General features: G+C 73.1%; 56 protein-coding genes and 1 riboswitch (1 of these 57 only partly in view). Of the genes, 25 read left to right on the top strand and 31 right to left on the bottom strand.

Annotated elements, in window-relative coordinates; genetic code table 11:
- Nucleotides 1-171: 171 nt before the first annotated feature.
- The 4 genes from A4V12_RS03835 (at nt 172) to A4V12_RS37905 (ending at nt 4317) form a co-directional block, all read left to right on the top strand.
- The gene (locus tag A4V12_RS03835; protein WP_234372067.1) at nt 172-1017 is read left to right on the top strand and encodes an RNA polymerase sigma factor; all 846 of its coding nucleotides are present in this window, start codon (nt 172-174) and stop codon (nt 1015-1017) included.
- Nucleotides 1018-1103: 86 nt separating this feature from the next.
- Nucleotides 1104-1985, top strand: coding sequence for a C40 family peptidase (locus A4V12_RS03830; RefSeq protein WP_064067747.1), 882 nt, complete (start codon nt 1104-1106; stop codon nt 1983-1985).
- Nucleotides 1986-2089: 104 nt separating this feature from the next.
- The gene (locus tag A4V12_RS03825; RefSeq protein WP_064067746.1) at nt 2090-2851 is read left to right on the top strand and encodes a M23 family metallopeptidase; all 762 of its coding nucleotides are present in this window, start codon (nt 2090-2092) and stop codon (nt 2849-2851) included.
- Between the two features lie 179 nt (nt 2852-3030).
- Entirely contained in the window at nt 3031-4317 is a 1287-nt protein-coding gene (locus A4V12_RS37905) for an SH3 domain-containing protein (RefSeq protein WP_107415304.1), read from the top strand.
- A 164-nt stretch (nt 4318-4481) separates the two neighbouring features.
- On the opposite strand, the gene A4V12_RS03815 is transcribed toward A4V12_RS37905, so the two are convergent.
- From A4V12_RS03815 to A4V12_RS03790, 6 genes are all read right to left on the bottom strand, one after another.
- Nucleotides 4482-5468, bottom strand: coding sequence for an Acg family FMN-binding oxidoreductase (locus A4V12_RS03815; protein WP_064067745.1), 987 nt, complete (start codon nt 5466-5468; stop codon nt 4482-4484).
- A gap of 389 nt (nt 5469-5857) precedes the next feature.
- Nucleotides 5858-6814: an anti-sigma factor RsbA family regulatory protein gene (locus tag A4V12_RS03810; RefSeq protein ID WP_064067744.1), complete on the bottom strand. Its 957-nt coding sequence runs from the start codon at nt 6812-6814 to the stop codon at nt 5858-5860.
- The gene (locus tag A4V12_RS03805; protein WP_064067743.1) at nt 6811-7623 is read right to left on the bottom strand and encodes an MEDS domain-containing protein; all 813 of its coding nucleotides are present in this window, start codon (nt 7621-7623) and stop codon (nt 6811-6813) included. The genes A4V12_RS03810 and A4V12_RS03805 overlap by 4 nt, the downstream gene beginning before the upstream one ends.
- A gap of 151 nt (nt 7624-7774) precedes the next feature.
- Complete coding sequence (locus tag A4V12_RS03800) at nt 7775-8101, bottom strand: STAS domain-containing protein (RefSeq protein WP_064067742.1); 327 nt, start codon at nt 8099-8101, stop codon at nt 7775-7777.
- A gap of 182 nt (nt 8102-8283) precedes the next feature.
- Nucleotides 8284-9021: a hypothetical protein gene (locus A4V12_RS03795; RefSeq protein ID WP_064067741.1), complete on the bottom strand. Its 738-nt coding sequence runs from the start codon at nt 9019-9021 to the stop codon at nt 8284-8286.
- A gap of 302 nt (nt 9022-9323) precedes the next feature.
- Nucleotides 9324-9791, bottom strand: coding sequence for a hypothetical protein (locus A4V12_RS03790; RefSeq protein WP_199831209.1), 468 nt, complete (start codon nt 9789-9791; stop codon nt 9324-9326).
- 468 nt (nt 9792-10259) lie between these two features.
- Here A4V12_RS03790 and A4V12_RS03785 point away from each other — a divergent pair, with 468 nt between their 5' ends.
- Nucleotides 10260-12116: a serine/threonine-protein kinase gene (locus A4V12_RS03785; protein WP_234372066.1), complete on the top strand. Its 1857-nt coding sequence runs from the start codon at nt 10260-10262 to the stop codon at nt 12114-12116.
- Between the two features lie 66 nt (nt 12117-12182).
- Nucleotides 12183-12677: a hypothetical protein gene (locus A4V12_RS03780; RefSeq protein WP_064067740.1), complete on the top strand. Its 495-nt coding sequence runs from the start codon at nt 12183-12185 to the stop codon at nt 12675-12677.
- A 43-nt stretch (nt 12678-12720) separates the two neighbouring features.
- Here the strand turns inward: A4V12_RS03780 and A4V12_RS03775 are convergent, their stop codons facing one another.
- The 3 genes from A4V12_RS03775 to A4V12_RS03765 all read right to left on the bottom strand — a co-directional run bounded on the left by A4V12_RS03775 (nt 12721) and on the right by A4V12_RS03765 (nt 14667).
- Nucleotides 12721-13404 carry an RNA polymerase sigma factor gene (locus A4V12_RS03775; RefSeq protein WP_423564508.1) on the bottom strand — a complete coding sequence of 228 codons (684 nt, stop codon included), beginning with the start codon at nt 13402-13404 and terminating at the stop codon, nt 12721-12723.
- A gap of 22 nt (nt 13405-13426) precedes the next feature.
- Nucleotides 13427-13843: an LAETG motif-containing sortase-dependent surface protein gene (locus tag A4V12_RS03770; protein ID WP_064067739.1), complete on the bottom strand. Its 417-nt coding sequence runs from the start codon at nt 13841-13843 to the stop codon at nt 13427-13429.
- 293 nt (nt 13844-14136) lie between these two features.
- The gene (locus tag A4V12_RS03765; protein ID WP_064067738.1) at nt 14137-14667 is read right to left on the bottom strand and encodes a DUF6584 family protein; all 531 of its coding nucleotides are present in this window, start codon (nt 14665-14667) and stop codon (nt 14137-14139) included.
- A 400-nt stretch (nt 14668-15067) separates the two neighbouring features.
- Here A4V12_RS03765 and A4V12_RS03760 point away from each other — a divergent pair, with 400 nt between their 5' ends.
- Nucleotides 15068-15799 carry a dienelactone hydrolase family protein gene (locus A4V12_RS03760; protein WP_064067737.1) on the top strand — a complete coding sequence of 244 codons (732 nt, stop codon included), beginning with the start codon at nt 15068-15070 and terminating at the stop codon, nt 15797-15799.
- Between the two features lie 154 nt (nt 15800-15953).
- Here A4V12_RS03760 and A4V12_RS03755 read toward each other — a convergent pair whose 3' ends face one another.
- The gene (locus A4V12_RS03755; protein WP_064067736.1) at nt 15954-16328 is read right to left on the bottom strand and encodes a VOC family protein; all 375 of its coding nucleotides are present in this window, start codon (nt 16326-16328) and stop codon (nt 15954-15956) included.
- A gap of 65 nt (nt 16329-16393) precedes the next feature.
- On the opposite strand from A4V12_RS03755, the gene A4V12_RS03750 reads away from it, so the two are divergent.
- Complete coding sequence (locus tag A4V12_RS03750) at nt 16394-17344, top strand: helix-turn-helix transcriptional regulator (RefSeq protein ID WP_064067735.1); 951 nt, start codon at nt 16394-16396, stop codon at nt 17342-17344.
- Between the two features lie 124 nt (nt 17345-17468).
- Here the strand turns inward: A4V12_RS03750 and A4V12_RS03745 are convergent, their stop codons facing one another.
- Both A4V12_RS03745 and A4V12_RS03740 read right to left on the bottom strand, forming a co-directional pair.
- Nucleotides 17469-18647, bottom strand: coding sequence for a GDSL-type esterase/lipase family protein (locus A4V12_RS03745; protein WP_064067734.1), 1179 nt, complete (start codon nt 18645-18647; stop codon nt 17469-17471).
- A 57-nt stretch (nt 18648-18704) separates the two neighbouring features.
- Nucleotides 18705-19274: a TetR/AcrR family transcriptional regulator gene (locus A4V12_RS03740; protein WP_064067733.1), complete on the bottom strand. Its 570-nt coding sequence runs from the start codon at nt 19272-19274 to the stop codon at nt 18705-18707.
- 916 nt (nt 19275-20190) lie between these two features.
- On the opposite strand from A4V12_RS03740, the gene A4V12_RS03735 reads away from it, so the two are divergent.
- On the top strand, nt 20191-21255 hold the full coding sequence (locus A4V12_RS03735) for a terpene synthase family protein (RefSeq protein WP_064067732.1): 1065 nt from the start codon (nt 20191-20193) through the stop codon (nt 21253-21255).
- A gap of 78 nt (nt 21256-21333) precedes the next feature.
- Here A4V12_RS03735 and A4V12_RS03730 read toward each other — a convergent pair whose 3' ends face one another.
- The 5 genes from A4V12_RS03730 to A4V12_RS03710 are packed head-to-tail and all read right to left on the bottom strand — an operon-like array spanning nt 21334 to nt 25591.
- On the bottom strand, nt 21334-22773 hold the full coding sequence (locus A4V12_RS03730) for a cytochrome P450 (protein ID WP_064067731.1): 1440 nt from the start codon (nt 22771-22773) through the stop codon (nt 21334-21336).
- Nucleotides 22770-23393 (bottom strand): GTP-binding protein, encoded by a 624-nt coding sequence (locus A4V12_RS03725; RefSeq protein ID WP_064067730.1) that lies wholly within the window; start codon nt 23391-23393, stop codon nt 22770-22772. The genes A4V12_RS03730 and A4V12_RS03725 overlap by 4 nt, the downstream gene beginning before the upstream one ends.
- Nucleotides 23374-23730, bottom strand: a complete 357-nt coding sequence (locus tag A4V12_RS03720) for a DUF742 domain-containing protein (protein ID WP_064067729.1) — start codon at nt 23728-23730, stop codon at nt 23374-23376. Before A4V12_RS03720 ends, A4V12_RS03725 begins: the two co-directional genes overlap by 20 nt.
- Nucleotides 23727-24116: a roadblock/LC7 domain-containing protein gene (locus tag A4V12_RS03715; protein ID WP_064067810.1), complete on the bottom strand. Its 390-nt coding sequence runs from the start codon at nt 24114-24116 to the stop codon at nt 23727-23729. The genes A4V12_RS03720 and A4V12_RS03715 overlap by 4 nt, the downstream gene beginning before the upstream one ends.
- A 20-nt stretch (nt 24117-24136) precedes the next feature.
- Complete coding sequence (locus A4V12_RS03710; RefSeq protein WP_234372065.1) at nt 24137-25591, bottom strand: sensor histidine kinase; 1455 nt, start codon at nt 25589-25591, stop codon at nt 24137-24139.
- A gap of 769 nt (nt 25592-26360) precedes the next feature.
- Here A4V12_RS03710 and A4V12_RS03705 point away from each other — a divergent pair.
- Nucleotides 26361-26750 (top strand): hypothetical protein, encoded by a 390-nt coding sequence (locus A4V12_RS03705; RefSeq protein ID WP_159028812.1) that lies wholly within the window; start codon nt 26361-26363, stop codon nt 26748-26750.
- 200 nt (nt 26751-26950) lie between these two features.
- Here the strand turns inward: A4V12_RS03705 and A4V12_RS03700 are convergent, their stop codons facing one another.
- From A4V12_RS03700 to A4V12_RS03690, 3 genes are all read right to left on the bottom strand, one after another.
- The gene (locus A4V12_RS03700; protein ID WP_064067727.1) at nt 26951-27325 is read right to left on the bottom strand and encodes an FKBP-type peptidyl-prolyl cis-trans isomerase; all 375 of its coding nucleotides are present in this window, start codon (nt 27323-27325) and stop codon (nt 26951-26953) included.
- Nucleotides 27326-27726: 401 nt separating this feature from the next.
- Entirely contained in the window at nt 27727-29250 is a 1524-nt protein-coding gene (adh, locus tag A4V12_RS03695; RefSeq protein ID WP_064067726.1) for an aldehyde dehydrogenase, read from the bottom strand.
- Between the two features lie 49 nt (nt 29251-29299).
- Entirely contained in the window at nt 29300-30598 is a 1299-nt protein-coding gene (locus tag A4V12_RS03690; protein WP_064067808.1) for a GAF domain-containing protein, read from the bottom strand.
- A gap of 122 nt (nt 30599-30720) precedes the next feature.
- Nucleotides 30721-30809: riboswitch (ZMP/ZTP riboswitch) on the top strand.
- Nucleotides 30810-30833: 24 nt separating this feature from the next.
- Between A4V12_RS03690 and A4V12_RS03685 the strand changes: the two genes are divergently transcribed.
- A complete protein-coding gene (locus tag A4V12_RS03685; RefSeq protein WP_064067725.1) occupies nt 30834-31691 on the top strand; it encodes a bifunctional 5,10-methylenetetrahydrofolate dehydrogenase/5,10-methenyltetrahydrofolate cyclohydrolase in 858 nt (285 codons plus the stop codon).
- Between the two features lie 281 nt (nt 31692-31972).
- Here the strand turns inward: A4V12_RS03685 and A4V12_RS03680 are convergent, their stop codons facing one another.
- On the bottom strand, nt 31973-33271 hold the full coding sequence (locus tag A4V12_RS03680) for a hypothetical protein (protein ID WP_064067724.1): 1299 nt from the start codon (nt 33269-33271) through the stop codon (nt 31973-31975).
- Nucleotides 33268-36321 (bottom strand): DEAD/DEAH box helicase, encoded by a 3054-nt coding sequence (locus tag A4V12_RS03675; protein WP_234372064.1) that lies wholly within the window; start codon nt 36319-36321, stop codon nt 33268-33270. Before A4V12_RS03675 ends, A4V12_RS03680 begins: the two co-directional genes overlap by 4 nt.
- 257 nt (nt 36322-36578) lie before the next feature.
- Between A4V12_RS03675 and A4V12_RS03670 the strand changes: the two genes are divergently transcribed.
- From A4V12_RS03670 to A4V12_RS03655, 4 genes are all read left to right on the top strand, one after another.
- Nucleotides 36579-37691 (top strand): fatty acid desaturase family protein, encoded by a 1113-nt coding sequence (locus tag A4V12_RS03670; RefSeq protein ID WP_064067723.1) that lies wholly within the window; start codon nt 36579-36581, stop codon nt 37689-37691.
- A gap of 85 nt (nt 37692-37776) precedes the next feature.
- The gene (locus A4V12_RS03665) at nt 37777-37959 is read left to right on the top strand and encodes a hypothetical protein (protein WP_064067807.1); all 183 of its coding nucleotides are present in this window, start codon (nt 37777-37779) and stop codon (nt 37957-37959) included.
- Nucleotides 37960-38074: 115 nt separating this feature from the next.
- A complete protein-coding gene (locus A4V12_RS03660) occupies nt 38075-38620 on the top strand; it encodes an MOSC domain-containing protein (RefSeq protein WP_064067722.1) in 546 nt (181 codons plus the stop codon).
- 50 nt (nt 38621-38670) lie between these two features.
- Complete coding sequence (locus A4V12_RS03655; protein ID WP_064067721.1) at nt 38671-38871, top strand: hypothetical protein; 201 nt, start codon at nt 38671-38673, stop codon at nt 38869-38871.
- Between the two features lie 76 nt (nt 38872-38947).
- Here the strand turns inward: A4V12_RS03655 and A4V12_RS03650 are convergent, their stop codons facing one another.
- The 4 genes from A4V12_RS03650 to A4V12_RS03635 all read right to left on the bottom strand — a co-directional run bounded on the left by A4V12_RS03650 (nt 38948) and on the right by A4V12_RS03635 (nt 42132).
- Nucleotides 38948-40003 (bottom strand): hypothetical protein, encoded by a 1056-nt coding sequence (locus tag A4V12_RS03650; RefSeq protein WP_064067720.1) that lies wholly within the window; start codon nt 40001-40003, stop codon nt 38948-38950.
- Between the two features lie 164 nt (nt 40004-40167).
- Complete coding sequence (locus A4V12_RS03645; RefSeq protein WP_064067806.1) at nt 40168-40458, bottom strand: hypothetical protein; 291 nt, start codon at nt 40456-40458, stop codon at nt 40168-40170.
- A 291-nt stretch (nt 40459-40749) separates the two neighbouring features.
- Nucleotides 40750-41352, bottom strand: coding sequence for a class I SAM-dependent methyltransferase (locus tag A4V12_RS03640; protein WP_064067719.1), 603 nt, complete (start codon nt 41350-41352; stop codon nt 40750-40752).
- A gap of 102 nt (nt 41353-41454) precedes the next feature.
- Nucleotides 41455-42132: a dienelactone hydrolase family protein gene (locus tag A4V12_RS03635; protein ID WP_064067718.1), complete on the bottom strand. Its 678-nt coding sequence runs from the start codon at nt 42130-42132 to the stop codon at nt 41455-41457.
- Nucleotides 42133-42540: 408 nt separating this feature from the next.
- Between A4V12_RS03635 and A4V12_RS03630 the strand changes: the two genes are divergently transcribed.
- The 3 genes from A4V12_RS03630 to A4V12_RS03620 all read left to right on the top strand — a co-directional run bounded on the left by A4V12_RS03630 (nt 42541) and on the right by A4V12_RS03620 (nt 44818).
- Nucleotides 42541-43149 carry a GTP-binding protein gene (locus A4V12_RS03630; protein WP_064067717.1) on the top strand — a complete coding sequence of 203 codons (609 nt, stop codon included), beginning with the start codon at nt 42541-42543 and terminating at the stop codon, nt 43147-43149.
- Nucleotides 43150-43290: 141 nt separating this feature from the next.
- Nucleotides 43291-43704 carry a roadblock/LC7 domain-containing protein gene (locus A4V12_RS03625; RefSeq protein ID WP_064067716.1) on the top strand — a complete coding sequence of 138 codons (414 nt, stop codon included), beginning with the start codon at nt 43291-43293 and terminating at the stop codon, nt 43702-43704.
- Between the two features lie 241 nt (nt 43705-43945).
- Nucleotides 43946-44818, top strand: a complete 873-nt coding sequence (locus A4V12_RS03620; RefSeq protein WP_064067715.1) for a DUF6397 family protein — start codon at nt 43946-43948, stop codon at nt 44816-44818.
- A gap of 180 nt (nt 44819-44998) precedes the next feature.
- Here the strand turns inward: A4V12_RS03620 and A4V12_RS03615 are convergent, their stop codons facing one another.
- On the bottom strand, nt 44999-46039 hold the full coding sequence (locus A4V12_RS03615; RefSeq protein ID WP_423564519.1) for a phosphatidylinositol-specific phospholipase C domain-containing protein: 1041 nt from the start codon (nt 46037-46039) through the stop codon (nt 44999-45001).
- Between the two features lie 431 nt (nt 46040-46470).
- Here A4V12_RS03615 and A4V12_RS03610 point away from each other — a divergent pair, with 431 nt between their 5' ends.
- Entirely contained in the window at nt 46471-48027 is a 1557-nt protein-coding gene (locus A4V12_RS03610; RefSeq protein WP_064067713.1) for an ATP-dependent DNA ligase, read from the top strand.
- A 99-nt stretch (nt 48028-48126) separates the two neighbouring features.
- On the opposite strand, the gene A4V12_RS03605 is transcribed toward A4V12_RS03610, so the two are convergent.
- Nucleotides 48127-48660: a DUF6328 family protein gene (locus tag A4V12_RS03605; protein WP_064067712.1), complete on the bottom strand. Its 534-nt coding sequence runs from the start codon at nt 48658-48660 to the stop codon at nt 48127-48129.
- A gap of 203 nt (nt 48661-48863) precedes the next feature.
- Here A4V12_RS03605 and A4V12_RS03600 point away from each other — a divergent pair, with 203 nt between their 5' ends.
- The 3 genes from A4V12_RS03600 (at nt 48864) to A4V12_RS03590 (ending at nt 50920) form a co-directional block, all read left to right on the top strand.
- Nucleotides 48864-49271, top strand: coding sequence for a hypothetical protein (locus A4V12_RS03600; RefSeq protein ID WP_064067711.1), 408 nt, complete (start codon nt 48864-48866; stop codon nt 49269-49271).
- An 86-nt stretch (nt 49272-49357) separates the two neighbouring features.
- Complete coding sequence (locus tag A4V12_RS03595; RefSeq protein WP_350497995.1) at nt 49358-50182, top strand: DUF6766 family protein; 825 nt, start codon at nt 49358-49360, stop codon at nt 50180-50182.
- Nucleotides 50183-50242: 60 nt separating this feature from the next.
- Nucleotides 50243-50920: an HAD family hydrolase gene (locus A4V12_RS03590; RefSeq protein WP_064067710.1), complete on the top strand. Its 678-nt coding sequence runs from the start codon at nt 50243-50245 to the stop codon at nt 50918-50920.
- A 16-nt stretch (nt 50921-50936) separates the two neighbouring features.
- On the opposite strand, the gene A4V12_RS03585 is transcribed toward A4V12_RS03590, so the two are convergent.
- Entirely contained in the window at nt 50937-51263 is a 327-nt protein-coding gene (locus A4V12_RS03585; RefSeq protein WP_064067709.1) for a hypothetical protein, read from the bottom strand.
- Between the two features lie 162 nt (nt 51264-51425).
- Here A4V12_RS03585 and A4V12_RS03580 point away from each other — a divergent pair, with 162 nt between their 5' ends.
- Nucleotides 51426-51821: a hypothetical protein gene (locus tag A4V12_RS03580; RefSeq protein WP_064067708.1), complete on the top strand. Its 396-nt coding sequence runs from the start codon at nt 51426-51428 to the stop codon at nt 51819-51821.
- A gap of 191 nt (nt 51822-52012) precedes the next feature.
- Here the strand turns inward: A4V12_RS03580 and A4V12_RS03575 are convergent, their stop codons facing one another.
- Complete coding sequence (locus tag A4V12_RS03575; RefSeq protein WP_064067707.1) at nt 52013-52621, bottom strand: isochorismatase family cysteine hydrolase; 609 nt, start codon at nt 52619-52621, stop codon at nt 52013-52015.
- A 7-nt stretch (nt 52622-52628) separates the two neighbouring features.
- Entirely contained in the window at nt 52629-53600 is a 972-nt protein-coding gene (locus A4V12_RS03570) for an LLM class F420-dependent oxidoreductase (protein WP_064067706.1), read from the bottom strand.
- A gap of 181 nt (nt 53601-53781) precedes the next feature.
- Here A4V12_RS03570 and A4V12_RS03565 point away from each other — a divergent pair, with 181 nt between their 5' ends.
- Nucleotides 53782-54522 carry a polysaccharide deacetylase family protein gene (locus tag A4V12_RS03565; RefSeq protein ID WP_064067804.1) on the top strand — a complete coding sequence of 247 codons (741 nt, stop codon included), beginning with the start codon at nt 53782-53784 and terminating at the stop codon, nt 54520-54522.
- A gap of 365 nt (nt 54523-54887) precedes the next feature.
- Nucleotides 54888-55244: the 5' portion of a hypothetical protein gene (locus tag A4V12_RS03560; protein WP_064067705.1), read on the top strand. The gene runs 318 nt beyond the window's last position; only the first 357 of its 675 coding nucleotides appear in the window; it begins with the start codon at nt 54888-54890; the stop codon falls past the right edge of the window.

Genomic DNA, 55244 nt, shown 5'->3' with positions numbered 1-55244 from the left:
GCACCACGACCAGCGACCGGCACCACTCCGCACCGCACGAGCCATCACGGCACGCACCAGCATCACGGCACGCACCAGCACCACGGCACGCACCAGCATCACGGCACGCACCAGCACCACAACGCCGGTGGGCGCCTGATCGCACGAGAAGCACACCACCGGGGGAACACCGTGACCGACACCCTCGCCGCGACGACGGCCGACACGCCGTCCACGGCCATCCGGACCGTACCGACGACGACCAACCGCGCCGAGCAGCCCGCGGCCCTCACCGGCGCCACGGCCGACCGCATGACCGCGGCCGAGTTCGACGAGGCGTTCACCGCCGTGATGCCCAGGCTCCGCCGCCGCCTGCTGGCCGTGACGGGCGATCCGCACGACGCCGACGACCTGGTGCAGGAGACCTACCTGCGGCTCTCCGGCCGCGCCCGGGCCAGCGCCCTCGTCCGTCAGCACCAGCCGTACGCCTACACCTGCGCCGCCGCTCTCAACCTGCTGCGCGACTCCTGGCGGCAGCCCTCGCGGCGGGAGCGCTGCACCGACCGGCTGCCCGAACCGAGTTGGGACGGAGGTCTCGCCACCCGTGAGGCCGAGGAGGTGACGACCGCTCTGCTGCGTGTCCTCTCACCCAAGGAGGCCGCCGCCGTGATCCTGGTCGACATCGAGGGGCTGACCCACGACATGGCCGGTGAGCGGCTCGGCGCCCACCGCGGCACCGTGCAGCGCAACCGTATGCGCGGGCTCGCCAAAATGCGCGCCGCGCTCGGCGCATACGAACCGGGCGCCCAATCCGTCACCACCACGAACCCCGCCGCCACCACGCGGCAACACACCACGACGACCGCGCACCCGGCGGCGGACACGCCGCCACGTACGACGCGGGCCACCAGGACCCGTACGGCGCCGTCCACGACGACACGCCGGCCGACAGGTCGGCCGACACCCACGACGACGCCCACCACGGCGGGTACGCCGGCACCCACGACCGTACGCACGCCGGCACCCACGACCACCTGAGCCCGCCGGCCGGGCCGGCCGCCCGGACACACCCGTACACACCCGGACCCACCCGTACACAGCGAGAGCCGAACCAGGGGGACCTCATGCGCCGCACGCCTCGCGCCCTGACGGTGGCAGCAGGACTGCTGCTCGCCACCACCTTGACCAGCACCGGTACGGCGATGGCCGCCACCGCCGCAGCACCGTCCACCGCCCGGGCGGCGACGTCCGCCGACTGCGCCCCGCTCACGCAGGCACCCGCCCAGGCCCAGGCGATCGTCAACGCCGCGTGCTCGCAGATCGGAGTGCCGTACTCGTGGGGCGGGGGTTCCATCCACGGGCCGACGTACGGCCAGGACTACCCCGGCGGCGGGCCCGGCGCCCACGACAGCCGGGTGAAGGGCTTCGACTGCTCGCACCTGGTGCAGTACGCGGCCTGGCAGGGCGCGGGCATCGCCTTGCCCGAGGGCACCTGGAACCAGGCCAAGTGGAGCGGCGCCACCGCCCGCTTCACCGCTGCCCAGGGGCTCGCCCCACTGCAACCGGGCGACCTGCTGCTGTGGGGGTCGAACCCCGCCGACCTGAACAGCGTCCACCACATCGCCGTCTACCTCGGCAACGGCAAGATGGTCGAGGCCCGTGAGTCCGGCACCCGCGTCATGGTGAGCGACGTACGTCTCAACGCCCAGTACGCCGGGGCCATCCGCATCGTCGGCGGCGAACAGCCCCCGGCCGGCACGAAGCGCTTCATGACGTGGGGCACCGACGTGGGCCTGCGCCCCGACCCGGGCACCCAGAGGCCGGCCGTCACCCGCCTGCCCCAGCCCACCCCCGTGGACGTGCAGTGCCAGGCGCACGGACAGATGGTCCACGCCGAGGGCTACAGCAACGACGCCTGGTCGTACCTGCCGAAGTACAACGCGTGGATCTCCAACATCTACATCGACGACCCGGCCGCCTGGCTGCCCGGCGTTCCCACGTGCTGAACCCGCCCCGCCCGGCACCGGCGCGCCGGCCCGCAAACCGATCCACCCACCACCCCTGTCCGGACCCCACCCGCACCCACCCGCCCATACGAGGAGATGTCACCATGCGCGTGCTCCAGCGAACCAAGTCCATCGGCCTGCTCGCCGCCACGATTGCCGCGACCGCCCTGGTCCCGCTCACCGCCGGAGCCGCCGAGGCCGCCCCCAGCGGCTACGCCGGTTCCTGCCCGACCGCCGGCACGATCACCCAGGGGTGGCACTCCGGCCACGACGGCATCGACATCGCCAACAACCGTGGCACGCCGATCCACTCCACCGGACCCGGCACCGTCATCGTCTCCGGGACCGCCAGCGGCTACGGCCAGTGGATCCGCATCCGCCACGACGACGGCACGGTCACCGAGTACGGCCACATGTACGAGCGGCTGGTCTCCGTGAACCAGCGCGTGACCAGCGGCCAGCTGATCGCCCGGATGGGGTCCGAGGGCCAGTCCACCGGGCCGCACCTGCACTTCGAGGCGCACAGCTCCACCTCCAGCACCCGCGGCATGGACCCCGTCCCCTACCTGGCGGAGCGCGGCGTACGCCTGCCCTGCACCCCCGGCAGCACCACCCCCGGCACCAACTTCACCACCTGGGGCACCTCCGTCCGCGTCCGGGCGGAAGCCAGCCTGAGCGCGGCCGTCGTCACCACCCTCACCGGGCCGACTCCGGTGTACGTGCAGTGCCAGAAGCGCGGCGACATGGTGCACGCGGAGGGCTACAGCAACGACGCCTGGTCCTACATCCCGGCGCTCGGCGGGTACATCACCAACATCTACATCGACCACCCGGACGCCTGGCTGCCGGGCGTCAACCCCTGCTGACCGGCGCCGCCACAGGCCCGGACCGTGAGCGCCGCCGCCGCCCGCACGGGCCCCGGCGGCGCCTCCCGGCCCCGGGGCCCGTCCCCCCGCATTCGGCTCCCTTCCCGCCCCGTGACCGGACCCGGTCACGGGCGCGGGCCCCGACCCCCGTACACCCGAACCGGAAAGGCCAGACCCACATGACTCCGCTCACCTCTCGTGGACAGGCCCGCGCCGAACGCCGGCACCCGTCACCGCGCCTCCGCGCCTCCGCACCGGCGGGCCCCGCCGACGTCCGCCGCCGCGGCCGTGCGACGCGGGCCGGCCTGCTCACGGCGGCCCTCGCGGCGCTGCTCGCCACCGCGGCCGCCCCCACCGCGACCGCCGCACCCGACACCTCGCCGTCACCGCCCGCCGTCGCCCAGGCCGAGGTACCGGCCGGAGTCACGGCTGGCGTCGCCGTGTTCGACCGGCAGACGGGGACGTTCACCGAACAGGTCAACAGCGCCGGTCAGTTCCGGTCCGCGTCCGTGGTCAAACTGCTGCTCGCGCTGGACGTCCTGTGGGGCCGTACGCCCGAGTCCCTGCCCGCGGCCGACAGGACCCGCATCGACACGATGCTGCGCAGCAGCAACGACGCGGCGGCCGGTACCATCTGGGCCAACAACGGCCAAGGCGCCATCATCGACCGGATGGTCGCACGGCTGGGGCTCACGGACACCGCGCGCCCGCCGGCCACCCACCCCGGATACTGGGGCTACACGGCGATGTCGGCCCGCGACACCGTCAGGATCTACCGCTACCTGCTGGACTCCGCTCCGGCCCCGGTGCGCGACTACGTTCTCGGCAACCTGCGCCAGTCCACCCGCTGTGCCAGCGACGGCTACGACCAGCACTTCGGCATCGCGGGCTCCTTCAACCGGCCCTGGGCCGTCAAGCAGGGCTGGTCGGGCTTCACGTCGGGCGGCTGCACGTCCGCGGCCACCACCGCCACCGCCGCCGCTCCCACCGCGAAGGCCGCCGGCACCGCCGCTCCTACCGCGAAGGCCGCCACCGCCGCCGCTGCCGTCGACCTGTCGCGCCCGGCCCTGCACACGACGGGCCTGGTGGGCCCGGGGGACCGCGCCATCGTGGCCGTCCTCACCCTGCACCCCACCGGCACCACTTACGGCAAGGCCTACACCGACGTCGGCAGGCTCACCCGCTCCCTGAACGTTCCCGGCGCCACCCGCCCGGCCGGCACCTGGATCGGCACGTGGGGCAGCGGCGTCCGCGTCCGTGCCCAGGCCTCGACCGACTCCGCCGCGATCACCACGCTGCCCGCCGGCGTGGAGGTCCTGGTCGGCTGCCAGAAACGCGGCCAGCAGGTCAGCGTGCCGCCCTACGTCAACGACTGGTGGGCCCACCTGCCCCAGCTCGGCGGCTACATGACCAACATCTACCTCAGCTCACCGGACAACCAGGTACCCGGCGTCCCGGTCTGCTGAGCGGGCGTCGCCCGGCCCGCCACCGGCGCGTCCCCAGCCGCGCACCCCCGGGTGCGGCCCCGGCGCCGTCCTCCGGCGTGCCAACGGCTGCCAACGGCGGGGCCCGCGAGGCCCCTTCCGGCCGACGGCGGCGCGGCGCCCACGGGCAGCCGCGCCGCCCGCCGTCACTCGACGACGAGCACCTCGGACACCGGCCTGCGCGGGGTGGCCGGTGCCTCCGGGCCGTAGCCGAACCGGAGCAGCATCTGCGGGTGCCCCATGCCCGACAGCGGGTCGCGCAGCAGCCGGCGCAGCTCGGGCCATTCGGCGGCCTGCGAGTTGAGCGACGTCGACAGACCGTCCAGCGTCGCCCGCAGCAGCACCCGCTCCATGGCCTGACCGGCCCGCAGCCAGTCCTCCCTGGAGTCCTCGCGCGTCCCCAGCACCGCGAGGCAGGGTGCCCGCTCGAACACCGCGGTGCCCCGGCCCTCCACGGGACGCCCGCCCGCGAGGTCCCGCACCGGTGCCCGCCCGTCGTAACGGCGGGGCCCGAGCGCGTCGGGCGGGATCCCCTCGGACGCCCAGCGCGCGATCTCGGCGCGTACGGCGGGGGAGTGCTCCTCCAGGTGCTCGGCCTCCCACACGAGGTCCAGCAGGTCCAGCGCCTGCCAGTCACCCGCGAAGTCCAGCCGTGCCCCCTCGGCGCGCGCGGCCCCCCGCAGACCGTCGAGCAGCGGCTGCGCCACGGCCTCGTCCCGGAAGGGCTCCCTGCTCGTGTGCCGCCTGCCGATCGCCGGACGCAGCTCGGCCACGCCCGTGTCCTCGGCCTCTTCCCCGTCCGGGCGTACGAAGGTGACGACGGCCAGCGTCTCGGGCTCCGCGGCGTCCGGCACGAGCCGGATGCGGGCGTGCCACCCGGCGTCGGCCGCGGCGACCCGCAGGTTGAACAGGGCGGCACCGCACCCCAGGTGCAGACCCCGGGTGTCGGGGTCGGTCTCCGGCATCGTGCGCCCGGGATCCATCCGCAGCACCAGTTCCCCGGCCGACCTGCGGTGGCGGAACAGCCAGGGCTGAGCGTTGTGCATGGACGGGGCCGTGACGGCGTCGGCCACCCATGACGTCAGGGACTCCACGTCGGGAACGGGGACGGGGGCGGGAGCGGGGGCGGACATCGCGGACACCTCCAGCGGGCGTCGTGCGTCGGGACGTCCGACGGCGAGGACGACGGGACCACGGGCCGCGGGCCACGGCGAGCGGGTGAGCGCGTCACCCGGCTCGTACGGCTCCTCCGGCCATGGGTCCAGCGTCCCTCGCTCCCACGTCGGGGGACAGGGCCGGGCGGGCAGCCCGGGGGCCGAAGGGCCCGCCGGCGCGAGGGACGACCGGTCCCGACCGCGACGGTCCCGGCCGCGACGTACCCGACCGCGACGGACCCGGCCGCGACGTACCCGGCCGCGACGGACCCGACCGGGACGGACCCGGCGGGAACAGACGTGGCCGACCCGGTGGCGTACCTCCCACACCCCCGGCCGGGCCCCGCACGGCCGCGTCCGCCGTCACCTCAGCACGGCAGGTCCATGTGCACCCTGACGACCGTGCCCGTGTCGCGGGCGGAGCGCATCTCGACGAGGTCGCACAGCTGGTGCACCAGCCACAGGCCCCGGCCACCGGGCTGGTCGTGCGTGGGCCTGACCCGGCCGGCCAGGGGGTCGGCGATGTACCCGCTGTCCCGGAACTCACAGATCAGCGCCGCGTCCTGCGCCCAGGTCCGCAGCCGTCCCCGGCCGTCGGCGTGCCGGATGCTGTTGGTGGCCAGCTCCGTCACCACGACCATCAGCTCGCGCACCCTGTTCCGCTCCAGCCTGTGCTCGGTCGCACAGCGGCTGACCTTGTCCCGCACCGCGCTCAGCTCCCCGTGGGTGAAGACCAGCTCCTCATAGGGGCTGCACGGCGCCGACAGCTCCTCGAAGGGGTAGGGCTCGTGCGCCTTGAAGTCCTCGCTGCGCGACAGCGCGCCGTCCCGGCGGATGTACGGGTGGCAGCGGGACAGCGCCTGCACGGCCGCCGGCTCCGCCGCGCTGACGTCGTACGGACACATCAGCCACCAGGAGGGGCTCCGGGCGAAGGCCTGGTTGAGCAGCCACTCGTGGTAGCGCAGCTCGGCCACGTCCGCGGCGGTACGGGCCTGGTCCCAGGCCGTCTCACCGATCCCGCGCACGGGCCGGCCCTCCGCCGCCCGGTCCGTGACCCACTTCTGCCACGCCGCGATGAGGCGCCCGGGATTCCGCCCCGGCTCGGCGGCGTCCACGAACTTCACGGGGCCCGCGTCGGACAGCTCGGCCCGCAGCAGCGACTCCTTGCTGCGGGGCACGGCCACGACGACCGCCTCGTCGCTCTCGAGCGCTTCGTGGATGAACCCGAGGGTGCCGCCGAGGAAGGCGTCCTCACCGGCGTAGGGGTAGAGCTCGTGCCGGAATCCGTTCCCCCGGGCGTCGAGGCGGGTCTCGGTGGACATCATGCGCTCATCTCCACCGGTACCTCGGGAACGGCGAAGCCGGAGAGATCCCAGCACAGCCGGACGGTGTCGTTCGCTCCTTCGACGAGCACGGTCCGACCGGGCACCTGCCGGGCGGCGTCGGCGAGGGCGCGCATTCCGGCGGCGTCGATCATCTCGACCCGGTCGAAGCGCAGCCGCACCGTCTCCGTGCGCACGGCCGCGGCCCGGATCGCGGCAGCGAAAGCCTCGGCGCCCTCGGAGTCGATCACTCCGTCGACGCTCCAGCAGTTGCTTCCCGCGCTGAACATCCGAAACCCCGGTCCTGCCGACCGGCTACCCAGACTCTGCGGATGTACGCACATCGCCTGGTGCAGAGTGGCAACGTCCCAGTGGCCGGGCCGGTAGGCGCACACCACCATGGCGCCGCTGTCCGCGGCGAACTCCTCCAGGAGCAGCTCTCCTTCGAGCAGCGCCTCGGAGGCCGTCACGCCCCGCGACCGGGGGTCCGCCTCCGTGAGCACCCGCACCGCGCGGAACCCCTCGCGGTCCGCCTGCCGGGCCTCCCGCTGCACCGCGTCGAGGAGCGGCTCCTCCATGCGGTGGGGGTCGAGCACGACCACGGCCGGCCGGCCGCTCCGCCGGTCCGGCCGGTTGGCCCAGTGCGCCGCGCCGGCGGAGCCGATGATCACGACCTTGTCGCCGAAGAGCGCGCCGTCCGAGACGAAGGAGTCGGCGTCGTCCGGAAACCTGTCGACCGGGTCCATCAGCCAACAGACGTGGTCGCCGACGTCGATCTCGTCCAGCGTCGCTATGGTCCGCGCCGCCCTCACTGGGCCCCCTTCCGTACAGCAGCCCACCCTACCCACTGCCACGACGTTCATGGCTGGGGCTTCCCGGCGGGCGACCGCGGCATGCGGGCCCGGGAGCCGTACCGGCGCCGTCCGGCTCAGCGGCGTCCGCGTCCCGCGCCGCGCCGGCGCCTCATCCCGTGAACGAGCAGGGGATCGCCCGGTCCACGCCGAGGACCCGGAACACCCGGCCGGGCTGCCGGGGCACGCGGCACAGCCGCAGCCGGCACCCCTCGGTGGCGCACCGCCGGTGGAGCCGCATGAGCAGCTCGACCCCGGAGGTGTCGCAGAAGGTCACCCCCGCCATGTCCACGACGACCTCCCGGCCGGCCCACGCCGTGGCCAGGAACAGATCCGGCTCGATGCGTGCCGCACTGTCCAGGTCGAGTTCCCCGGCGAGGGCCAGGGCCGTCGACCCGTGGTCCACCGTCTGTACGGTCAAGCTGATCGAGGTGCTCATTGGGACGGCCCTTCCTGGGGAGGCGGAGGACGACGGGACCCGCGGCCAGGGCCAGCTCACCATCAGGCGATCACGGGGCAACAGGTCCGCAGGCCCCTTTCCCAGGGCCGAAGGTCCCGGGCCGTAGGAGCCGCCCCGTGCGGGTGGACGAAAAGAGCGGAACGGGATGTGCGGGAGCGGGGTCAGCCGGCCGAGCCCCAGGCGGTGGTGAGCCCCTCCAGCCACGCGGGCGGCAGTTCGGCGGCGTCCCACTCCTCCCACAGCGGTGCCGGCGCCGTGGCGAGCCGCTCCAGCACGGCGACGCTGGTGGGGGAGTGCATGAGGGAGTAGCGGCCGTGGATCGCGATCGTGCTGCCGGGCCCGTACTCCGCGTACAGCCGCTCCAGGCGCGCGCGGTGGGCCGAGGCGAACTCCGCGAGCCGTCCCGCGTATCCGGCCCGCTGCCGGGCGCTCATGGTGCCGAGCACGGCGGTGAGCACCTGCTCGGAGACCTCGGGATCCAGGTCGGACTCCGTGGTGAACGAGAGGTAGAGGGGGACGACCGCCACCTTGGCCCGCTCCACCTGCATCCGCCGCACCGGAGGCCGCTCCTCCGGGGCCGGGGCGGGGCCGGACGGACCGGTCATGACGGCGTGCCGCAGCGCCCGCTCGGCGAGGTCGCCGAGCGCCTCGGTGACGGCCTGGCTGCCGTCGAGCCAGCCGGACTCGTACAGTTCGCCCTTGCCGCCCGGCGCGCTCCGCGCGATCGCACCGGTCTCCTCGTGCGCGAGGGTCAGGGCCCCGGCCTCGACCAGCCCGATCAGTTCCTCGGCGTCCCCGGTGTAGACCCCGGCCCGGCCGAGGAGCTGGAGGAGCGTCTGCTTCGCGTTGAGCACGCTGATGGCGTCCAACCGGTGCCGTCCTTCTTCGGCGGCGTTCACTGGGTCCTCCTCATCGCTTGGGCCGTGTGGTGGGCGTACACGGAACGCTCCGGTCGAGGGTCCAACGTTCGGTGGGCGTGCGGAGATCCCCGGCAGGCGGAGGTCCCGGGTGGGAACCCCTCGTGCCTCGTCGGGCGACGATCGCCCGCGCTCGCCCCTCGCTGGCACACCTTCTCACGGAGCGGACGCCCCGCCCGGAACTCCGGCAGCGATCCGCCGTGCGGGCCGTACGCAGCACGCATGTCCGCATCCGGACCCGTCACGCGTCGACGCCGGGGCGGGGGCCGGGGACGGCCGCCGTACTACGGAACGGGCCGGCCCCCCGCGGGCGTGCCCCCGGCCACGCGAACGGCTCGCGCCTCGACGCCCGCCGCGCGCAGGACGTCCGCGAGGCGCGCCGTCTCGGGCATCGTCCCGGTGAACCCGCCCGACCGGACCTCCTCCACCACCGCCCTGGCATCGCTCAGCGGCAGACCCAGCTCGGCGCGGAGCACCTTCATCACCGTCACGACCACGGTGGTGCCGCTCCCGGGCACTTCGAGGACCGCGGGGCCGCAGTCACCGTCCGCGAGGAGCCGCTCGCGCAGTTCGGCCGGTGTGTCGTCCCGGCCGCAGACGGCGAGACCGCCGCACGCGGCGCAGGCCGTCTCCAGGCTCCACTCAAGACGACCGGACACCAGGGCCTGTCCGCCCGTGGTCGCCGCCCGGCCGCCGCAGCGGGGGCAGGCGGTCATCCACCGCAGGTACTCCGACACCATGTCCTCGCTCAACGCGCGCGTCCTCCGAGTCTGTTGCGGGCAGGTTCCGCAGGGCTTCGACAGGCAGGGGAAGGCATCGGTCCTGGAAAATTCCCCACCCTCGGCACCCGACCGGCCGCCGACGCACCGGACGCACCGGACGCACCGGACGCACGAGACGGACGGGCCACGGAACATCCCCCGGTGGCAGCCGCCGTAGTCGTCGCCACCGGGCGAGCGTACCCGCGGCGGTACGCCGGCATCGTGCGCGTTTTCCGCTGCTGTGGAGGGAGCTGTCCGTACCGCACGCGACAGCGGTGTCCTCGGGACCGGCACCCCGGGGACACGTCGGTACGCCTCTCCCGGGCGCCCCACCGCGAGGGAATGAGGGACCGGTCCCCGACCGCTCGCGTCCCGCGCCGGGCCGCGGTGGAGGCCGGGCCCCCGGATACCGGCACCTGCCGCGCGGGAGGGCGCGCGCGCCGCCTACGATGACCGGCCATGAGCATGAGCGAGGGCGGTAGACCCCTGGTCGACGCACGGTTCGAACTGGTCTCCCGCTTGGGCAGCGGCGGTATGGGTACGGTCTGGCGGGCGCGCGACATCGCCCTGGACCGCGAGGTGGCGCTGAAGGAGGTCCGCCCGCCGGACCCGGCCGTCGAGGAGGCCAACCCCGGCCTCGCCGCGCAGCTGCGGGAGCGGGCGGTACGCGAGGCGAGGGCGCTGGCCCGCCTGTCGAACCCGCACGTCGTGACGATCCACCACATCGTCGAGCCCGCCGACGGCTCGCACCCCTGGATCGTCATGGAACTGGTCGAGGGCAATTCCGTCTACGACCGGCTCCTCCAGGGCCCCATGCCCGTACCGGACGTGATCCGGCTCGGTCTCGAAGTCCTGTCCGCCCTTCGCGCCGCGCACTCGGCCGGCATCCACCACCGCGACGTCAAGCCCGCGAACGTTCTGCTGCGTCCCGACGGCAGCGCCGTCCTGACCGACTTCGGGATCGCCGTGCTGTCCGAGGCGACGTCCCGGCTCACCTCGACCGGCGACCTCATCGGCTCACCGGAGTTCATCGCGCCCGAGCGCGTGCGCGGCGAGGAGGGCAACCCGGCCTCCGACCTGTGGTCGCTCGGCATGCTGCTGTACGTGGCGGCCGAAGGCCACCACCCGTTCCGTCGGGCCACCAGCCTCGCCACCGTGGTCGCGGTCCTCGACGACCCGATCCCGCCGCCGGTCAGGTCGGGCGCGCTCGGCCCCGTACTGGACCGGCTGCTGGTCCGCGACCCCGCGCAGCGCCCCGACGGCGCCGAGCTGGAGCGCCTGCTGCGCGAGGCGTCCGCGGCCGGAGCGGTCCCCGCGCCGGCCGACGCCTCGCGGCACGAGGCTCCCCGGCAGCAGCAGCCGGGGGACCGGCCCGCCGCCGCCACCGACCCCCGGGACACACCTCACGACGCCCCGCACGGTGCTCCGTCCGGACCGTCCGGACCGGCGTCCGCGCCCGGCCACGCCCCGCACGCCGCACCGACGCCGGCCCACGGGGCGCCAGGGGCGCCGTACGGCGGGCACCCGGCGTACGCCGCCGGCCAGGCCCACTCCCACCCCCACGCCTGGACGCCGCACACCACCGAGCGGAACGGCATGTTCGGGCCGCCCGTACCGCCCGGCCGCCGCTCGGCGGGCCGCCGCGCCGCCACCGTGTCCGCCGCCGCGGCGGCCACCGCCGCGGTCGTGGTGGTCGCGGCGCTGAACTGGCCGACCGGCGAGGAGGGGACCGACCAGGGCAAGGGCCGCACCCCGGCGTCGAGTTCCGCCCCGCGCACCCCCGCGTCCGGCGGACAGGGCGCCACCTCCGGCAGCGGGACGGCCCCCTCGGCCGACAGCGCCGGAGCCACGGTCAAGGGCACGCTCCTCACCACGGCGAACGTCCGCACCGTCCTCGGGGCGTTCCGCGAGGCGAGCGGGAACCCGCAGGTCAAGGAGGTGACCTTCTACGAGGACTACGCTCTGGCCGACATCCCCACAGGGCCGGGCGCCAAGACCTACGACAGGTACCAGTACCGCAACGGGGTGGCGACGAGGACGGGGCCCGGTGGCGCCATCAGCCGCGACTCCGCCGACGAGCAGCCCTTCGACCCGACCGCCATGGACTGGGACGGCCTCTCCGCGCTCATGAAGCGCGGCGAGCGCGAACTCAACGTGGAGAACCCGAACCTGCGGTACGTCATCGTCAAACGGTGGACGTTCAACTCCGACCGGCCCACCCTGATGTACTACCTCACCAACGAGTACATGGTCTCCGGTTACCTCGCCACCGACAGCGGCGGCAAGGTGGTGGCCTCCTACCCGGCGTCGCCCTGAGGCGAGCGCGCCCGGGAGGAGGCGGTGGCCCCGCTCCCTCACGCACCGGCGCCGCCGGAGCCGGGCGTGGCGGAGGGCCCCGCGGAGGGCCCCGCGGCCGGGTCCCGCGGCACGGTGAAGCTCGGCCGGGGGCTGGGCGTCGCGTCCGCCGTACGGGTCGGTGGCGCCCCGCCCGGGTCCGGGCTCGCCCCGCTCTGGTCGGGCGTCGGTGTCCCGCTCGGGTCCGGCGTCGGCGTCGGTGTCCCGCTCGGGTTGGGGACGGGTGCACCGCCCGGGGAGCTCGGGCGAGGGCTCGGGCTGGGAGCCGGGCTGGGGGGCGGTGACGTGACGCCGGGCGGCCCGGCCGGCGGGACGGGGCGGGGGCCGGCCGGAGCGGCACCCGGCCCGAAGTGGGCGACCCCCGCCACCACCGCGGCCACCAGACCGGCCACGCCCGCGAGCCGGACCCTGCGGGCCCGGGCGTACGGGGACCACCACGACCGGCCGGCGGCCGGCCGCGGCGGCGCGGTCGGCCGCAGGTCCCGTACGCCCACCGACTCGGCACGCGCCTCGAGCGCCTGACGGAGCCGGCTCTCCACGGCACGTCCGCGTTCCCCGTCGGCCCTCATACCCGTCCCTCCAGGATCCGTTCCAGCGCGTCCAGGGCACGGCTGGCGTTCGACTTGACCGCTCCCCGGCTGATCCCCAGGGTGCGGGCGATCTCCGCCTCGCTGAGGTCGGCCCAGTACCGCAGCACCAGCACCTGGCGGCGGCGCGGGGTGAGCCGGCCCAGCGCGGCCAGAACCTCCCGGTGCGCCTCGTCCAGCACGACGTGCTCCTCGGCGGAGGGGACGTCGGCCGGTGCGGGCGGCGTCCAGGCACGGGCCGTCCGGCGGCGCCGCAGCACCGAACGCGAGGCGTTGACGACCGAGGTGCGCAGGTACGCCAAGGCGTTGTCGACCTCGGAGACGTGCTCGCCGTGACGCCGGTAGAGCGCGGTGAAGGCGTCCTGGACGACGTCCTCGGCGGTCGCCAGGTCGTCGACGAGCAGCACGGCGAGACGCACCATGCCCAGGCGGTGGGCGTGGTAGAGGTCGGTGACGGTCGGCGGTCCGGCTGCTGCGCCCCCGTACGGCCCCGCGGACCACCGCGGTTCCTCACGCGGGTGCGGTACGGGCGGGGCGGCCGCCACCCGGTCGCGGCGCAGCAACAGGGCGCGGAGCGCCGCACGCACGCCCCGCCCGCCGCCCGGTCGCACCCGAGGGAGCACGGGTGCGGCCGGGCGGAACGGCAGGGCGTGGTGGAGCACGGGGTTCCTCGTAGCGAGCACGTCAGCGGGAAGCGCGCCGCCGCACGAGGAACACGGTCCCGGCCCCGAGCGCGATGAGCCCGGCGGCGCCGGCCCCCATGGCGGTGTTGGTGGCGCTGGAGCCACCAGTATGCGCGAGCTCGGGCCCGGCGGACGGCTCCGCGCTGGGCCGCGGGGAGCCCGGGGCGGCGCTGGTCGCCGGTGCCGGTGCCGCGGTGGGGATCGTGCTCGGCGGGACGGAGGCCGTCGGCGACGGGGTGGCAGACGGCACGGCGCTCGGGGCACCGGTCGCGGCCGGCGACGGAACGGGCGAAGGCGTCGCGCTCGGTGCGGCGCCCGGCCCGGCGGCCGCCCACGACGGCCCGGCGGCGGTCAGAGCGCCGGCGCTCAGTGCGCCGACGGCGGCGACGGTGAGGATGGCGCGCTTCAGGTGGGGCACGGTGGTTCTCCCGACTGGATCTGGGGGCGCGGGATCACGCCCTTCACCCCCCACGACGTGCGAGTGGCCGGGAGGTTGCCGCCCTCCGCGAAGTTTTTCGCCGAAGCCCGCCGAAGCCCGCCGGAGCCCGCCGCGTGCCGTCGCGGTCGTCCGACCCACCGCCGTGGACCGCTCCGTCCGGAACCCCTCCCGCCCTGCGTACGCACCACCCGGAAGCGACCGGCACCCCACCGGACCGCACACCCCCCGAGTCCGGGCCTCACGTCCCCACCGGGCTCTCGCGACCCTGCGGGTCAGTCGAAGAGGGCGACGACTCCGTTCACCCAGACCGCGATGAACGCGAGCGCCCCCACCAGGCAACCGCCGCCCGTCAGCACACCGCCGACCGTCCACGGCCGGAAGGGCACCTCCTCGTACTTCTCCTCCAGGCCGTCCCGGTAAGAGGCGGGGTCGTCCCAGTCGACGGGATGTCCCAGCTCCTCGGCGCAGGCGGTCCGCACCGCGACCAGCTGCCTCTCCGCGAAGGGAGTGGCGGCCATCGCCTCGGGACCGCGCCAGGCGAGGGCCTTCATTCGCCATGCGGGAGACCCGTACCGCTGCTCGAAGGCGGCGGTCTCGGCGGCGATCCGGTCCTCCTCGAGGTACATCCAGCGTCCGGCCTCGGCGGCATCCCCGTAGAGCCGGTACACCTCGGCCAGACGGCGGCGGAGCGTCAGGTCGTACGGGAAGGACGAGACCAGACCGCGCAGACGCTGGCGCGCGACGGGAACCCGGCCGGCGGCCAGGTCCGCATCGACTCGGGCAAGGGTCTCTCTCAGCGACATGGACGCATGATCAGGTATCGCACCGGTCCCCGTCGACCGGGTTGTTCCGCCCAGCGCTTGCTCCCCTCGACAGAAGCCACCGAGACGCGGCAGCCTCGCTTCCTGCTCAGCTCCGAACCGGTTCCCAGCGATGCCGGTCGCGATTTCCCTCACGGCTCCGACTCCCCGCCGGTACACGGGAGGCTGGGCCGTTTCGTTCGGATCGCCCGGTGCCGTCCCAACCTTCGCCTCGTCGGCCTCCGCCCGGGTCAGGCGAAGTCCTTCGTGATACGTTCCTGCCGCCGTGCACCGCTGCGAACCGAAGGAGGTGAGACCGATCAACGCTTTGACAGGTCGGGCCTCCCTCCCTCGCATGGCTTTGGGAGCGCCCGCGGAGGCATCCCGAAAGGCATGAATCGCTGTGCGCTTCATCTCTGAGACGTCGTCCGACGGCGTCCGCGAACAACTCTTCACCCTCGGCGAGATACCTGGCGTGTTGTGGACACCGGAAGGTGCCGTCGCCACTCGTCCGCTCGTCCTGATGGGACACGGTGGCGGTCAGCACAAGAAGGCCCCTGGCATCCTGGCTCGTGCACACCGCTTCGTGACCGAATGCGGTTTCGCGGTCGTGGCGGTCGACGTTCCCGCCCATGGCGACCGGCCGAAGGTCGAGGAGTACGACCGGCTCGTGGCCGAGAACCAGGCTCGCGTGGCGGCCGGTGAGGATCTGGCCCCGCTGATCGCCGACTTCCAGGCACTCGTGGCCCGGCGGACCGTGCCGGAATGGCGGGCGGTCCTGGACGCGGTACAGCGACTCGAACACGTCGGCGCCGGCCCGGTCGGCTACTGGGGAGTTTCGCTGGGGTGCGGCCTCGGCGTTCCGTTCGTCGCTGCCGAACCGCGGGTCCGCGCGGCGGTGCTGGGCTTGGGCGGTGCGCCGGCATCGGCGGAGGCCGCCGCGCGGATCACCGTTCCGGTGGAGTTCCTGGTGCAGTGGGACGACGAGCGGGTACCGCGGGTGCAGAGCTTGGCGCTGTTCGACGCCCTGGCCTCGGCCGAGAAGACCTTGCACGCCAACCCCGGCAAGCACGGAGAGATCCCGGCGTTCGAGCTGGAGAGCACGCTGAGGTTCTTCGCCCGGCATCTCACCTGAGACCGCGACCCGTTGACGCGCCGATCGGGGACCGGATTCCCGATCGGCGCGTTCACTGAGACTGGTTGACACCCTGTAGGGCAGGCTGCGATCACGCTTGGCGTACGTCTCCGCCGCCCCCTCACCGGAGCCGCGTACGGGACCGGCGGCGGGCTCAAACCCCGTGGGTCGACAGGCAGAAGGGGTGGCCCGCCGGGTCCAGGAGCACCCGCCACGCATCGGGGCGCGGTTGGAAGGAAGGCAGGACGGCGCCCAGGGCGAGCATCCGCTCCTGCGCGGCGTCCAGGTCGTCGACGCCCAGTTCGAGGTGGGCCTGCTTGGGGTGCGCGGGGTCGGGCCATGCCGGGGGCCGGAAGTCGGCCTGGCGGACGAAGCCGAGCCCTGGGGCTCCCTCCCGCCCCAGCAGGACGAAGTCGTCGCTGCGGTACAGCACGGGCAGGTTGAGGGCTTCGCCGTAGAACCGGGCCAGTTCAGCCGGGTCGGGGCAGTCGAAGTCGAAGGACAGCAGTCGGATCTCTGGGTTGTTCATGGGACCGGACCGTAGGCCGTGACCCTGACAGGTGGTGTCCTGGTCGTACGGGACACTGGGAGATTGTGATCAGAACCTCCTCCCGGCTGCTGCGCCTGGTGTCTTTGTTGTCGGCGCGCTCCGAATGGACCTGCCGTGAACTGGCCGAACGCATGGCGGTCACCGACCGCACGGTTCGCCGGGACATCGCCCGGCTGAGAGACCTGGGCTACGGGGTCGAATCGGCGCCCGGCCCCTGGGGCGGCTACCGGCTCAGCCCCGGCGTCCGGACGCCGCCGCTGGTCCTGGACGACGAAGAGGCCCTTGCCGTCGCCGTCGCGCTGCGCGAGACCGCGCTCAGCGGAGTCCTCGGCACCGGGCAGGCCGCTCTCTCCGCGCTGCTCAAGCTCCGCCAGAGCTTGCCCACCCGCCTCGCCGACCAGCTGGAGGCGCTGGGCGGCACGCTTGAACACACGCCCCGTTCCGGCGAGTCGCAGATCGACACACCTCTCCTGCTGGAACTGGCGCGAGCCTGCCACAGCGCGTTGCGCGCCACCCTCTCCTACCGGGATCACTCCGGCCGGGTCTCCGTGCGAGCCGTCGACCCCTACCGCCTGGTCCATACCGGCCTGCGCTGGTACCTGGTCGCACGGGACGTCGCCAAACAGGAATGGCGCACTTTTCGAGCCGACCGGGTGGTGAGCGTCCGCCCCACCATGGAACCGGCCGATGTGACCGATCCGCCCGACGCCGCAGCACTCGTCTCCCGGGGGATAGCGAGCGTCGTCTACCCCGTCCGCACGACGGTCCGCCTTCCGCTCCCGCTGGACCGGGCCCTGCAGACGATCCCACCCACCATTGGCACACACCGCCCTGACGGCCCGGAAGCCACCGTGGTCGAGATCGGCGGCAACAGCGCCGATCAGCTCGCCATCTACCTCCTCGGCCTGGCCACACCGCTCACCGTGCTCTCCCCCGACGAGGTACGCCGGGCACTGGTCCGCCACGCCCACGCTCTCCTGACAGCCAACCGGTGACGGCCTCCGGCCTGCCCCGGTGGGCAGTCCCGGGACGTGCGGCCGAGTCCGGTTCGCCTGCGGGGTCGTGCGGTACGGAGGACTCGGCGGTCCTGCTCTCCCCGCCGGGGCACGGGTGTCCGGGTCAGCCGGTCGGGATGGCGAAGGGCCCGTCGTCCGCGAAGACGAGCTTGGCGAAGTTCTCCCCGATGCGGCGGTGTCCTTCGGGGCTGGGGTGGATCGCGTCCGGCAGGGGGAACTCGTCGTGGTCGCTCTCGCCGTAGAGATCGAGTCCGTCGAGGTAGTGGAGATGGGGGTCCTCGATGGACCGCTGCCTGACGATGTCGGCCAGGACGTCGCGGACGATCGTGAGTGTCAGCCGTCCGGCGGCGGTCTCGGCCGGATCACCGGTGGCCTTGAAGGTCAGGGTTCCGCTGGAGAGGTCCGGCATGAGAGGCCCGGGAGTGTTCTCGTGGGTCGGACACAGGATGGGGGAGACCAGGAGCAAGGGGGTTGTGGGGTGGCCCTCGCGGATGGTGTCGAGGAAGCCGTGGACGGCGGGGACGAACGCGCGCAGGCGCATGGTGTCGCCGTTGACGACGTTGATGCCGAGCTTGAGGCTGATCAGGTCCGCGCGGGTGTCGCGCATCGCGCGGGCGGTGAACGGGTCGACCAGTGCGCTGCCGCCGAACCCGAGGTTGATCAGCTCCACATCGCCCGCGGAGGCGGCCAGGGCGGGCCAGATGGTGCTGGGAAAGACGGCGTTGGATCCATGGCTGATGGAGCTGCCGTGGTGCAGCCACACGCGGCGCCCCGTAACCGGGGCGGGTTCGACGGGGGCGTCGGTGCGCAGGGCGATGACCTCGGTGATCTCCCCGTGCGGGAGCCAGATCTCGATGTCCTTCCCGCCGTTGGGCAGGTCGGTGAAGTGGGCGGTGCCCGCCGGGCCCGGGGTGAATTCCGCGGTCTGGGTCCGCATGTCGGTGATGGTGTGCAGGTTCCCGCCGGCCACGGTGGCCTGGCTGGTGAGGCGGCCGTCGACGAGGAGGTCGTAGATGCCGTCCGGCGGGGGCGGGAAACCCCGGTGGACGCGCTTGGTGGGGAGGGCGTCCAGGCGGATGGTGGTGGCGCTGGTACGGAAGGCCAGCCGGACGCCGGAGGGCTGGGCCTCGGCCACGGCCAGCCGGTCATCGGGGATGCGGCGGCGCGCCCAGGCGGGCAGCCGGTGCGGCAGCAGGCCATGGGCGGTTTCTTCCACGTCGAGGTGTCCGCGCAGGAAGTCGGCGGTGACGGGGGTGGTGATCAGCTTCTGTTCGGTGCTCATTGCCTCAAGCCGGTGTCTGGTCGGGATGGGGACCCCCGTCGCGGGTGACGCGGCCGGTCAGGAGGTGGACCGGCTCCGCAACGCGGTGTCGAGGCAGTCCAGGGTCCATGCCCAGGACTGCTGCGCGGCGACGTCCGTGTGGTCGAAAGCGCCGGCCGCCTCCAGGGAGGCGTAGCCGTGGAAGACGCTGCCCAGCATGCGGACCGCGTGCGTCTGGTCCGGCTCGGCCAGGTCGTAGCCGCGCAGGATCGCCCGCGTCATCTGCGCGTGCCGGACGCCGGCGCCGGCGGCGGCGGTCTGCGGGTCGAGCCGGTACCGCGCTGCTTCGTACCGGCCGGGGTGTGCCCGGGCGTAGTCCCGGTAGGCGTTCGCGAAGGCCATCAACGCGTCCTTGCCCGCGCGCCCGGCAACGGCGTCGGCGACCCGGTCGGCGAGTTCCTCCAGCGCGAACAGCGCGATCCGGGTCTTGAGTTCGTGGGAGTTCTTCACATGCGCGTACAGGCTCGCCGGCTTCACGTCGAAACGCCGGGCGAGCGCGGACAGGGTCACCTGCTCGAAACCGGCCTCGTCGGCCAGATCCGCACCGGCGAGCGTCAGCCGCTCCGGGTTCAGTCCTGCCCGAACCACAACCATCACCTGTTCTTGCTGTTCCTAAACCCTATCGAAATTTAACTATAACCTATAGGTAAATCGTGCACTGCTTGAGGTTTGGTGTGCCGCGGGGCACGCCGCGGCTGTAGGTGGGGTCGGACGGGCGTGGGGAGCGGGGAGCACGTGAATCCCGAGCCCCGTGGGGCGCGTCGGCCGCCGCCGGCAGAGCCGAACGCCCCTCGGGGCAGGCGTCGACCCGGTGGCGCACCGCCGGCCCGTCCAGGGCCTGTTGGCCGTGCTCGTCCGCCACCGCCCGGGGGCGTCCGCCCTACGGCCGGTGGTCGATCATGGCCGACTTCTGCATCGCTTTTGAGCCAACCTGACCAGAAGGATCGTTTAATCCCGTACAAACCGCCCCTCGTTGTGCGCCGAAGATGGCGATTTGGGGTTGTGGATCGGAGGGGTTGGGCACGGTTGGGGGCACCGCGGGGCGGGAAGGGTGTGGTGTCCTTCCCCCGTGGCAGCAGTGGATCGTCGACCCAAGGGCCGGCCCGGAGGGAGAAACCATGCCCCAGGAAGTGACGTTCGCGGTCCTCCCGTCCTCCGTCGAAGGGCACGACCCGGGCGAGCCGCACACCCGCCACGGGATGCACCTGCACCCGTGACGGGGCCCCGTACGCCCGTACCGCCGCCGCGGCGTCCCGGCCGTGGCGACCGGCCGCAGCGCCCCGGTGTTCCGACCCCGGAGGGCGGCCATGTACGCGCCGGTCGTGTGCGGGCCCTGCCGGCCCCCCGATCCCCCCACAGCACGCCGAGCCACGCACGGAGCGCCACGGCGGCGTGCCGCCCACGGGCATGAGCGCTCCGACCGGACCGAGAGCGGAACACGCAAGGGCAGCCACTCGCAGGGGTGGTCCGCCCACCGATGCGCCGAAAGGGAAGCAGGGATCTCATGACAGGGCAGACCATCAAGCTCCCCATACTCTGGATGCCGTACTCGACGAGGGTGAACCCGTACCTGCCGGCCCTGCACGCGGAGAGCGAGGCGTGGGCGCGGGAGATGGGCATGCTGGTCGGCGGCGAACAGGCCGCCCGCCGGGGGATCTGGACGACGTCCCAGTTCCACGCCATGGCCGTCGACCAGCTGACCGCCTGGGCGCTGCCCGACGCCTCGCTCGCCGACCTGCGGCTCAACCACCGGTTCAACCTCTGGGCCCTGGCATGGGACGACTACTTCGCCTCCGCCTTCAAGCAGACGGGCGACCTCGCGGGCGCGCAGGCCTTCACGGCCCGCCTCCACGCCTTCCTGCCCCCGGAGCCGGGCGCGCGGCTGCCGGAGCCGGTCAACGCCGTCGAGCGGGGCATGGCCGACCTCCAGAAGCGGCTGTTCCCCCCGAGGCTGGCCCACTGGCGGCGGAGGCTGAACGAGGCCCTGGCACGGTACATAGACGCCGGGGTGCAGGAACTGATCAACAGCCGCACGGGCCGCGTCCCCGACGTCATCGAGTACGCCCAGTTCCGCCGTGAGAGCTTCGCCGCCTACACCGCCCCCTACTCGGTCGAGCTGTCGACCGGTGCCCGGGTCCCGGAACGGATACGGCGCAGCAGGACCTTCGGCGCCCTGCTGGACGCCTTCATGGACTACATGGGGCTGGCGAACGACATCGCCTCCTACCACCGGGAGGTGCACGACGAACGCGACGTCAACAACCTCGTCGTCGTCCTCGAGACCTCCTTGGGCATCTCCGTCCCGGAGGCGATGCGCGCCGCCGCGGATCTGGTGACCGCCCGCCTGCGCCACTTCGAGCACCTCAGACGCAGCGAACTGCCCGTGCTCGTACGGCGGGCCGCGCTGAACCGTGTGGAAAGAGCCGAGCTTGATGCCTGGGTGCGGGGCGCGTGCGGCTTCCTGTCCGGGCTCCACGCCTGGTACAGCGGGGCGCCACGCTACGCGCCCGCGGACGGCCCGTGGCAGGAGCGGGCGCCCGCCGGCCGGCGGTGCGTCCCGGCCTCCTGAGACGCACCGCCGACCGGCGGTCCCGCGGCACCGGCCCCGGGGCGGGGCCGGTGCCCGCCCCGACGGGCGCCGCGGGGCCTACCGCCCCCGCAGGAACCGCCGCAGCCTGGCCCGCCAGGTGGTGCGGGGCCCGCCCCGGCCCACCGCCACGTCGGCCGGCGGCAGTTGGGGTGCCGCCGGGACCGTGCTGCTGGGCGGCGGCGGAGCGGGCAGCGGGGCCGTCACGTCATGGGCCTCCGGCAGGCGGGGCGCGAACGTCACGGGCAGCGCCGTCAGGTGCCGGGACCAGGTGGAGGAGCGCCAGGTGAGCCGCTCCTCGGGGACGGCCAGGGCGATGTCGGGCAGCCGGGTGAGCAGGATGTCGATGCCGGTGTCGGCGATGACACGGCCGATGTCCTGGCCGGGGCACTCATGGGCACCGGCGCTGAATGACAGGTGCGCGCGGTTGTGGTGCACCCGGGTCGAGGGGTCCGGGCGGATCGCCTTGTCGACGTTCCCCGCGGCGAGGCCCAGCAGGAGCATGTCGCCCGCCTTGATCTCCTGGCCCCCGAGGCTGGTGTCCCCGGTGGCCCAGCGGCCCGGGCACACCATCAGCGGCGGCTCGTCCCAGAGCACCTGCTCGACCGCCTCCGGCAGGGTCATCTGGCCGCCCGCGAGCGAGCCGCGGAAGCGCGGGTCGGTGACCACCATGCGCAGCACGTTGGACATGAGGTTGGCGGTCGTCTCGTAGCCCGCGAGCAGGATCAGGCGCAGGTGGTGCTTCACCTCCTCGTCCGTGAGGCCGGCCGGGTGGGACAGCAGCACGGAGGCGATGTCCTGCCCCGGCGCGCTCTTCTTCATGAGGACGAGCTGTTCGAGGGCCTCCAGCACGTAGGCGTTGCTCGCGAGCGACGTCTCCGTGGCCTTGAACAGGTCGCGGGCCGCGTGCACGAGCCTGGGCCCGGACTCGTCCGGCATGCCGAGCAGGTGGGTGAGCACGAGCATGGGCAGGTGCTCGGTGAACCGGCTGACCAGCTCCACCTCGCCCCGCTCGCAGAACCCGTCGATCAACTGGTGGGCGAAGCGGGTGATGTGGCGGCGGATACCGCGGTGGTCGAACTGGTCGAGGCCGGCCGTCACCGCGCCGCGCAGGCGCTGGTGCTCCTCGCCGTCCGCGCACACGCAGTCGGGCCGCCACCCGATCATCGGCACCAGCGGCGAGGTGGCGGCGTCGATCTCGCCGCTCTTCCAGCCGTGCCAGGTGCGGGGGGCGCGGGAGAACTGCGTGGAGCGGCTGGCCACGTCACGGTTCTCCAGGTACCCGAGGACGAGCCAGGCCCGTACGTCGCCGTCGAGCAGGACGGGCGCCACCGGACCGTGGGCGGCGCGCAGCTTCTCGTACAGGCCCATGGGGTCGGTCTCGGCGGTGGGCCCGTGGAGCCGGGTCAGGCCGTCGATTCCCGTGTCGGCGTGCGGGCAGCCCCGGGGCGGGGTGGCCCCCGGCTCCGTGGTGGTGTGGTCGGTGGGCGGGACGGTCATACGGACTCCTGGGCGGCGGCGAGGGTGCACAGGTAGCCCATCAGCGAGAGCAGGGCGTCGCGGCTGGACGACCGGTCGCGTGCGTCGCAGGTGATGATGGGCACCGAGTCGTTGAGGGCCAGGGCGGCGCGCAGGGCGTGCACCGGGTGCTGGGGCGCCTCGGGGAAGGTGTTGACGGCCACGACGAAGGGAACGCGGCGGTCTTCCAGACGGGTGATGATCTCGAAGCAGACCTCGATCCTCCGGGTGTCGATGAGGACCACGGCACCGAGCGCCCCCTCGAAGATGCCGTTCCACAGGAACCAGAAGCGCTCCTGTCCCGGCGTGCCGAAGAGGTAGAGGATCAGCTCCTCGTTGATGCTGATGCGGCCGAAGTCCAGCGCGACGGTGGTGGTGTTCTTGCCTTCCGCGCCGGGGTTGTGGTCGATCCCGACGCCGGCCTGCGTCATCGTCTCCTCGGTGGTCAGGGGCGGGATCTCACTCACCGCACCGACCATCGTCGTCTTGCCCACGCCGAAGCCGCCGACGATCACCACCTTGACGCCCTTGGCGCCGTGCGGCAGCAGCACGTCCGAGCGGCGGGGGCCGGCGGCGAGTGCGTCAGAGCTTACGTAGTCCATGGATCACCGCCTCCAGAAGGCCGAGTTCGGGAACCGCCGCGACGGGGACGGGAGCAGTGGCCTCAACCCGCTCGTTGTCCACCAGCTTGGAGAGCAGCACCGTGATGACGCTGAACGGCAGACTGAGGTACGCCGAGATCTCGGCCACGGACAGCGGGTACTGGCACATGGTCAGGATGGCCGCCTGCTCGGGCTGCATACCGGGCTCGGGCGCGGACCTCGACGCGATGAGGGTGACCAGGTTGAACCCCTTGGCCGAGGAACCCGGGCCACCGGAGATGACGTAAAGCGGTACGGGACTTCCCTCGTCCCACGCGCCCTGGTTCTCCGCCGTCACATCGCCTGCCCGACGTCATCACGCGGCGGGCTGGTCATGTGCTGGCCGATCCGGACCACCAGCGTGCGCATCCGGTCGCCCAGCAGCCCCGCGTCCACCTCCTCGTCGGCCAGCACCGCGAGATACGCTCCGGGGCCGGCCGCCATGAGGGAGAAGTAGCCGCCGTCGACCTCGATCCCGACCATGCGGGTCGAGCCGTCACCGTGCGGGAACTTCTGCGCGATGGCCTTCGCCAGGCTCTGGATGCCCGAACAGGCGGCCGCGATGGCGTCGGCGGTGTCGGGCTCCGTGTTCGCTTGACCGATGCACAGACCGTCCGACGACAACACGACCACGTGTCGGACGTACGGGACGCTGGCCGCAAGCTCCTTGAGCATCCAGTCCATGTTGGGCAGTGGCGGCACGGTTACTCACCCTCGTCTGATGGCTCGCTGGTTCGGATGGAAGGGTCGGTGCCCGGTCTCTTCTCCCCGCTGAAGGCCTCCCACATCAGGCCCGGCTGCCGTGGCGCGCCGGTCGTGCCCGGGGAGGCGGCCGGAGCGGCGGGGGGCTCGGGGGTGGTCCGGACGACCGGAGTCGGTACCGGCGACTCGCGTCGCCGCTGCGGGAGTCCGTTGACGGTCTGCGGGGCCCTGCCGGAATCTGCTGCGTCGTCGCGCGTCATCGTCGGCCTCGGCACGGTCGGTCTGCCCATCGGCCTCGGCGTGGGGTGCGGGACCTTCGGAGCGGGCTGCTGGACGGTGGTGATCATGCGGCGCGGGACGAGCACGACGGCCCGCACTCCGCCGTACGCGGAGGTGCGCAGGTCGACGTCGAGTCCGTGCTCGCGCGCCAGCCGGCTGACGACGGGGAGGCCGAGCTGGGTGGCCTCGCCGAGGTCGGCCAGGTCGATGCCGGAGGACGCCCGGGCCATCACGCGGTCGACGCGCCGGCGGACCTCCTCGGTGAGCCCGACCCCGCGGTCCTCGATCTCGATCGCGATGCCGGAGGGCACCTCGCTGGCGGTGACCTCGACCGGCGCGTGCGGCGGGGAGAAGGTCGTGGCGTTGTCGAGCAGTTCGGCGAGCAGGTGGATCAGCGGCTCGGCTCCCTGGCCGACCACCGCCACCTCCGTGACCGACTGCAACCTCACGCGGGGGTAGTCGACGATGCGGGACATGGCACCGCGGACGACGTCGTACAGCGGGATCGCCTTCGACCACTGGCGCCCCGGCCGGGCGTCGCCCAGGACCGCGATGCTGGCCGCGAGGCGCCCGATGAGGGCGTTGCGGTGGTCGATGTCCTGCAGGCCGTGCGAGACCACGACGTCGTTGCCGTGCAGGATCTGCATGTCGCGCAGGTCCTTGGCGAGCTGGTGCACGATCGCCTGGACCCGCCGTGCGATCGCCACCAGGGCCCGCTGCGAGGAGTCGCGGGTGCGTTCCTCCGCGTCCACGGCTTCCAGCAGCGTCCGCAGGGCGGCCCGGAGTGCCTCGGCGAACTCGCCGTCGAGGTGTTCCCCGAACGTGACGGACTGCATGATCTCCGATACGGGCTCCCCCTTCTGCAGGCGGGCGACGGCCGCGGGGAGGAGCTCCTCGGCGAGCCATACGGTGGTGGCCCGCTGATCGGAGAGGCGCGCGAACAACGCGGTCTCACGCTGCGCGTAGTACTGCTGCACCTCGGCACGCGCCCGTGCGTGGCGGGCCGCGTCCACCGAGCGTGCCCGGCGCCCCGTCTCCGCGCAGGTGACGGCCGTCAGGAGTACCGCGACCAGCCCGCACCAGGCGACCGGCGTGCGTATCTGCGCGGGAACGGAGACCAGCGCTATGGCACAGGCGCCGGCAAGGACGCCGGAGGGGACGAGCCACACCGGAGCCACCGCACGAGGCAGCGCTCCGGGGGTTGCACCTGAACGAACCATCGAAGGGTCCTAAACAGTCTGGAAGTTGTGGACTGGTGGTACCGCGGCGCGCCGGGGACGGCCGGGACCTCACTCGGCCGAGTACGGGTGTCCCGACAGGTGTCCCGACGACGCTCGGGGGCGCATCGGCGGGCACGCCTCTCTGCGACCGGGTTCGGTCCGCGCGCAACGCAGCGTTCGGCTCAGCGTGTGCGGCGCGCCACGGAAAGTGAGCATAGTCATTTCGCGTTCAGCAGGTGACCGAGCGGGAAGGGAGCCCTCCGTTGATCGATCCGCGCCCGAAATTGATCGGGCAACACCGTTGTCCGCACTGCTCATATGTGGAATCGACCGCATCCCGCGACCGGCCGGTCGCGGCCCCCACCCCCGGTGTCCGCCGTCCGCTTCCGCCGGCTCGCTCCGGTGCCACGCCGTCCGGGTGGCCGGCTGTCCGGCTTGGCGTGAACCGTCATCTTCTGCCCCCTCCGTTCACACTTCCCCACGTGAAGGGACCTTTTCCTGCCTCATACCGATACGGGCCCAAGGCGTTGGCGGACCGCCCCGACGCCGCACGGGTCACGTCCGGCAGCACGCCCCGGCGGCCAGGCGGACGCAGTCCCGCGCCTTGGGCCGGCGACGGTCCGCACCGGCCGCCGGGGGCCCGCCACGGCCCGCGTCGGACGGCACCGAAGGCCCCCGGATACCGGCTGATCCGGGAGGGCGGCTTCCAGGTGGAGGGGCCGGACGGATGGACGGAACATCGCAGGAACACCCAGGCCAGTTCCTTTACGCCCATGGCGACTTGAGCCTCGTTCTGGTACCCGGACGTGACACGGCGGCCCGTTTCTCCTCCTCGCCTCTCACGTACCAGAAGAACCACGAACCGGAGCTCGCGGCGTTCCGCGGCTCGAGCTGGGCCAGTGCCACCGGGATCAGGCTGGTGGAAACCGGCCGGACACGCTTCGCCACCGGCAGCTTCACCTGGATCGACGGCCAGGGGTGCGAGGTTTTCGTCCGCAACGCCGCCGTCCTCGTCGCGGGCCGCTATCACCTGGTGATCGTCATCGGTCCGGAGGCGAAACGTGACCAGGTGCAGGCGCGCCACGCCCATGTCCTCGCCAGTCGACCGACCGCGTGACAAAGGCGGCTTTACGTCAGGCCGCACGTCCGTCGCAGGGCGGTTCGCCCGCATGGCACGCGGAGAATCCTGCAGCGGGCCGCATTCTGTAGCGTCGGCGATGGCCCGGCCGGTCAGGAATCCGGTCGGCCTCGTCCCTCTTGCCGACAGGAGGCGAACAACCGCCCACTCACCCCGGCCCGGTGAGCAGCGGGCCTGCCTCAGACTGAGAGCAGGTCCACCACGAAGAGCAGGGTCGAGCCCGCCGGGATCAACGCCGAGGGTGACTGCTTGCCGTAACCGAGACGCGGGGGAACGATGATTTCGCGCCGACCGCCGACCTTCATCCCCCTCACCCCCCGGTCCCAGCCCTTGATGACCCGGCCACCGCCCAGGGCGAACTTGAACGGCTGGCCCCGGTCCCAGGAGGAGTCGAACTCCTTCCCGGACTCGAAGGTGACCCCGACATAGTGAACCCTGACAACCATGCCGGGCTTCGCCTCGGCCCCGTACCCGACGACCAGGTCCCGGATGGTCAGCTCGGTGGGTGCATCCCCCTCCGGAATCTCGACCTCGGGCTTCGTCAGTTCACTCATTGCAGCCTCATCCTCATCACTCTCCGCCGGAAGCCCTGGCACGGACCAGCCGGACACATGGGCACTCCATGCAGCTGTGATCACGTTACCGAAAGGGGTCCACGGCGCTCGGGCAGCCACTCGTGCGAACCGGCGGCGGACGAAGAGGCAGTCCTCTGACCTCCGCCGCGGTGACGATGGTGCGGCCGAGCTGCTCGGCGTTGTGCTGGTAGAGGCCGACGATCAGGGCGTTGGACCGCGTGGTCCAGAACTTGGTGTTGTGGCAGTGGCAACCCCGCGGTGTCGAGCGGCGGTGCCCGCGTCTGCCCCCACCCCGCCTGGGGCGCGGTGGAACGAACCAGGCAGTTCATGACGGGTTGCCTGGAGCGCGACGATGCCTCCAAGCAACCCGACTTCAGGCTCTAGAAGAAGCCGAGCTTCTTCGGCGAGTATGAGACGAGGAGGTTCTTGGTCTGCTGGTAGTGGTCCAGCATCATCTTGTGGGTCTCGCGGCCGATGCCCGACTGTTTGTAGCCGCCGAAGGCCGCGTGCGCCGGGTAGGCGTGGTAGCAGTTCGTCCACACCCGCCCCGCCTGGAGGGCGCGGCCGGCGCGGTACGCGGTGTTGAGGTCGCGGGTCCACACGCCGGCGCCGAGGCCGTACAGGGTGTCGTTGGCCGTCGTGACGGCGTCGTCGAAGTCGGTGAACGAGGTGACCGCGACGACCGGGCCGAAGATCTCCTCCTGGAAGACCCGCATCCGGTTGTCGCCCTCCAGGATGGTGGGCTGCACGTAGTAGCCGCCCGCAAGTTCACCGTCGTGCTCGACGCGCCGGCCTCCCGTCAGGACCTTGGCGCCCTCCTGCTGACCGATGTCGAGATAGGACAGGATCTTCTGGAGCTGGTCGTGGGAGGCCTGGGCGCCGATCATCGTCCCGGTGTCCAGGGGGTGGCCCGGGACGATGCGCTCCGTCCGCGCCACGGCGGCCTCCAGGAACTCGCTGTAGTGGCCGCGCTGGATCAGGGCCCGCGACGGACACGTGCACACCTCGCCCTGGTTGAGGGCGAACATGGTGAACCCTTCCAGCGCCTTGTCGCGGAAGTCGTCGTCCGCCGCCCACACGTCGTCGAAGAAGATGTTCGGTGACTTGCCGCCCAGCTCCAGGGTGACGGGTTTGATGTTCTCCGAGGCGTACTGCATGATCAGCCGCCCCGTCGTGGTCTCACCCGTAAAAGCGATCTTGGCGACGCGCGGACTGGAGGCCAGCGGCTTTCCCGCCTCGACGCCGAAGCCGTTGACGACGTTCACGACGCCCGGCGGCAGGAGATCGGCGATCAGCGCCATCAGGACGTGGATCGACGCCGGCGTCTGCTCCGCGGGCTTCAGGACGACCGCGTTGCCCGCGGCCAGGGCCGGGGCCAGCTTCCACACCGCCATCAGCAGCGGGAAGTTCCACGGGATGATCTGCGCCACCACCCCCAGCGGCTCGTGGAAGTGGTAAGCGACGGTGTCGTCGTCGATCTCGCTCAGCGAGCCCTCCTGGGCGCGCAGCGCACCGGCGAAGTACCGGAAATGGTCGATGGCCAGCGGCAGATCGGCGGCGAGCGTCTCGCGGACCGGCTTGCCGTTGTCCCAGCTCTCCGCCACTGCCAGCCGCTCCAGGTTCGCCTCCATCCGGTCGGCGATCCGCAGCAGGACCCCCGCCCGGTCGGCCGGCGCGGTCCGGCCCCAGGCGGGCGCGGCGGCGTGGGCCGCGTCCAGCGCGCGCTCGACGTCCTCGGCGGTGCCGCGCGCGATCTCGGTGAAGGGGCGGCCGTCGACCGGGCTCGGGTTCTCGAAGTACTGACCGCGTGCCGGAGCGACGGGGGCACCGCCGATCCAGTGGTCGTACCGGGACTCGTACGAGACGATCGCACCCTCGGTGCCGGGCGCTGCGTAACGGGTCATGTGCGGGGCCTCCCTGGGACGGCACCGTGGGCCGGTGCTCGCGGCGAGGCTAGGGGCGCGGACGTTGCAACGGCGTTGCGCCACCGCCGAGTTCCGCGTCCAGGGCCTCCACACGCGCCCGTACGGGAGCGAGGCGCCCACGCGGTACGGCCGCAGCCAGCGCGCGCCACACCTCCAGGTCGTCCTCGCCCCACGGGCTGTGCGCCCAGTCGGCGAGCAGCGCCGGGTCGCCGCGCGCGATCAGCGCGGCACGCAGTTCGCCGGCCAGCCGCCGCCGCAGCCGCGTCACGGCGGGTGCGCACGATCCGGGCAGCAGCGGACCGGAGTACCCCGCGAGCGCCGCCGCGACGGCCCCGGAGGCGACCTTGCGCCCCACCGCCGCGAAGTCCGCGTCCAGCGGGACCGCCGTCCGGTACGGGCGCGAGCGCAGCGTCCCGGGCGGCAGCACGGCACGCAGCCGGGACAGTTCGGCGCGCAGCGTGACCGGCGTGACCGACTCGTCCTCGTACAGCGCCGCCAGCAACTCCTCGCCTCCCATGCCCTGCGGGCGCGCGGCCAGCAGCACCAGGATCTCGCTGTGCCGGCGGCTCAGGCGCGTCCGCCGCCCGCCGGCCACCAGCACCGCCTCGTCCCGCCCGAGAGCAGACAACCTCATGCCGTCGCCGGCCGGTGGCGCCGGGGACAGCAGCGCCAGCTGCGACTCCGCCGCCCGCGCCACCGCCTGCACGAACGCCAGGCTGTGCGGATGGGCCAGCCCGTCGCCGCCCGTGATGTCCACCGCGCCCAGCAGACGCCCGGTCCGCGGATCGTGCACGGGAGCCGCCGCGCACGTCCAGGCCTGCACCGGCCGCCGGTAGTGCTCGGTGGCGAAGACCTGGACCGGCCGGTCGACGGCGATCGCCGTGCCGGGGGCGTTGGTCCCGGCCGCCGACTCCGCCCACCGCGCGCCCGCCACGAAGTTCATCCGGTCCGCGCGGCGCAGCGTCCCCGGATGCCCCTCCACCCACAACAGCCGGCCGTGCGCGTCGCAGACGGCCACCAGATGCTCCCCGTCGGTGGCGTAGGCGCCCATCAGCTCCCGGATCACCGGCATGACCGCCGCCAGGGGGTGCCCGTCCCGGTACGCGGACAGGTCGTCACCGTCCATCTCCACGCAGGCCGCGCCGTCCGGGGACACACGCGCGCGTGCCGACCGTTTCCACGACTCGGCCACCACCGCGCGCACCCCCGCCCGCACCGGCTCCCGCGCCCGCCCGCCCGCCGTGAACGCCTCATGGGCACGGCGCAGCGCCTCCACCCGCTCCAGGGGCCCGGCGCCCCGTTCCGCAGCCGCCCAGGGGTCGTTCACGTCGTCGTCCTCCCCGACCAGGTCCTCCGCGCCCGTGCCATCGTCGCCGCGCCGGCCGGTGCCGACAAGCGGGCGGACCGGACGGGCCCGCGGGAACCGGCCGGGGGTGTCCCGTAGAGTGGGCGCCGGGCCGTGACTGGCGCTTGGGTGGAGTACCACCGGGGAGCGGCCCGGCGGACCGACGCCACTGCCGCGCGCCTGGGCGATCCACTGCTGACCGCTCCGGGAGCCCGCCATGTCCTCCACGCCCACCGACGCCCGCCTCATGGACGGCAGCGGCCTGGCCCGCCGCCTCGTCGAGGAGACCGCGGCACGCGCCGCCGACCTGACCCGCCGCACCGGCACGCCGCCCTGCCTCGCCACCGTCCTGGTGGGCGAGGACCCGGCCTCGGTGACGTACGTGCGCATGAAGCGCGCCCGCTGCGAGAAGGCCGGCATACGCTCCCGACACGTCGAACTGCCCGCCACGACGACCACCGCCGAACTCGTCGCCACTCTCGAAGGCTTGTCGAACGACCCCGGGGTGCACGGGATCCTGCTCCAGCACCCGGTCGGCCCGGGGATCGACGAGCGGGCCGCGTTCGAGGCGATCGCCCCCGAGAAGGACGTCGACGGTGTCACCTTCAGCTCCTTCGCGACGATGAGCTTCGGCCTCCCGGGGTTCGTCTCCTGCACGCCCGGCGGCATCATGCGGCTGCTCGACGCGTACGGCGTCGACCCGGCCGGCAAGCGGGCGGTCGTCGTCGGGCGGAGCGCCATCCTGGGCAAGCCCGCCGGGATGATGCTTCTGGCGCGCAACGCGACGGTGACGTACTGCCACTCGCACACGGCCGACCTGTCGGCGGCCGTCCGGGAGGCGGACGTCCTGGTCGCCGCCGTGGGGCGGCCGCGGTTCATCAAGGGCGAGGACATCAAGCCGGGCGCCGTCGTCGTCGACGCGGGCTACAACCCGGGCAACGTCGGTGACGTCGACTTCGACACCGCCGTCACCCGCGCGGGCCTGATCACGCCGGTGCCCGGCGGCGTCGGACCGATGACCATCGCGGTCCTGCTCGCCCAGACGGTGGACGCGGCGGAGCGGCAGCTCGCGTAGCTCCCCGCCCCGGCACGCTCGGTGGCGTACGGCAACGTCAGCGGGCCCGGATGCCCGCGCGGGCGTCTGCGCCGCTGCCCGCGCGGGCGTCTGTGTTCGGGGACGGCGGACGGCATCAGGGGCGGTGGGGTTCTGAAGCGGCGGGCCTCGGGGCGAGCCCGTGGACACGGCCCCGAATGACGCGAGCCCGTGGACCACGGCCCCGGCGGGACCGGCCGGAGGCGCCCTGGAGGGGGCTGCCTCCGGCCGGGGCGGCGCCGTGGTGGCAGCCCCGCCGGGCGTCAGGCGTCGTCCGCCGACGTGCTCGCCAGGGCGGCGGCCGGGTCGGGGGAGGGCGGCCCGGCGGGAGCCCAACGCCCCGACTCCTCGCGGTACGGCCACCACCGGCCGAGGCGGTCCGACCGGAGCTGCAGGCCCGTCCCCAGCACCGTCCAGCAACCGGGGCGGTCCGCCCGCAGCGCGGGCCGCTCGTCGTCCTCCCAGGCGGCGGCGAGCCGCGCCTCCGCCCCCGCCGGCACCTCCGCCCCGGCCGCTCCGTCCTCGTCCAGCACGGCGAGTCCCTCCGCGCCACCCCACCGCCACGCGCGCGTGGCCACGTCCAGGCCGGCGTGCCCACGGCCGGTGGTGGTGGCGATCCGGTCGAGCGCGGCCGGCCCGAACTCCCCGGAGGCCGCCATCCGTACCGCGTCCTGCTCCACCGTCAACGGCTCCTCAAGCGGCCGGTTCTCGTGGCCGGCCGCGAGCGCGTCCACCAGCATCCGGTACGCTCGCGCGGCCGCGTCGGCCGCCAGTGCCTCCAGCGCCGCCGGGTCCACGCCCTGCGCGGGCCGGGTCCCGGTGTCGTAGGAGGGCGGCTCCCCGGGGGCCTCCGGCAGCGGTGGCGGTGCCGGCAGCGGCGCGACGAGGTCCCGTGCCGCGAACACCTCGTCCGCCCGCACGCCCACCGTCACGCCCGGCTCGGGCCCCTCCTCGTCCCGTTCGTCGTCCCGCTCCGCGCGGCCCGCCCGGGCGGCACTGCGCTGCTGCAACTCGTCGAGCAACCACCGCTCTCCACGGCCCCGCATCAGGAAGAGCACGAAGGGGTCCTGGTCCAGCAGCCGTGCCACCTGGTGGCAGAGGGCCGACGTGTGCGGACAGTGGTCCCACGCGTCGCACGCGCACTCGGGCTCCAGGTCGCCGATGCCCGGCAGCAGATCGACGCCGGCCGAGGCGGCGTCCTCCACCAGGTGCGGTGGCATCTCCCGGTCGAGGAGGGCGGCGATATGACCCGCCCGGTCCACCGCCATCTCCAGGAAGCGGTCCCACTCCTCGTCGCTCAGCACCTGCAACAGCACGTCACTGCGGTGCGCGGTTCCGTCCGGGTCCTGAACGACCGCCGTGAGCCGGCCCGGCCGCACCGAGACCGCGCCCACGGCCCCGTCCCGCGCCCGCCTGCGGCCCTTCTTCACCTGTTCGCCGTCGAGCGCGGTGTCCTCCAGCGCCTTCAGCCACGCCCGCCCCCACCAGGTCTCGGCGAACCCCCGGCCCCGCGCGGGAGGCAGCGCGGCGAACGTACGCTCCATGTCCTCGTCACGACTCATCGCGCATCCCTCCGCCTGTCCCGGGCGCCTCGCGCGCCCTGTGTGCCCCGGGTGTCCCGGGTGTTCCGCGTGTCCTGTGCGTCACGGAGCCGCACGAGGTCCGCCAGTTCGTCGTCGGTCAGCTCGGTCAGCTCGGTGAGGGCCGCGTCCTCCCCGGACCCCAGCACCGAGTCGGCCAGTTCCTTCTTGCGCGCCAGCATGTCCGCGATGCGGTCCTCGATGGTGCCCTCCGCGATCAGCCGGTGCACCTGCACGGGCTGGGTCTGCCCGATGCGGTACGCCCGGTCCGTGGCCTGGGCCTCGACGGCCGGGTTCCACCAGCGGTCGTAGTGCACGACGTGCGCCGCGCGGGTCAGGTTGAGCCCCGTGCCCGCCGCCTTCAGCGAGAGGAGGAAGACGGGCACGTCACCGGCCTGGAACCGGTTGACCATCGCCTCCCTCGCGGCCACCGGGGTGCCGCCGTGCAGGAACTGGGCGGGCACCCCGCGGGCGGCCAGGTGCCGCTCCAGCAGCCGCGCCATCCGGACGTACTGCGTGAACACCAGCACGCCGGACTCCTCGGCCACGATGGTGTCGAGCAGCTCGTCCAGCAGCTCCAGCTTGCCCGACCGGCCGGCGATCCTCGGGTGCTCCTCCTCGAGGTACTGCGCCGGGTGGTTGCAGATCTGTTTGAGGGCCGTCAGCAGTTTGACCACCAAGCCCCGCCGTTCCATCCCGTCCGCCTCCGCGATGGCCGCCAGCGTCTCGCGCACCACCGCCTCGTACAGACCCGCCTGTTCGGGGGTGAGGGACACCGCGCGGTCGGTCTCCGTCTTCGGCGGCAGCTCCGGGGCGATGCCCGGGTCGGACTTGCGGCGGCGCAGCAGGAAGGGCCGGACCAGCGCCGCCAGCCGCTGTGCGGCCGCCGGGTCGGTGCCCTCCTCCACGGCCCGGGCGTAACGGCTGCGGAAGGTCCCCAGACGGCCCAGCAGCCCCGGGGTCGTCCAGTCGAGGACCGCCCAGAGTTCCGAGAGGTTGTTCTCCACCGGCGTGCCGGTCAGCGCGACCCGCGCCTTGGCGCCGATCGTGCGCAGCTGCCTGGCGGTCGCCGAGTACGGGTTCTTGACGTGCTGCGCCTCGTCGGCGACGACCATGCCCCACGGCACGCGTGCGAGCCGGGCGGCGTCGAGCCGCATGGTGCCGTACGTGGTCAGGACGAACCCGCCGTCGGACAGGTCCTCCAGGTCCCTTCCCGAGCCGTGGAAGCGGCGCACCGGTGTGCCCGGGGCGAACCTCTCCACCTCCCGCTGCCAGTTCCCCATCAGGGAGGTGGGGCAGACGACCAGGGTGGGTCCGGCGGCGGACGCCTCGGTCTGCCGGTGGAGGTGGAGCGAGATGAGGGTGATCGTCTTGCCCAGGCCCATGTCGTCGGCGAGACAGGCGCCCAGGCCCAGCGAGGTCATGCGGTGCAGCCAGTCGAGGCCGCGCAGCTGGTAGTCGCGCAGGGTCGCCGCGAGTGCCGCGGGTTGCCCGATCCCGTGCCGTTCCGTTCCCGGCCCGCCGCCCTCCGGGTCGGCGATCCGGTCGCGCAGCGCCCGCAGGGCCCCGGAGGGCTCCACCTCGACCTGGCGGCCGTCGACCTCCGTCGTGCCGGTCAGTACGGCACCGAGCGCGTCCACGGGCGTGATCCCGCGGTCCTGGTGGTCCCGGGCCCGCCGGGCCTCCTCCGGGTCGATCAGCACCCATTGGTCGCGCAGCCGCACCACGGGGCGCCCGGACTTGGCGAGCCGGTCCAGCTCGTCACGGGTGAGTTCCTGGTCGCCCACCGCGAAGCGCCAGTTGAAGGAGAGCAGCGCGCCGGCGGAGAGGAACGACGGCAGGCCCGCCGCCGTCCTGCCGTGCCGGTCCTCACCGTCCCGGTCCTCACCGTCCCGGCCGCCGTCGTGCCCGTCGCCCTCGTGCCGGTCCCCGTCGTGCCCGTCGCCCTCGTCCGGCGGTCCGATGACGGCCCGGGCGGTCAGCGACCGCGCCAAATGGCGGGGCCAGTGCACCTGTACGCCGCTCCCGGCCAGCGCTCGTGCCGCTTCGCCCAGCAGCTCGGTGACCTCCTCGTCCGCCAGGTCGAGGGCGTCCGGAACGGACGCGGACAGCAGCGGCGCGAGCGCGGGCCACGCGCGCGCGGCACGGCGCAGCGCGAGGAGCGCGTCCATCCGCGCGCGGGGGCCGAACGCGTCGCCGGCCGCGCCGGACCACACGTCTGCGGCGTCGGCCACCGACGCGGGGTCACCCACGCTGTGCATCTGCAGCACGGCACGGAACGACGGGCCCCCGGGCTTGTCCGCCCCCGGCGTCTCGACGCGCAACGACAGCCGTACCCCCGCGTCGTGGCCGGCCGCGACATCGGCCGCCCAGGCGCGCTGTTCCGGCACGTGCTGCGGCTCGTACGCGGCGAACGCCGGGCCGCCCGCCGCGAGCGGAGCGGCGGGCGTGCGGGGCAGCACGTCGGCCACCGCGTCCAGGAACGCGCGCAACAGCTGCTCGGGATCGGCCAGGAGGGCCGTGCCGTCGTCCGCGGCGCCCACCGGGGCCGCGTGCGCGTCCGGCGGCATCGCCGCGGCAAGCGCCCGCACCCGCCCCAGGTCCTCGGCAGTGAGCGGACCGGTCCGCCAGGCGTCGTGGTCGTCCCCGCTCAGGCCGGGCAACAGCAGCCCCCGGGCCGCCAGTTGCAGGGCGAGCAGAGCGGCGGCGCCCCAGAACGCGGTTGCGGGGGAGGCCTCCGCGACGCGCCCCGCCCGGGTGAGCAGTGGCAACGCCTCGCCTACCGGCATCACCAGGGCACGTACGGCGGCCGGAGGGGCGTCGGGGGTGACCACGGTCAGCTCCTCGACCGGGAGACCGCTGCCCGGCCGATCGGCGTGACCGTCCTGCGACGGTGGTTCGGCACCGCCGGGCAGCCAGAACGCGATACGTCCGGCCCGGGGTGGATCGGCGGGCAGGAAGAGAGTGGAGCAGCGGGCGAGTCGTGGCACTTCGAGAGCGGGGCGGGGCGTTGCTTCGGCAAGCGTGTGCACAGCGCTGATGCATTCCTCAAATTTGACTAGCGAGCGGCGGAGCGCCGAGGGTACCCGAGTCCCCCGCCCGGGCGGGCCGCGTTTCCCCGTGACATAGGCCACTACGCCCCCGGGGTGCAGGCAGCACCACCCCAGTACCCTGGAAAACCCCACCCCGGATTCGGGTGGTGGTGCCATGGCTCTGGGCGTCTGCTCATCCGTACTTTCATCAGGTCGGCGCGTGTCTGCGCACGAGACCTCATCAGACCGGAGCAGTCATGCCCCAGGCCACATCCTCGCTCACCGTCCCCGCCCCGGCCCTCCCCACGGCCCGGACGCCCGACCATGGTCCTCCTGTCGCTCCCCGCGGCGAGCGCGGCGCCGGAAGCGAGTTCGGGCCGCTCCTCCGCACGATCAGGGATCAGGGGCTGCTGGAGCGGCGCACCGGCTGGTACGCGTCCGGTATCGCCGTGAACCTGCTGGCCCTGTCAGCGGTCGCCGTCGGCCTGGTGCTGTTCGGACACTCGTGGTGGTCCCTGCTGCTCGCACTCCCGCTCGCGGTGTTCTCCGCACGGGCGGCCTTCTTCGGCCACGACGCCGGACACTCCCAGATAAGCGGCGACAGGGGCAGGAACCGCCTCGTGCAGCTGCTCCACGCCAACCTGCTGCTCGGCATGAGCCAGGAGTGGTGGAACGACAAGCACAACCGGCACCACGCCAACCCCAACCACGAGGAGAAGGACCCCGACGTCGCTCCGGACGTCCTGGTCTTCAACCGGCACCAGGCGGTGGGACGCACCGGCTTCCGCGGCTGGCTGGCCCGTCACCAGGCATGGCTGTTCTTCCCTCTGACCACGCTCGAAGGCCTCGCCCTCAAGGTGTACGGCTTCCAGGCGCTGTTCTCCAAGGAAGGACCGCGTAGCACTCCCCGCCGGCGGGCGGTCGAGGGCGGTTTCCTCCTCGCCCATGTCGCCGGATACGCGGCCCTGCTGCTGCTCACCATGCCGGTGGGCCAAGCCCTCGTCTTCGCGCTCGTCCACCAGATGCTGCTCGGCCTGCACCTCGGCATGGCCTTCGCCCCCAACCACAAGGGCATGGCTGTGCCCGACACGGACGGCGAGCCCTGGGGCCACCTGCGCCGCCAGGTGCTCACGTCCCGCAACATCCGCGGTGCCAGGGTCACCGACTGGCTCCTCGGCGGTCTGAACTACCAGGTCGAGCACCACCTCTTCCCGAGCATGCCGCGCCCCCACCTGAAGCTGGCCCAGCCGGCCGTGCGCGCCCACTGCCGGGCGCTGGGAATCCCGTACACGGAAACCGGGCTGGTCGACTCGTACCGCCAGGCGCTGGGACATCTGCGCGACGTCGGTGAGCCGCTCCGTACGGCCTGAGCGGCGACCCGCGGAACCAGCAGGCCCGATCACGCGTTCACTGACCAGGAAGCGGCCGTCTCCGGCCGTGAAGGAGGCGTCGAACATGTCGACCAGGACGAAGATCGTCATCGGGGGAGTGGCCGTGGGCCTTCTCCTGTGGCCCCTGATCGGATTCTGGATGTCCCTGCTGGTGCTGATCGGGGTCCCCGCCATCGCCTACCTGGCCCTGGACCCCGGGCAGCGACGGCGACTGCGCCGCGCCGGTGGCAAGGAGCTCGGCCGCTGACGGCCGGCCCCGGCCCCCGGCCGGGCCTCCGGCGGCGGGTGTTCCCCTGCGGCGGGAGGGGAGCGATCATGGTCCACGGACGCGGCACACCGACACCGGCGCGATGGAGGGGCCCATGACGGGCGGAACGGTCACAGCGGTCAGCAGCAACGGCGAGTACTCCTTCACCAAGCCGAACCGGCCGGTCATCACTCTGCTGGCGGGTCTCGGAGTGGCGGGCGACGTGCACGCGGGCGTCACCGTCAAGCACCGCTCCCGCATGGCCCAGGATCCGACCCGGCCCAACCTCCGGCAGGTGCACCTCATCCACGAGGAACTGTTCCAGGAACTGACCGCGAAGGGCTTCACCGTGCGGCCGGGCGACCTCGGCGAGAACATCACCACCCGCGGCATCGACCTGCTCGGCCTGCCCACCGGCACGCTGCTGCGCATGGGCGCCGAAGCGGTCCTCGAAGTCACCGGACTGCGCAATCCGTGTCGGCAGATAGACGCCTTCCGGGACGGGCTGCTCAAGGAGGTCGTCGGCCGCGACGGAACGGGCGCCGTCGTCCGCAAGGCAGGGATCATGGCCGTCGTGGCGGTCGGCGGGCCGGTCCGGCCGGGCGACACCGTCACGGTCGAACTGCCGGACCGCCCGCACCGTCCGCTCGAAAGGGTCTGAGCAGCGGATCCGCGGGTACCCGCTCGGCCGGAACGCCGGAGGGAGACACCATGGACGACGACAAGCGGCTGGACGGCGCGGGCGAGACCGGGCCCGGAGTCCCGAGGGACCTGCCCGACGAGCAGGCGGACGGCGGCCCCGACCACTGGGACCCGGACGTGTCCGAGGCGACCGACGACGAGGACCTTGAGCGGAAGACGCCCGCGGAGGACACGCCGGCGGACGGCGCTCCGGAGGAGCCCAGCGGCTGACCGGTCCGCCGGGGGACGCGCGTACGCGCGACCGTTCGCCCCCGCCCGGCCGTACGGCCGCCCGCTCATCCGCCCGTCAGGCCGGGCGTACCGCCATGGCGTCCAGGGCGGCCAGCAAGGACGGCAGCTGGGGCCCGCGCCCGATGGGCAGCACCTCACGAGGCATCTCGTCCAGCAGGACGAAGGCGATGTCGTCCGTCCGGGCGACGACCGACCAGCCGGGCCCGTCCGCCCGCAGGGTGCGCGCCCCGCCCGGGGCGAAGCCCGACCGCACCCGGCCGGGAGGGGGCGGCTCCTCCAGGTAGCCGTGCAACTCGGCCAGGACCCGCTGCAGCGGACCCTGCGCGTCCCCGTCGGCCCCGGGCGCACGCGGACCGCCCGCCTGCTGCTCGCCGGGCGTCCGCTGCTCGCCGTCCGCTTGCTGTCCGCCCGGCGCCCGCTGGTCGTCCGGTGTCTGCTCTTCGTCCGGCGTCCGCCGCGACGGGGGCTGCGGCGGCTCCTGGGCCGAGGCCCCCTCGCCCGGTGCCCGCTCGTCGGCCGGCCCCGGCTTCTCGGACGCCCGGGACGCCTCCCCCTCACCGGCCGCCCCCGCCGACGCCGCGTCATCCGTGCCCGCCGTACCGGCGAAGGCGTCGTCCCCGAGCTGGTCCCGCCACGCCGCCCACTGCAGGGCCACGGCGTCGGCACCGAGCCGGCGCTGCGCGGGTCCCCACCCGGAAGGGTCCGGCGGCGTCAGCGGCGGAGGCTCGCCCGGCCCGGTCTCCGGATCGTGCGGTGCCGGCACGTGCGGCGCGGCGACCGCCAGGGCGACGGGCCAGCCCGGAAGGGCGACGACGACACTGCGCTCGTCGGGCGACAGGTCGTACTCCATGCCGCAGTCCCACGAGGCGATCGCCACGGCGACCAGTGACACGTCGTCGACGACGACCGTCCAGCGGGCTCCTTGGCCGTCCTGGCCGAGCACGAGCCCGTAGCCCTCGGCGTACGGCTCCAGCCCGAGCGCCGCGCACGCCTCGGGATAGTCGTCACCGAGCAGGCTCGGGAACTGCGCGGGCGTCAGCAGCACGGCGGTCAGCACGTACAGTGCGTCGTCGTCCGCGACATCCGTGTCCACCGGTTCCGTACCGGTCATGGCCGCCTCCTCCCAGCATGCGTCGGCGCACCTTAACCAGCGAGTAACCCACCCGTCGAGGGTCCGGTCGCATCAATCACGGCGTCACCGGTGCGCGACAGCACACGTCGGTACGCGCGCGGCCGCCGCCCGCACAGGCGCTGAGCACGCCACCGGGCGCCGCTTCACGCCGCGGGCAGCCCCATCAGGCTGCGGGCCACGGTCTGCGGCGACTCGTCACGCTCGCGGGCCAGCGCGATGACCGCGCGGCACGCCAGTTCGCTCACGCCGAAGGACAGCGCCTCCGGCGACACCCACCCCGCCGCCTCGTCGATGCCGTCCTGGTCGTCGTCCGCGCACGCGGCGACATAGGCCGCGGCGGCCTCGAAGATGTTGTGCCCGCGCGAACCGGCGGCTCCTCCCGGCCGGCCCGCGCCCCCCTTCGCCGCACCGGAGGCCGAGACGGGTTCGAAGATCGCCCTGGTGACCGACTTGAAGACGCTGGAGAACGTGCGGAGTCCGTTGAACACGGGGCCCACCTTCCCGCTGTGCGGCGACACCGGCCGCCGGTGTCTCGACTCTGGACCTCCAACGTAGAGTCCGATCCGCGCCCGCAGAAGGGGACGGCAGGAGTACGCACGGACCCGTGGCCCCGGTACCACGGCGCCGGCGGCCGTCCGGCCGTCCGCCGGTCCAGCGCTTCCCCTCCGGCCGTCCACCCCTTCCGCCGTGCCGTGCAGCCGGGGTGCACGCGTGCGTGCGGACCGTCAGCCCGCGACCCGGTCGGCGAGGGCGAGGAAACGGTCGTCCTCGTCCACGTAGGAGATCATCCGCCAGCCCGACGCGGCCAGCAGCCGTCGCAGGTTCGGCTGGGCCCGCAGGTCGTCGGCGGTGACCCGCCGCCCGTGCCGGGCGGCCAGCGCCGCGCGGCCCACCGGGTGGAACAGGGCAAGGCGGCCACCCGGCCGGACCGCCCGGGCCAGTTCCCGCAGGTCCTCCTCGGGCCGGGCCAGGTGCGAGACGAGCCCCGCGCCGAAGACCGCGTCCAGTACCCCGTCGCGGAGAGGCAGCCGCCCCACGTCGCCCAGCAGCAGGGCCCCCTGGCCCGCGCGCCCCGCCCGTACCGCGGCGGCGAGCATGGCGGGCGTCAGGTCCAGCCCGACGACCGTGCCGCCCGCGCCCACGGCCGCACGCAGGTACGGGAGCGCACGGCCGGTGCCGCACCCCGCGTCGAGCACCGCGCCGCCCGGGCGCAGCCCCATGGCGGCCACGGCGGCCGCGTATCGCGGCCCGTCGTCCGGGAACCGGGTGTCCCAGTCCGCCGCGCGGGCGGTGAAGAACTCCTGCACCTCTGTGCGGTCATCGGCCATGAGGACATGATCCCCCACGCGTGGCCTACCGGTCCGGCGCACGTGTTCGAGCGCGGCACGAAGAAGAGACTGTGCGGGAGGCGATCGACAGCCTGGGGGCCCTCAGGCAGGGCGTGCCGGTGCTTCCCCGCCGGGCCGCATGTCGAGGAACCAGTCCCGCGCGGCCTCCGCCGCCTGCTCCAGCGTCCCCGGTTCCTCGAACAGGTGCGTGGCCCCGGGGACCACTCGGAGCAGGCACGGAGCGGTCAACCGCCGCGCCGCCTCCTCGTTCAGCCGCAGCACCTCGTGGTCACGACCGCCGACCACGAGCAGGACCGGCGCCCGCACACCGGGGAGAGCGTCGTCCGCGAGATCCGGGCGCCCGCCGCGCGACACCACGGCACGCACCCGCTCCGGTCTCGCCGCGGCCGCCACCAGCGCGGCCGCCGCACCCGTACTGGCGCCGAACAGGCCCACCGGGAGTCCGCTGGTCTCCGGTCGCTCGTGCAGCCAGTCGACCGCCACGGTCACCCTCCCTCCGAGCAGCGGGATGTCGAACCGGAGCTCGGCGGTGACCATGTCGATCCGCTCCTCGCCCGCGGTGAGCAGGTCCATCAGCAGGGTCCCCAGCCCCGCGTCCTGGAGGACCTCCGCCACCGCGCGGTTCCTGGGACTGTGGCGCGAACTGCCGCTCCCGTGCGCGAAGGCCACCAGGCCCGAGGCCGCGGGGGGCAGGACCAGATCGCCGGCCAGCGTGACCGGGCCGGCGGTGATGGAGACCGCCTGTGATGCCCTCGCCATGGAAGCCACCTCCTGAGCAGGATCCGCCGCGCCCCCACAGGCCTTGTCGGTTCCCGGTCCGCCGATCGAAAGCCGTCCGCGGTTCAGGGCGGCGGGTACCCCTCGGCCCACGACGAATACCCCGCATCCCCCGCCGCCGTCCGCGCCCCCCGCCCTCCGCAAGTCGCCGTCCGCGCCCCGCCGTCCCCCACCGTCCTGCGGACGGTCGCCGGGCCTGTCGATTCACGCACCCATGTGGGCATCCCCCGGGGCCGCGACGGTCACATCGGTCAAGTGTGGTCGCATCGCCCGGGCCGGGCGCCCCGCTTGCCATACTGCTGGCCTCTCCCAGGACGTCTGTGCTGGTCCTCGTGCCGGCACCGGACGCACTGGCTGCCGACCCGAGCCCACTCCTGAGAGGAGTGATCCATGGCCTCCGAGCGGTCCGACACCGGCATGGACACCGACACCACCGACCTCGCCCTGAAGATCCTGGTCTCCGGTGGCTTCGGCGTCGGCAAGACCACCCTGGTGGGCGCGGTCAGTGAGATCCGGCCGCTGCGCACCGAGGAGCCGCTCACCCGGGCCGGACAACTGGTCGACGACACCGGGGGAGTGGATCGGAAGACGACGACCACCGTCGCCATGGACTTCGGGCGCATCACCATGCGTCCGGGCCTGTCGCTCTACCTCTTCGGCACCCCCGGCCAGGACCGGTTCTGGTTCCTCTGGGACGAGTTGTCCCAAGGAGCGCTCGGCGCCGTCGTGCTCGCCGACACACGACGCCTGGACGCCTGCTTCCCGGCGGTCGACTACTTCGAGCACCGCCGCATCCCGTTCGTCGTCGCGGTGAACTGCTTCGCGGGAGCCAGGGCTCACGGCGCGCACGACGTGTCGCGCGCGCTCGATCTCGACCGCGGCACGCCGGTCGTCCTGTGCGACGCACGCGATCGGGACTCGGGCAAGGAAGTCCTGGTGCGACTCGTCGAGTACGCCGGGCGCGTGCACACCGCCCGGATGCTCGACTCCGTCACGTAGGAGCCTGCCCCGTACCACCGTGCCGTGCTCCGGTGGATCGTTTCACCGCTCCCGCCCGGCCGCAGGAGTCCTTGCCCTGCCCACGTCAGTGCGTAAGGCTTACGTGACAGCGGGGAACGTGCGGAACGGGGAGGACCGGACATGGCTCTGGACAAAGGACTCGACTGGCTCCTGGACGACCTGACGAAGCGGGTCGAACACATCAGTCACGCACTGGTGCTGTCCAACGACGGGCTGGTCACCGGTGCGAGCACCGGGCTGGCGAGGGAGGACGCCGAGCATCTCGCGGCGGTCTCCTCGGGGCTGCACAGCCTCGCGCGGGGTTCCGGGCGGCACTTCGGCGTGGGCAGGGCACGCCAGACGATGGTCGAGTTCGACGACGCGATGCTCTTCGTCACTGCGGCGGGCGAGGGCAGCTGCCTGTGCGTCCTCACGGCTGCCGAGGCCGATGTCGGCCAGGTCGCCTACGAGATGACACTCCTCGTCAACCGGGTCGGGGAGCACCTTGCCGTCGCCGCCCGGCAGCCCGGCGAGGCGGCACTCACCGACCGCTGACCACCGACGCCGGTGACCGGACTCGCGAAGGGTGACCGCCCATCGGTGACGACGACCGGTGCACGTGCCCGGCGATCGCCGAGTGGTCGCCTGTCGCCCGGCACCTGTCGCCCGTCCACTTGTTACCGGTGACCAGGGGCGATTCCGTGTCCGGCCGAGGTTATCCACAGGCCGGACGCGGATCGGCCCGCTCGCGCTACCTTCGTGACTCAGCGTAGTCGAACCTCACGGGGGAGCCGTCATGCAGGTCAAGGAAGCAGTCACCGCGCCCACGGTCGCCTACGGGCGCGCCGCGCAGCAACTGGAGCTGAGGAGGAACGAGTTCGACCTCGCCGTCCAGCTGGGTCACGTGCGAACCCTGCCCGGGGCCGACGGCGGGCGGCCGCGGGTGGCCGCGGAGGAGATCGCGCGGCTGCGCGCCGCGCCCGACTTCCCTGCCGGACTGCGCGACCGCGTCCGGACCGTCGGTACTGCGGGGGCGGCCGAGCTCGCCTCGATCACGGGCGACCGGTTCACCAAGCTGGTCAGGACGGGGCACCTCAGCCCGGTCGCGTTCTACCTCAACCGTTACCGCGCGGTGGTGTGGCTCTACGTCGCGGGTGAGGTCAGGGAGTTCGCCGACGGGCATCCCCAACTGCTCACCGGCCGGCTTCCCGCCTCCGTGCGCAGCCGGCTCGAAGCGGGGGAGGACGTCCGGGCGCGCAACTGGCGGGCACGACGACTGGGCCTCCTGCTCCGCCGGACCGACGACCCCTGGGAGGCCGCCGCGGCCATCGCGTCGCTCCTCGCCCCGGACGACGTCGCCGAGGTGGTCGGTGATCCCCATGAGCGCGCACACCTCGACCTGCTCCGCCCGGCTCCCGCACACCCACGGCCCGAATCCCTGGCCGCCCGGGACATCGTCGACCGGCTCCGCCTGGCGGACGATCCGGACGAGATCCTCTGGCACCGGATGAGTCTGGCGCTGGCGCTGGAGGACGCACGGGCGCTCCGGCCCGCTCCCCGGCCCGACGGCACCGGTACCCCACCCCCGCGGGTGCGGCGCGGACCCGAACGCACCCGCCTGCTGCACCGCCTCCGCCTGGGCAGGCGGAGGGCGGTGCGGGCCGGCTAGGCCGATGTGCGGCACGTCGTGCCCGGCCACGCGGCGCCCTACGGGCGGGCGCTGGTGCGTTCCGGCCCCGACCGGGGTCCGGGGCAGGCCGCGCCGCGAGGCGGAAGACCCCCGCGACTCGCGGCGCCCGTGTACGTCGCGGTTCCCGCGCATGTCGCTGCGCCCGCGTACGTCCGCGGGTCAGCCGCGTGGGAGGACGGTCGCCAGCACGGCGGGAAGCGGGTACCAGTCGGCCGATACGACGCTGGCGTGTCGGCCGGCGAGCAGCGCGACCCGCTCGCGGGCCTGAGGCTCCGTCGGACTGGTGCCGTCGATGGCGGGTGCCACGTTGTGGGCGTCTGTCATCACCACCAGGTAGTGGCGGCTGTCGTACCAGCCGGTGTCGATGGACCCGGCCGCATAGGCGGAGGCGTCACCGTCGAAGACGACGAACCAGGGGCGTATCCCGGTGTCGGCGTACCGGGTGCGCGGGTCACCCGTGGCGGCGTGGTGCACGGCGGGGAACGCGGCGGCCTCCCGCAGCCGCCCGGCGGCGGCCAGGTTCTTCAGGTGGGTGGCGTACTCGCGGTCGGTCCACAGGGTGTCGAGCGGGTTGTCCTCCTCGACGGTCCCCGGGATGAGCTCGACCACGAACTTCCCCGCCATGGCGGAGCGCGCCGGCCACCCGTCGGTCCGTGCGGCGGTGTCCAGGTCGGGGTGACCTCCGGCCAGGTCCGCCGGCCGGAACAGCGCGTCACCCAGCCGGGCGGTCAGCAGGGCGTCCAGCGCCGCCGGACCCCGGCCGCTCTTGGCCTGGAACCCGTCCTTCAACTCGAGCTTGAGCAGGACCGGCCGGTGCCCCGGGTGGGCGTCGTGCCACGCCCGGATGTCCGCGAGACATCCGGCGAGGTCCTGGTTCCTCGGCTTGGTGCGCAACTCGCCGGCGTGCGCTGCGTTCTCGCAGTTGTTGTCGTTGCCGAGCGGGTTGCTGTGGGACACCCGCCAGGACCTGCCGAACGCGTTGGTCCACACGTCGATCTCCAGCATCCCCGCACCCGAGTCCAAGGCGTCGGCGAAGAAAGGGTATTTGGCCTTCTCGTAGGCGTTGTGGACGCCCACCCCGGTGGAGTCCGAGTAGGCCGACTGCCCCGGATCGAAGGAGGCGGACATGGTGGAGCGGGCCTGGCCCGGGGCGACCCCGAGCGACAGGGCACCGGCCAACACGGCGGACACGGCTGTCATCGCGGTGCGCGACGCCTTCATCATGAGCCCCCTGCTCGGTTCGAGGTCCTGGAGTTCCTCAAGTCGAGCGCAGCGTAGGGCAGTTGTCTGAACGAGGGGAGACCTGGCGGCAGCGGTCGCACGAACGGGCCGATATTGCGTACGGGTACGGGCTGCCGGCTACCGGGGTGACGCGCGGACGCCCGGCGCGGCCGGGTGAGCGGAACGTCCGAAGAGCCCGGTGCTCCTGCCGGCCGGGGGCGATCGCGGGGCAACCGGGGCCGCGCACATCCGCCGCGAGCCGTACAGCCGGACGTTAGCCGCCCCCGTGGTCGCACGCGGTAGGGGTGTCCCGCCCCGACAGGTGCCCTTCCGGTCGGAGAGGGCGCCGTTCCGGGCCTCGGGTGGTGCGCCCGCGTGCGCCGGACGCCCGGGACGTGCACCATAGCGGCATGCTGCTGGCCCGCCTCGCGGAGGTCTCCGACCAGGTCGCCGCCACCTCCGCCCGCTCCGCCAAGATCGCCGCACTGGCCGGTCTGTTCGCCGCGACCTCGCCCGAGGAGGCGCCCCTGGTCATCGCCTACCTCGCGGGACGGCTGCCGCAGGGACGGATCGGGGTCGGCTGGAGCACCCTCAAGGTGCCCGTCCCGCCAGCGGACACCGCCACCCTCACCGTGGCCGACACCGACGCGGCCCTGACCGCGCTCGCGGAGGTCGCCGGCGCCGGGGCCCAGGCGGAGCGGCAACGGCTGGTGAGGGAGCTGATGGGTGCCGCCACGGAGACGGAGCAGCAGTTCCTCGTGCGGCTGCTGACCGGAGAGGTCCGGCAGGGGGCGCTGGACGCCGTCGCCCTCGAAGGCGTCGCCAAGGCGGCAGCGGCGCCCGCCGCCGACGTACGGCGGGCCGTGATGCTGGAGGGGTCCCTGCCGCGGGTGGCCCAGGCACTGCTCGCCGAGGGGCCGGCCGTGCTGGAGCGGTTCCAGCTGCGGGTGGGCAGCCCGGTCCATCCGATGCTGGCGCACAGCGCCAAGAGCGTCACCGAGGCCATCGCCGCGCTCGGGCCCTGCGTTGTCGAGGAGAAGCTCGACGGCATCCGGGTGCAGGTGCACCGCGCCGGTGACGAGGTCCGTCTCTACACCCGGTCGCTCGACGACATCACCGACCGGCTGCCGGAGATCACCGCTGCCGCGCGGGAGCTGCCGGGGGACCGGTTCGTCCTCGACGGTGAGGTGATCGCCCTGGACGCCGCCGGCCGGCCCGTACCGTTCCAGGACATCGCGTCCCGGGTCGGTTCGCGGGTCGACGTGGCCACCGCGGCCGCCGCTCTGCCCGTGTCACCGGTCTTCTTCGACGTCCTCGCAGCCGACGGGGCCGTACTGGTCGATCTGCCGGGTCACGAGCGGCACGAGGCACTGGCCCGGCTCGTCCCCGAGCCCATGAGGGTGCGGCGCACCGTGGTCGACGATCCCGGGGACCCCGAGCGGACACGTGCGGCCGAGGCGTTCTTCGCCGACACACTGCGGCGCGGTCACGAGGGGGTGATGGTCAAGGCCATCGACGCCCCGTACAGCGCCGGGCGCCGCGGCCGCTCGTGGCTGAAGGTCAAACCGGTGCACACCCTCGACCTGGTCGTCCTGGCCGCCGAGTGGGGCCATGGCCGGCGCACCGGCCTGCTCTCCAACCTGCACCTGGGCGCCCGGGCCGCTGACGGCACGTTCGTGATGCTCGGCAAGACGTTCAAGGGGCTGACCGACGTGATGCTGCGGTGGCAGACGGAACGGCTGCGGGAGCTGGCGGTCGGGGACGACGGCTTCACCGTCCGCGTCCGGCCCGAACTCGTCGTTGAGATCGCCTACGACGGTCTGCAGCGCTCCCCGCGCTACCCGGCCGGAGTGGCGCTCCGGTTCGCCCGTGTCCTCCGCCACCGCCCCGACAAGCCGGCGGCGGAGGCCGACACCATCGACCACGTCCTGACGCGCGGCGGCCCCCCGCCGTCCGAGGCGGACTGAAGCCGGCACGGGTGTCGGGCGGAAGCCAAACCGAGGATGCCGGACCGAGGATGCCGGACCGAAGATGCCGGCCCGGAGTCCGGCCGTAGGAGCACGAGCTCAGTCGTCCATCGTCGTGTAGCGGTACCGGGCCCACAGCGGCAGCACGAACCAGCACACGACGTACCAGGTCACCACACCCGCGACCATCCACGGCACGAACGCGTCGTGCGTCGCGACCCGCAGTACCAGGAAGAGGGCCGATATCAGCGTCGCCAGCAGCAGCACGAGGCCGACGAACGTCAGGCGCGACGCCCATACGACGGCCTGGGGCTTGATCCGCCTCCCCGACACGATCCGGTGGAACGACACGGGCCCGATCAGAGCGCCCGTCGCCGAGGCGCCCAGCCCCACGGTGATGATGTAGATGGTCTTGTTGGTGCTCGACAAGTCGGCGAACGTCGGCGCGAAGACCACCGTCAGCAGGAAACCGAAGAGGATCTGCACACCTGTCTGGGCGACCCGGATCTCCTGGATCAGTTCGGCCCAGCGCCGGTCCGCCCGCTCGTCCGGCGTCTCGTTGCGTCCCCGCGGGGTTCTGCCGGCCGTCCCGTGGTCGTTCCCGGACGTACCCCGCTCGTCATGCTCAGGCATGGTGTCCTCCCAGTCCGTCCTTCGCACTGGTCTTCTAACCCCGGGCGACCGGATCAAGCGCGGATCCGCTCCGGTACGGCAGCCGAAGGAACTCGCCGGGTGTCGAGCGCGCGGAACGTGACCGGGCGCGTACGAAGCGCCCATGCTCGTACGACCCCGCCCGGGACCCACCGGGCCGGCCGTGCCGGAAGGAGCCGAATCACGTGCGTGTGATCCCCCTCGTCCCGGCGCTCCTGCTCCCGGTCGGGCTCACGCTCACGGGCTGCTCGGTCCCGCCGGACGAGATCCGGGCCGTCTCGGCGGCCGCCGCGGCCTTCGCGGCCCGCGACCGGGCCTCGGACACCTCCGCCGCCTGCCGCCATCTCGCGCCCGAGACGCGCGAGGAACTCGCCGCCGACCCCGGCCCCACCTGCGCCGCCGGCCTCGCCGAGGCGGACCTGCCGGACGCGGGCGAGGTCCGCGGCACCGAGGTGTACGGCAGGGAGGCGCGCGTGGAGCTGGACCAGGACACCTACTTCCTCACGTCATTCGCCGACGGCTGGAAGGTCAGCGCGGCCGGCTGCACGCCCCGCCTCCGCAAGCCCTACCGCTGTCTTGTGAAGGGGGACTGAGTCCGCATGCGCACCGTGTTCACGCTCTATCTCCTGGTGGTCACCTGCGGTCTCGTCTACTTCAGCGTGGTGGGGATGATGCACCGGTGAGCCAGGAGGATCACGGAAGCGGGAGCAGCACCAACGGCGGGGGCAGCACCGACCGCGGGGGCGGTACCGACGGCGAAAGTGGTACGGACCGCGGAAGCGGTGATGACCGGGGGAGCGGTACGCGGCCCGCGAGCGGCGGAGGCAGGGCGACCCGGTTCCTCCGGGACAACGGCCTCTCCCTCACCTTTGGCGTCGCCTTCCTCGCCGCGCTGTTCGGCCAGGCGCTGGCCGGCCAGGCCGCGTACAACAACGAGCTGCGGTCCGCAGGTGCCCGGACGGCGAGCTTCGGGGGCTACCTGACGACGTCCCGGTTCGCGGTGGACGTCACGGAGAACTGGCAGTCGGAGTACCTGCAGTTCTTCCTGTTCCTCTTCGCGACCGTCTGGCTGGTCCAGCGCGGGTCGCCCGAGTCGAAGGAACTGCACAAGGCGGGCGTGGAATCGGAGAGGGAGCAGCGCATGGGCAGGTATGCCCAGCCGGACTCGCCGCGCCCGGCCTCCGTCGGGGGCCTCGGACAGGCGCTGTACTCCCGGTCGCTGGGAGTGGTGATGTTCCTGCTCTTCGCCGGTTCCTGGTACGCGCAGTCGGTGGCGGGCGCGGCGGCGTACGGCGAGGAGCAGCTGCGGGAGCTCCAGGACCCCGTCCCGTGGGCGGAGTACCTGCTGACGGCCGACTTCTGGAGCCGGACGCTCCAGAACTGGCAGTCCGAGCTCCTCGCCGTCGGATCCATGGCGATCTTCGCCGTCTTCCTGCGCCAGCGCGGCTCACCGGAGTCGAAACCGGTGGGCGCCCCCCATTCCTCCACCGGAGTCGAAGGATAAACCTCAAGTCCAGGGTGAGACTCGTGTCGTACGAGTACCGGAGAACGGAACGGAGAGACCATGACACGAGCCGCGGTGTTCGACGTCGACGGCACCCTTGCCGACACCAACCACCTGCACGTGACGACCTGGTGGGAGGCGTTCCGGCAGGCCGGGCACGACGTGCCCATGCACGCCGTCCACCGGGCCGTCGGCCTGGGGTCCGACGACCTGATCGCACGGCTCCTGGGCGAGGACCGGGACAAGGAACAGGACGACGCCATCAGCGCCGCCCACAAGACCCTCTACGGGACGTACTTCGACCGGCTGCCCGCCTTCCGGGACGCCGGGCGTCTCCTCAAGGTCCTCGCCGACGGCGGCTGGACGGTCGTCCTGGCCACCTCCGCCGGCGGTGGTGAGTTGTCCGCGCTGCTGCGGGCCATCGACGCGGACGACGCCATCACGGCCACCGCGAGCGCGGACGACGTCGAGGAGGGGAAGCCCGCGCCCGAGCCGGTGCGCCACGCGCTGGAACTCGCCGGGGCATCGGCCGAGCACTCCGTCTTCGTGGGCGACACGGTCTGGGACATGAAGGCCGGCACCCGCGCGGGCGTCACCTGTGTGGGCCTGCTGTGCGGAGGCATTCCGGGCGTGGACCTCATGGAAGCGGGGGCCGCCGTTCTCTACGACGACCCCGCCGACCTCCTGGCGCACCTCGACCGCAGCCCGCTGGGCCGTCCCGGCGGGGCCGGGGGGTGAAGGCGCGCCGCACGGGTCACTTACCGAGCTCGCGCTGGAGCTCCGACTTGTTCATGGACGACCGGCCCTGGACGCCCTTGCGCTTGGCCTCCTCGTAGAGCTGGTCATAGGTGGGGCCCTTGGGGCCGCTGCCGCCCGACCGCTGGCCGCCCCGCTTCGAGGAGGACATGTCCTGCGTGGACGTCTTGCTCGCGGTCTTCGACTCCCCGGAGCGGGCCCGCTCCTTGTTCACCGTACGGGCCGCGATCTCCTCGGCCCGCTTCTCGCTCGCCCCGCGCTTCTTGGAACTGTCCTTGATGTGCTCGTACTGCCGTTCCCGCTTCGGGCTGGATCCTGCCGGCATCGGTTCCTCCTGACGTGTCACTCGGACCCCCCTGCTGCATCACACCCTCGTACCAGGCACCTCCCGCCGCAAACGCGCCGCGGTGGATTCTGATTGATGGGCCCGCAGTGAGGTATTCGTGCCTGTACCGGTAATCGACCGGACCCCGAGGAGTGGAGCGACGTGGAGAGCAACGGAACAAGGAACCACCCCGCCGACTGCGACGTCACCGTGCAGCTCAGCGACTGCGGCCGCCAGGACGCGCGGGCCGTCTTCGAGACGCTCGACCGCGTCTTCACGGGCTGCGACATGCCCACGCCGGGGCCCGAGCAGGCGCACGACCGCGAGCCGACCGTGTGGATGGCCACCTTCGACAGCTCCGCCCGGCGGGAGGAGCGGCCGGGCCCGCCGCAACTGAGCACGGAGGTCACCGCCCTGCTGACGGGTGACCACCAGGCGGTCGCGGAGGTGGAGAAGGCGCTCGGCGGGCTGTTCGAGATCCGGTCCGCCACGTCCGTGTCGGGCGAGCACGAGAAGGAGGCGCGTCTGCAGCTCGCCTCCCGTTACGTCACGCACTGACCACCTGCCGACGGTCACCGGCTGACCGCTGCGGACGACGGACTGCGGACGACAACCTCACCGACGACCACGGACGCCGGGCGCACCGGAACCGCGGCCCGCACATCGCGGGCCGCGGTTCCGGTGTTCCGCAGGCGGGCGTCCGGGCGTCCGCGGGCGGGGTCGTTCCCCGTGCGGCGTCACGCGCGGTGTCACGTCCCCCGGCCGGAGCCGGCGGCGGCGAAGTCGATCTCCTTCGCCTCCACCGTCCGGGCGCTCATGTTGGACCGCATCATCTCCAGCGCGGCATCGGCCAGCGACTCGTGAATGTGGGCCACGGCGTCCGTGGGCACCGTCACCGCGATGTGCCGGATGTGCGCGTCGAGCGCCGAGTACAGCACGCACTGCTCGGTCACCTGACCGCACAGGACGAGGTGGTCGACACCGAGCTGGCCCAGCAGATACGCCAGCGGCGTCTCGTAGAAGATCGAGTGCCGTGCCTTCACCACGAACAACGAGGAGTCGTCCGGCCGGACGGGTTCCACCAGCTCGGCGTGAGGACCGTCGAGGGCCGTACGCAGGATCTCGCCGTGGTGCGACCGCCACTCGCCGAAGTTGTCGTTGACGTAGATCACCGGTACGCCGTGTTCCCTGGCCCGGGTGAGCAGGTCCACCATCACCGGCAGCGCCTCGCGCACCGACGGCAGGAGCAGTTCGGCGTCCTGGTGGTCGTACGTGTTGATCATGTCGATGACGACGAGCGCGGTGCCGCTCTCCGCACCGCGCCGCCGCCCCGATCCTTGTGCGCCGGATGTGCTCATGCCCGTGTCAGCCGAACGCGTCGCGCAGCGCGGGCAGCAACTTCTTGGCCGACCAGTCCAGGAAGGCCGGCTGGGAGTCGCCGCCGATCTGGACGAGGGCGATCTCGGTGAAGCCCGCGTCCGCGTAAGGCTTCACGGCGGCCACGAAGTCGTCCGGGTCGTCGCCGCAGGCGATGGCCTCGGCCACGTCCTCGGGCTTCACGAACTGCGTCGCCGCGTCGAACGAGTCCGGGTGCGGCAGCTCCGAGTTGACCTTCCAACCGCTGCCGAACCACCGGAACTGGTCGTGCGCACGGCGTACGGCAGCCTCCTTGTCCGGGTCGTAGCAGACGGGCAGCTGGCCCACCCGGGCCTTGCCCTTGCCGCCGTGCCGGTCGAAGGCGTCGAGCAGGTCGCCCTTGGGCTCCGTCGCGATCACCAGGTCGGCGAGGCGGCCCGCCAGTTCGCAGGACCTCTCGCCGGAGACGGCCAGACCGATGGGCGGCGGCTCGTCGGGCAGGTCCCACAGCTTGGCCGAGTCCACGTCGAAGTGCGCCCCGCGATGGGTGACGTGACCGCCCTCGAACAGCGCCCGGATGATGCCGATGGCCTCCTCGAGCATCTCGTGCCGTACGTCGACGGAGGGCCAGCCGCCGCCGACCACGTGCTCGTTGAGGTTCTCGCCGGACCCGAGCCCGAGCCGGAACCGCCCCTCGGACAGGAGCTGGAGCGTCGCGGCCTTCTGGGCGACGACGGCCGGGTGGTAGCGGAAGGTCGGGCAGGTCACGTACGTCATCAGCGGGATGCGTGACGTGGCCTGCGCGGCGGCGCCGAGCACCGTCCAGGCGTGCGGGGCGTGGCCCTGGGAGCGCAGCCAGGGGAAGTAGTGGTCGGACGTCACCGAGAAGTCGAAGCCGGCTTCCTCGGCCTGGACCACGTGGTCCACGAGATCCCGGGGGCCGGCCTGCTCGGTCATCATCGTGTATCCGATTTGCACCATAAACCTGCGATTTCCCCGAAGATCTCGTCGAAAACATGCCCGCTGCCGTCGGCCGGACCCGCTATCCGCTCTGTGTATACACCGTGTGTAGAGTGCGGGGCGGTCGACCGGGCCCTGCCGGTCGAACCCTCCACGTACGCGGAAAGAGGGATGCCCCATGCCGTTCGGCAAGAAGTCACCGATGCGCCGCAAGGCCGCCGTCTCGGTCCTGGCCGCGGTCTCCTCGCTCGTCCTCCTTCTGGGTGGCTGCTCGTCCGACCGGGTCGCGCCGAGCAGCGCCAGGGACGACGCCAAGGGTGAGGCCGGCCCGGTCGACTGCCGGAAGCTCACCTGCATCGCGCTCACGTTCGACGCGGGCCCCGGCAAGGACACCCCGCGGCTCCTCGACATCCTGAAGGAGGAGAAGGTCCCCGCCACCTTCTTCCTGCTCGGCAGGAAACACGTCGACCGCCACCCCGACGTGGTCCGCCGCATCGCCGCCGAGGGTCACGAGGTCGCCAACCACACCTGGAGCCACCGGATCCTCACCGACCTCGAACCCGACGAGATACGCCAGGAGCTGTCCCGTACGCAGGAGGCGATAGAGCGGCTCACGGGCCGCAAGCCCACCCTCATGCGACCGCCGCAGGGCCGGACCGACGACACCGTCTCCAGGATCAGCCGCGAACTGGGCCTCGCCCAGGTGCTGTGGAGCGTGACCGCCAAGGACTACTCCACCACCGATTCCGCCCTCATACGGAAGCGGACACTGGACGGAGCGAAGAAGGACGGCATCATCCTGCTGCACGACATCTACGACGGCACCGTCCCCGCGGTGCCGGGCATCATCGACGAGCTGAAGGAGCGGGGCTTCACCTTCGTCACCGTCCCGCAGCTCCTCGCTCCCGCCAAGGCCGAACCGGGCACCGTCTACAAGCCGTGAGGCCGTGGCCGGGGTCCGGCCGCAGTCGGGTGAAGTGGGCCACACCAGGGCATGCCGGGAACACCCCGAAATCGTTGACCGTTCATGCAGGTGTGGTGACGGAGGGGACCGTGTCCCCGGCCCCCGCCGTGAGGTGACCGCCCTCCGTGCCACGGCGAAGAGCCCCGGCCGGTCTCCCCCCGTCCGGCCGGGGCCTCGTCGCCCCCCCCGCATCGCGAGCACCGCACCCCGCACTCCGCGCACCACGCAGCCGCTCCCGTACCGCCCAGGTCTGCGCCGGTCGTGGGACGCTGCCCCCACAGCCCGGTCAGGTCCGGTCAGGGACAGGAGCGGGACGGAGCAATCACCGCCCAAGGAGCGCCGCGATGACGCAACAGGCCCGGGAACTCCTCGAAGCAACCGCACGGACGCTCGCCCCCCGGCAGGGAGCCAATCCGCTCGTGGCCGCGATCGCCGACGGGACGGCCGGGCGCACCGTCATCGGCACCCTGGCCCTGGAGCAGCGCCACATCGTCGCCTCCGACCGCCGCTCCTTCCTCCACCTGGCCGCCCGCGCCGCCCCGCGACCCCACGGCACGTCGCTGTTCACCACCCTCGCCGAGGGCGAGGCCCTGGCCCTGGAGCGTCTCGGCGCGCTGCTGCACGGCTGCGGGCTCGACGAGGTGGCGGCCGGGGCGTACGAGCCGATGGCCGGCTGCCAGGCATATCCGTCGTACGTCGCC

This window comes from Streptomyces noursei (assembly GCF_001646665.1).
In the GTDB taxonomy this organism is placed as follows: Bacteria; Actinomycetota; Actinomycetes; order Streptomycetales; family Streptomycetaceae; genus Streptomyces; species Streptomyces lavendulocolor.
The sequence above is the reverse complement of the archived record's forward strand: the minus strand, read 5'-3'. Positions and strand labels throughout refer to the sequence as shown.

What these genes read in the sequence shown, in the direction of transcription:
- A4V12_RS03830 (WP_064067747.1), top strand. Translation starts at nt 1,104, where the DNA reads ATGCGCCGCACGCCTCGCGCCCTGACGGTGGCAGCAGGACTGCTGCTC.
- A4V12_RS03825 (WP_064067746.1), top strand. Translation starts at nt 2,090, where the DNA reads ATGCGCGTGCTCCAGCGAACCAAGTCCATCGGCCTGCTCGCCGCCACG.
- A4V12_RS37905 (WP_107415304.1), top strand. Translation starts at nt 3,031, where the DNA reads ATGACTCCGCTCACCTCTCGTGGACAGGCCCGCGCCGAACGCCGGCAC.
- A4V12_RS03815 (WP_064067745.1), bottom strand. Translation starts at nt 5,468, where the DNA reads ATGTCCGCCCCCGCTCCCGCCCCCGTCCCCGTTCCCGACGTGGAGTCC.
- A4V12_RS03810 (WP_064067744.1), bottom strand. Translation starts at nt 6,814, where the DNA reads ATGATGTCCACCGAGACCCGCCTCGACGCCCGGGGGAACGGATTCCGG.
- A4V12_RS03800 (WP_064067742.1), bottom strand. Translation starts at nt 8,101, where the DNA reads ATGAGCACCTCGATCAGCTTGACCGTACAGACGGTGGACCACGGGTCG.
- A4V12_RS03785 (WP_234372066.1), top strand. Translation starts at nt 10,260, where the DNA reads ATGAGCATGAGCGAGGGCGGTAGACCCCTGGTCGACGCACGGTTCGAA.
- A4V12_RS03765 (WP_064067738.1), bottom strand. Translation starts at nt 14,667, where the DNA reads ATGTCGCTGAGAGAGACCCTTGCCCGAGTCGATGCGGACCTGGCCGCC.
- A4V12_RS03755 (WP_064067736.1), bottom strand. Translation starts at nt 16,328, where the DNA reads ATGAACAACCCAGAGATCCGACTGCTGTCCTTCGACTTCGACTGCCCC.
- A4V12_RS03745 (WP_064067734.1), bottom strand. Translation starts at nt 18,647, where the DNA reads ATGAGCACCGAACAGAAGCTGATCACCACCCCCGTCACCGCCGACTTC.
- A4V12_RS03735 (WP_064067732.1), top strand. Translation starts at nt 20,191, where the DNA reads ATGACAGGGCAGACCATCAAGCTCCCCATACTCTGGATGCCGTACTCG.
- A4V12_RS03730 (WP_064067731.1), bottom strand. Translation starts at nt 22,773, where the DNA reads ATGACCGTCCCGCCCACCGACCACACCACCACGGAGCCGGGGGCCACC.
- A4V12_RS03725 (WP_064067730.1), bottom strand. Translation starts at nt 23,393, where the DNA reads ATGGACTACGTAAGCTCTGACGCACTCGCCGCCGGCCCCCGCCGCTCG.
- A4V12_RS03715 (WP_064067810.1), bottom strand. Translation starts at nt 24,116, where the DNA reads ATGGACTGGATGCTCAAGGAGCTTGCGGCCAGCGTCCCGTACGTCCGA.
- A4V12_RS03705 (WP_159028812.1), top strand. Translation starts at nt 26,361, where the DNA reads ATGGACGGAACATCGCAGGAACACCCAGGCCAGTTCCTTTACGCCCAT.
- A4V12_RS03700 (WP_064067727.1), bottom strand. Translation starts at nt 27,325, where the DNA reads ATGAGTGAACTGACGAAGCCCGAGGTCGAGATTCCGGAGGGGGATGCA.
- adh (WP_064067726.1), bottom strand. Translation starts at nt 29,250, where the DNA reads ATGACCCGTTACGCAGCGCCCGGCACCGAGGGTGCGATCGTCTCGTAC.
- A4V12_RS03685 (WP_064067725.1), top strand. Translation starts at nt 30,834, where the DNA reads ATGTCCTCCACGCCCACCGACGCCCGCCTCATGGACGGCAGCGGCCTG.
- A4V12_RS03680 (WP_064067724.1), bottom strand. Translation starts at nt 33,271, where the DNA reads ATGAGTCGTGACGAGGACATGGAGCGTACGTTCGCCGCGCTGCCTCCC.
- A4V12_RS03670 (WP_064067723.1), top strand. Translation starts at nt 36,579, where the DNA reads ATGCCCCAGGCCACATCCTCGCTCACCGTCCCCGCCCCGGCCCTCCCC.
- A4V12_RS03665 (WP_064067807.1), top strand. Translation starts at nt 37,777, where the DNA reads ATGTCGACCAGGACGAAGATCGTCATCGGGGGAGTGGCCGTGGGCCTT.
- A4V12_RS03660 (WP_064067722.1), top strand. Translation starts at nt 38,075, where the DNA reads ATGACGGGCGGAACGGTCACAGCGGTCAGCAGCAACGGCGAGTACTCC.
- A4V12_RS03655 (WP_064067721.1), top strand. Translation starts at nt 38,671, where the DNA reads ATGGACGACGACAAGCGGCTGGACGGCGCGGGCGAGACCGGGCCCGGA.
- A4V12_RS03650 (WP_064067720.1), bottom strand. Translation starts at nt 40,003, where the DNA reads ATGACCGGTACGGAACCGGTGGACACGGATGTCGCGGACGACGACGCA.
- A4V12_RS03640 (WP_064067719.1), bottom strand. Translation starts at nt 41,352, where the DNA reads ATGGCCGATGACCGCACAGAGGTGCAGGAGTTCTTCACCGCCCGCGCG.
- A4V12_RS03635 (WP_064067718.1), bottom strand. Translation starts at nt 42,132, where the DNA reads ATGGCGAGGGCATCACAGGCGGTCTCCATCACCGCCGGCCCGGTCACG.
- A4V12_RS03630 (WP_064067717.1), top strand. Translation starts at nt 42,541, where the DNA reads ATGGCCTCCGAGCGGTCCGACACCGGCATGGACACCGACACCACCGAC.
- A4V12_RS03625 (WP_064067716.1), top strand. Translation starts at nt 43,291, where the DNA reads ATGGCTCTGGACAAAGGACTCGACTGGCTCCTGGACGACCTGACGAAG.
- A4V12_RS03620 (WP_064067715.1), top strand. Translation starts at nt 43,946, where the DNA reads ATGCAGGTCAAGGAAGCAGTCACCGCGCCCACGGTCGCCTACGGGCGC.
- A4V12_RS03615 (WP_423564519.1), bottom strand. Translation starts at nt 46,039, where the DNA reads ATGACAGCCGTGTCCGCCGTGTTGGCCGGTGCCCTGTCGCTCGGGGTC.
- A4V12_RS03610 (WP_064067713.1), top strand. Translation starts at nt 46,471, where the DNA reads ATGCTGCTGGCCCGCCTCGCGGAGGTCTCCGACCAGGTCGCCGCCACC.
- A4V12_RS03605 (WP_064067712.1), bottom strand. Translation starts at nt 48,660, where the DNA reads ATGCCTGAGCATGACGAGCGGGGTACGTCCGGGAACGACCACGGGACG.
- A4V12_RS03590 (WP_064067710.1), top strand. Translation starts at nt 50,243, where the DNA reads ATGACACGAGCCGCGGTGTTCGACGTCGACGGCACCCTTGCCGACACC.
- A4V12_RS03585 (WP_064067709.1), bottom strand. Translation starts at nt 51,263, where the DNA reads ATGCCGGCAGGATCCAGCCCGAAGCGGGAACGGCAGTACGAGCACATC.
- A4V12_RS03575 (WP_064067707.1), bottom strand. Translation starts at nt 52,621, where the DNA reads ATGAGCACATCCGGCGCACAAGGATCGGGGCGGCGGCGCGGTGCGGAG.
- A4V12_RS03570 (WP_064067706.1), bottom strand. Translation starts at nt 53,600, where the DNA reads ATGGTGCAAATCGGATACACGATGATGACCGAGCAGGCCGGCCCCCGG.
- A4V12_RS03565 (WP_064067804.1), top strand. Translation starts at nt 53,782, where the DNA reads ATGCGCCGCAAGGCCGCCGTCTCGGTCCTGGCCGCGGTCTCCTCGCTC.